Annotated in this window: 52 protein-coding genes, 1 tRNA gene and 1 riboswitch (1 of these 54 running past the window's edge); of the genes, 37 read left to right on the forward strand and 16 right to left on the reverse strand. The window is 39.2% G+C overall.

What is annotated here, in order from left to right; genetic code table 11:
• From eutB to ACE1TG_RS06785, 7 genes are all read left to right on the forward strand, one after another.
• Positions 1–1,363 (forward strand): hydroxyectoine utilization dehydratase EutB (gene eutB / locus ACE1TG_RS06755; RefSeq protein WP_375051606.1); only part of this gene is annotated, 1,363 nt, incomplete at its 5' end.
• Between the two features lie 21 nt (positions 1,364–1,384).
• Positions 1,385–2,215, forward strand: a complete 831-nt coding sequence (gene dat, locus ACE1TG_RS06760) for a D-amino-acid transaminase (protein WP_375051607.1) — start codon at positions 1,385–1,387, stop codon at positions 2,213–2,215.
• 24 nt (positions 2,216–2,239) lie between these two features.
• On the forward strand, positions 2,240–3,379 hold the full coding sequence (alr, locus tag ACE1TG_RS06765; RefSeq protein WP_375051608.1) for an alanine racemase: 1,140 nt from the start codon (positions 2,240–2,242) through the stop codon (positions 3,377–3,379).
• 33 nt (positions 3,380–3,412) lie between these two features.
• A complete protein-coding gene (locus tag ACE1TG_RS06770; protein WP_375051609.1) occupies positions 3,413–4,963 on the forward strand; it encodes a Na+/H+ antiporter NhaC family protein in 1,551 nt (516 codons plus the stop codon).
• 25 nt (positions 4,964–4,988) lie between these two features.
• Positions 4,989–6,077, forward strand: a complete 1,089-nt coding sequence (locus tag ACE1TG_RS06775; RefSeq protein WP_375051610.1) for a tartrate dehydrogenase — start codon at positions 4,989–4,991, stop codon at positions 6,075–6,077.
• 640 nt (positions 6,078–6,717) lie between these two features.
• On the forward strand, positions 6,718–8,157 hold the full coding sequence (locus tag ACE1TG_RS06780) for a sodium:solute symporter family protein (RefSeq protein ID WP_375051611.1): 1,440 nt from the start codon (positions 6,718–6,720) through the stop codon (positions 8,155–8,157).
• Positions 8,158–8,163: 6 nt separating this feature from the next.
• Positions 8,164–9,807, forward strand: a complete 1,644-nt coding sequence (locus tag ACE1TG_RS06785; protein WP_375051612.1) for an amidohydrolase — start codon at positions 8,164–8,166, stop codon at positions 9,805–9,807.
• A 112-nt stretch (positions 9,808–9,919) separates the two neighbouring features.
• On the opposite strand, the gene ACE1TG_RS06790 is transcribed toward ACE1TG_RS06785, so the two are convergent.
• The gene (locus ACE1TG_RS06790) at positions 9,920–11,011 is read right to left on the reverse strand and encodes a branched-chain amino acid aminotransferase (RefSeq protein ID WP_375051613.1); all 1,092 of its coding nucleotides are present in this window, start codon (positions 11,009–11,011) and stop codon (positions 9,920–9,922) included.
• Positions 11,012–11,150: 139 nt separating this feature from the next.
• On the reverse strand, positions 11,151–11,918 hold the full coding sequence (locus ACE1TG_RS06795) for a 2-keto-4-pentenoate hydratase (protein WP_375051614.1): 768 nt from the start codon (positions 11,916–11,918) through the stop codon (positions 11,151–11,153).
• A 199-nt stretch (positions 11,919–12,117) separates the two neighbouring features.
• Here ACE1TG_RS06795 and ACE1TG_RS06800 point away from each other — a divergent pair, with 199 nt between their 5' ends.
• Together ACE1TG_RS06800 and ACE1TG_RS06805 are read left to right on the forward strand one after the other, a co-directional pair.
• Complete coding sequence (locus ACE1TG_RS06800; protein ID WP_375051615.1) at positions 12,118–12,363, forward strand: hypothetical protein; 246 nt, start codon at positions 12,118–12,120, stop codon at positions 12,361–12,363.
• A 237-nt stretch (positions 12,364–12,600) separates the two neighbouring features.
• Positions 12,601–13,359, forward strand: a complete 759-nt coding sequence (locus tag ACE1TG_RS06805) for an alpha/beta hydrolase (protein WP_375051616.1) — start codon at positions 12,601–12,603, stop codon at positions 13,357–13,359.
• Between the two features lie 84 nt (positions 13,360–13,443).
• On the opposite strand, the gene ACE1TG_RS06810 is transcribed toward ACE1TG_RS06805, so the two are convergent.
• Positions 13,444–13,647, reverse strand: a complete 204-nt coding sequence (locus ACE1TG_RS06810) for a hypothetical protein (protein ID WP_375051617.1) — start codon at positions 13,645–13,647, stop codon at positions 13,444–13,446.
• Between the two features lie 131 nt (positions 13,648–13,778).
• Between ACE1TG_RS06810 and ACE1TG_RS06815 the strand changes: the two genes are divergently transcribed.
• From ACE1TG_RS06815 to ACE1TG_RS06825, 3 genes are all read left to right on the forward strand, one after another.
• A complete protein-coding gene (locus tag ACE1TG_RS06815) occupies positions 13,779–14,447 on the forward strand; it encodes an HAD family hydrolase (RefSeq protein ID WP_375051618.1) in 669 nt (222 codons plus the stop codon).
• Between the two features lie 98 nt (positions 14,448–14,545).
• Positions 14,546–14,593, forward strand: a riboswitch (PreQ1 riboswitch).
• 73 nt (positions 14,594–14,666) lie between these two features.
• A complete protein-coding gene (gene queF, locus ACE1TG_RS06820) occupies positions 14,667–15,164 on the forward strand; it encodes a preQ(1) synthase (protein ID WP_375051619.1) in 498 nt (165 codons plus the stop codon).
• Positions 15,165–15,223: 59 nt separating this feature from the next.
• Positions 15,224–15,838, forward strand: coding sequence for a queuosine precursor transporter (locus tag ACE1TG_RS06825; RefSeq protein WP_375051620.1), 615 nt, complete (start codon positions 15,224–15,226; stop codon positions 15,836–15,838).
• A gap of 42 nt (positions 15,839–15,880) precedes the next feature.
• Here the strand turns inward: ACE1TG_RS06825 and ACE1TG_RS06830 are convergent.
• Positions 15,881–15,970, reverse strand: a tRNA-Ser gene (locus ACE1TG_RS06830).
• A 205-nt stretch (positions 15,971–16,175) separates the two neighbouring features.
• Between ACE1TG_RS06830 and ACE1TG_RS06835 the strand changes: the two genes are divergently transcribed.
• The 14 genes from ACE1TG_RS06835 to ACE1TG_RS06900 all read left to right on the forward strand — a co-directional run bounded on the left by ACE1TG_RS06835 (position 16,176) and on the right by ACE1TG_RS06900 (position 31,951).
• Complete coding sequence (locus tag ACE1TG_RS06835; RefSeq protein ID WP_375051621.1) at positions 16,176–17,006, forward strand: aldo/keto reductase; 831 nt, start codon at positions 16,176–16,178, stop codon at positions 17,004–17,006.
• A 601-nt stretch (positions 17,007–17,607) separates the two neighbouring features.
• The gene (locus ACE1TG_RS06840) at positions 17,608–19,341 is read left to right on the forward strand and encodes a methyl-accepting chemotaxis protein (protein ID WP_375051622.1); all 1,734 of its coding nucleotides are present in this window, start codon (positions 17,608–17,610) and stop codon (positions 19,339–19,341) included.
• Between the two features lie 592 nt (positions 19,342–19,933).
• Positions 19,934–21,199 (forward strand): ABC transporter substrate-binding protein, encoded by a 1,266-nt coding sequence (locus ACE1TG_RS06845; protein ID WP_375051623.1) that lies wholly within the window; start codon positions 19,934–19,936, stop codon positions 21,197–21,199.
• Between the two features lie 48 nt (positions 21,200–21,247).
• Positions 21,248–22,123 carry a carbohydrate ABC transporter permease gene (locus tag ACE1TG_RS06850; protein ID WP_375051624.1) on the forward strand — a complete coding sequence of 292 codons (876 nt, stop codon included), beginning with the start codon at positions 21,248–21,250 and terminating at the stop codon, positions 22,121–22,123.
• A gap of 77 nt (positions 22,124–22,200) precedes the next feature.
• Complete coding sequence (locus tag ACE1TG_RS06855) at positions 22,201–22,950, forward strand: carbohydrate ABC transporter permease (RefSeq protein WP_375051846.1); 750 nt, start codon at positions 22,201–22,203, stop codon at positions 22,948–22,950.
• 281 nt (positions 22,951–23,231) lie between these two features.
• Positions 23,232–24,581, forward strand: a complete 1,350-nt coding sequence (gene sftI / locus ACE1TG_RS06860; protein ID WP_375051625.1) for a sulfoquinovose isomerase — start codon at positions 23,232–23,234, stop codon at positions 24,579–24,581.
• A gap of 17 nt (positions 24,582–24,598) precedes the next feature.
• Positions 24,599–25,747 (forward strand): diphosphate--fructose-6-phosphate 1-phosphotransferase, encoded by a 1,149-nt coding sequence (locus ACE1TG_RS06865; RefSeq protein WP_375051626.1) that lies wholly within the window; start codon positions 24,599–24,601, stop codon positions 25,745–25,747.
• Between the two features lie 4 nt (positions 25,748–25,751).
• Positions 25,752–26,486, forward strand: a complete 735-nt coding sequence (locus tag ACE1TG_RS06870) for a GntR family transcriptional regulator (protein WP_375051627.1) — start codon at positions 25,752–25,754, stop codon at positions 26,484–26,486.
• Positions 26,487–26,502: 16 nt separating this feature from the next.
• Positions 26,503–27,399, forward strand: a complete 897-nt coding sequence (locus ACE1TG_RS06875) for a class II fructose-bisphosphate aldolase (RefSeq protein ID WP_375051628.1) — start codon at positions 26,503–26,505, stop codon at positions 27,397–27,399.
• A 13-nt stretch (positions 27,400–27,412) separates the two neighbouring features.
• A complete protein-coding gene (locus ACE1TG_RS06880; RefSeq protein ID WP_375051629.1) occupies positions 27,413–28,633 on the forward strand; it encodes a Gfo/Idh/MocA family protein in 1,221 nt (406 codons plus the stop codon).
• Positions 28,634–28,667: 34 nt separating this feature from the next.
• On the forward strand, positions 28,668–29,897 hold the full coding sequence (locus tag ACE1TG_RS06885) for a threonine synthase (protein ID WP_375051847.1): 1,230 nt from the start codon (positions 28,668–28,670) through the stop codon (positions 29,895–29,897).
• Between the two features lie 354 nt (positions 29,898–30,251).
• The gene (locus ACE1TG_RS06890) at positions 30,252–30,665 is read left to right on the forward strand and encodes a hypothetical protein (RefSeq protein WP_375051630.1); all 414 of its coding nucleotides are present in this window, start codon (positions 30,252–30,254) and stop codon (positions 30,663–30,665) included.
• Positions 30,666–30,691: 26 nt separating this feature from the next.
• A complete protein-coding gene (locus ACE1TG_RS06895) occupies positions 30,692–31,132 on the forward strand; it encodes a hypothetical protein (protein ID WP_375051631.1) in 441 nt (146 codons plus the stop codon).
• A 195-nt stretch (positions 31,133–31,327) separates the two neighbouring features.
• Positions 31,328–31,951, forward strand: coding sequence for a hypothetical protein (locus ACE1TG_RS06900; protein WP_375051632.1), 624 nt, complete (start codon positions 31,328–31,330; stop codon positions 31,949–31,951).
• A gap of 180 nt (positions 31,952–32,131) precedes the next feature.
• Here the strand turns inward: ACE1TG_RS06900 and ACE1TG_RS06905 are convergent, their stop codons facing one another.
• The 7 genes from ACE1TG_RS06905 to rfbA are packed head-to-tail and all read right to left on the reverse strand — an operon-like array spanning position 32,132 to position 38,802.
• Positions 32,132–33,808, reverse strand: coding sequence for a DUF6044 family protein (locus ACE1TG_RS06905; protein ID WP_375051848.1), 1,677 nt, complete (start codon positions 33,806–33,808; stop codon positions 32,132–32,134).
• Positions 33,771–34,892 carry a dTDP-4-amino-4,6-dideoxygalactose transaminase gene (gene rffA, locus ACE1TG_RS06910; RefSeq protein WP_375051849.1) on the reverse strand — a complete coding sequence of 374 codons (1,122 nt, stop codon included), beginning with the start codon at positions 34,890–34,892 and terminating at the stop codon, positions 33,771–33,773. Before rffA ends, ACE1TG_RS06905 begins: the two co-directional genes overlap by 38 nt.
• 1 nt (position 34,893) lies before the next feature.
• Positions 34,894–35,262, reverse strand: a complete 369-nt coding sequence (locus tag ACE1TG_RS06915) for an EamA family transporter (protein WP_375051633.1) — start codon at positions 35,260–35,262, stop codon at positions 34,894–34,896.
• On the reverse strand, positions 35,262–35,936 hold the full coding sequence (locus tag ACE1TG_RS06920; protein ID WP_375051634.1) for a GNAT family N-acetyltransferase: 675 nt from the start codon (positions 35,934–35,936) through the stop codon (positions 35,262–35,264). The genes ACE1TG_RS06915 and ACE1TG_RS06920 overlap by 1 nt, the downstream gene beginning before the upstream one ends.
• 4 nt (positions 35,937–35,940) lie before the next feature.
• Positions 35,941–36,891, reverse strand: a complete 951-nt coding sequence (locus ACE1TG_RS06925) for a glycosyltransferase family 2 protein (RefSeq protein WP_375051635.1) — start codon at positions 36,889–36,891, stop codon at positions 35,941–35,943.
• On the reverse strand, positions 36,861–37,877 hold the full coding sequence (rfbB, locus tag ACE1TG_RS06930) for a dTDP-glucose 4,6-dehydratase (protein ID WP_375051636.1): 1,017 nt from the start codon (positions 37,875–37,877) through the stop codon (positions 36,861–36,863). Before rfbB ends, ACE1TG_RS06925 begins: the two co-directional genes overlap by 31 nt.
• Complete coding sequence (gene rfbA, locus ACE1TG_RS06935; RefSeq protein WP_375051637.1) at positions 37,870–38,802, reverse strand: glucose-1-phosphate thymidylyltransferase RfbA; 933 nt, start codon at positions 38,800–38,802, stop codon at positions 37,870–37,872. The genes rfbB and rfbA overlap by 8 nt, the downstream gene beginning before the upstream one ends.
• A gap of 247 nt (positions 38,803–39,049) precedes the next feature.
• Between rfbA and ACE1TG_RS06940 the strand changes: the two genes are divergently transcribed.
• The 6 genes from ACE1TG_RS06940 (at position 39,050) to ACE1TG_RS06965 (ending at position 48,072) form a co-directional block, all read left to right on the forward strand.
• On the forward strand, positions 39,050–39,898 hold the full coding sequence (locus ACE1TG_RS06940; protein ID WP_375051638.1) for a chemotaxis protein: 849 nt from the start codon (positions 39,050–39,052) through the stop codon (positions 39,896–39,898).
• A gap of 98 nt (positions 39,899–39,996) precedes the next feature.
• Positions 39,997–42,372, forward strand: coding sequence for a penicillin acylase family protein (locus ACE1TG_RS06945; RefSeq protein WP_375051639.1), 2,376 nt, complete (start codon positions 39,997–39,999; stop codon positions 42,370–42,372).
• Between the two features lie 260 nt (positions 42,373–42,632).
• Entirely contained in the window at positions 42,633–43,616 is a 984-nt protein-coding gene (locus ACE1TG_RS06950) for a Gfo/Idh/MocA family protein (protein ID WP_375051640.1), read from the forward strand.
• Between the two features lie 413 nt (positions 43,617–44,029).
• Positions 44,030–45,877 carry an asparagine synthase (glutamine-hydrolyzing) gene (gene asnB, locus ACE1TG_RS06955; RefSeq protein ID WP_375051641.1) on the forward strand — a complete coding sequence of 616 codons (1,848 nt, stop codon included), beginning with the start codon at positions 44,030–44,032 and terminating at the stop codon, positions 45,875–45,877.
• A gap of 197 nt (positions 45,878–46,074) precedes the next feature.
• Entirely contained in the window at positions 46,075–47,688 is a 1,614-nt protein-coding gene (locus ACE1TG_RS06960; RefSeq protein WP_375051642.1) for an FMN-binding glutamate synthase family protein, read from the forward strand.
• 192 nt (positions 47,689–47,880) lie between these two features.
• Positions 47,881–48,072, forward strand: coding sequence for a YwbE family protein (locus tag ACE1TG_RS06965; protein ID WP_375051643.1), 192 nt, complete (start codon positions 47,881–47,883; stop codon positions 48,070–48,072).
• A gap of 40 nt (positions 48,073–48,112) precedes the next feature.
• Here the strand turns inward: ACE1TG_RS06965 and ACE1TG_RS06970 are convergent, their stop codons facing one another.
• Positions 48,113–48,898, reverse strand: coding sequence for an HAD family hydrolase (locus tag ACE1TG_RS06970; RefSeq protein WP_375051644.1), 786 nt, complete (start codon positions 48,896–48,898; stop codon positions 48,113–48,115).
• Between the two features lie 283 nt (positions 48,899–49,181).
• Here ACE1TG_RS06970 and ACE1TG_RS06975 point away from each other — a divergent pair, with 283 nt between their 5' ends.
• The 3 genes from ACE1TG_RS06975 (at position 49,182) to ACE1TG_RS06985 (ending at position 51,581) form a co-directional block, all read left to right on the forward strand.
• Complete coding sequence (locus ACE1TG_RS06975; protein WP_375051645.1) at positions 49,182–49,382, forward strand: alpha/beta-type small acid-soluble spore protein; 201 nt, start codon at positions 49,182–49,184, stop codon at positions 49,380–49,382.
• 281 nt (positions 49,383–49,663) lie between these two features.
• On the forward strand, positions 49,664–49,789 hold the full coding sequence (locus ACE1TG_RS06980; protein WP_375051646.1) for an anti-repressor SinI family protein: 126 nt from the start codon (positions 49,664–49,666) through the stop codon (positions 49,787–49,789).
• 235 nt (positions 49,790–50,024) lie between these two features.
• Entirely contained in the window at positions 50,025–51,581 is a 1,557-nt protein-coding gene (locus tag ACE1TG_RS06985; RefSeq protein ID WP_375051648.1) for a Na+/H+ antiporter NhaC family protein, read from the forward strand.
• Positions 51,582–51,850: 269 nt separating this feature from the next.
• Here the strand turns inward: ACE1TG_RS06985 and ACE1TG_RS06990 are convergent, their stop codons facing one another.
• Positions 51,851–53,548, reverse strand: coding sequence for a M3 family oligoendopeptidase (locus tag ACE1TG_RS06990; RefSeq protein WP_375051650.1), 1,698 nt, complete (start codon positions 53,546–53,548; stop codon positions 51,851–51,853).
• A 273-nt stretch (positions 53,549–53,821) separates the two neighbouring features.
• On the opposite strand from ACE1TG_RS06990, the gene ACE1TG_RS06995 reads away from it, so the two are divergent.
• Both ACE1TG_RS06995 and ACE1TG_RS07000 read left to right on the forward strand, forming a co-directional pair.
• The gene (locus tag ACE1TG_RS06995) at positions 53,822–54,049 is read left to right on the forward strand and encodes a DUF2164 domain-containing protein (RefSeq protein ID WP_375051651.1); all 228 of its coding nucleotides are present in this window, start codon (positions 53,822–53,824) and stop codon (positions 54,047–54,049) included.
• A gap of 92 nt (positions 54,050–54,141) precedes the next feature.
• Positions 54,142–54,420, forward strand: coding sequence for a hypothetical protein (locus tag ACE1TG_RS07000; protein WP_375051652.1), 279 nt, complete (start codon positions 54,142–54,144; stop codon positions 54,418–54,420).
• Positions 54,421–54,743: 323 nt separating this feature from the next.
• Here ACE1TG_RS07000 and ACE1TG_RS07005 read toward each other — a convergent pair whose 3' ends face one another.
• The 3 genes from ACE1TG_RS07005 to ACE1TG_RS07015 form a co-directional block, all read right to left on the reverse strand.
• The gene (locus ACE1TG_RS07005) at positions 54,744–55,661 is read right to left on the reverse strand and encodes a DUF6612 family protein (RefSeq protein ID WP_375051653.1); all 918 of its coding nucleotides are present in this window, start codon (positions 55,659–55,661) and stop codon (positions 54,744–54,746) included.
• 78 nt (positions 55,662–55,739) lie between these two features.
• Positions 55,740–56,726, reverse strand: a complete 987-nt coding sequence (locus ACE1TG_RS07010; RefSeq protein ID WP_375051654.1) for a DUF6612 family protein — start codon at positions 56,724–56,726, stop codon at positions 55,740–55,742.
• 167 nt (positions 56,727–56,893) lie between these two features.
• Positions 56,894–57,671, reverse strand: partial view of a CvfB family protein gene (locus ACE1TG_RS07015; protein ID WP_375051655.1) — the 3' portion only. The gene runs 59 nt beyond the window's last position; the window shows 778 of its 837 coding nt (coding positions 60–837); its start codon lies beyond the right edge, outside the window — the gene reads right to left on this strand; it ends in the stop codon at positions 56,894–56,896.

The raw sequence follows: 57,671 nt of genomic DNA on the forward strand, positions 1-57,671 counted from the left end.
GGAGAAACTCGCTCGAAATCGGGAGAAACTCGCTCGAAATCGGGAGAAACTCGCTCGAAATCGGGAGAAACTCGCTCGAAATCGGGAGAAAGGCGCCCGAAATCGGGAGAAACTCGCTCGAAATCGGGAGAAACTCGCTCGAAATCGGGAGAAAGGCGCTCTAAATCGGGAGAAACTCGCTCGAAATCGGGAGAAACTCGCTCGAAATCGGGAGGAAGTCGCTCTAAATCGGGAGAAACTCGCTCGAAATCGGGAGAAACTCGCTCGAAATCGGGAGAAAGGCGCTCGAAATCGGGAGAAACTCGCTCGAAATCGGGAGAAACTCGCTCGAAATCGGTTAGCCATGAAGCTAAGTCTAATAAGGGGGGATAGAATGGCTGGAAAACCTGTTGTACTGCGTGATGTCTGGAGAGCGAAGAAGCGGATTTCTTCCGTTGTTAAGAAATCCCCGCTGATTTATTCCCCTGCATTATCGGATTTTGCAGGGACGTCTGTTCATTTAAAATTGGAAAACTTAAATGTAAGCGATTCATTTAAAATAAGGGGAGCAACAAATAAGATTTTGAGTCTGACGCCTGAGGAACGGGAACGTGGTGTCACAACGTTCTCGACAGGGAATTTTGGGATGAGTGTAGCGTATATTGCAAAAGAACTGGGAATTAATGCTACGATTTGTATCTCAAAACGAGTTCCAAAAGGGAAGGTCGATGCTTTGAAGCGTTCTGGAGCTGCGATAGAAATATTTGGTGAGTCACAGGATGATGCGGAAAAGCGCAGTTACCAGCTGGAACGTGAACAAGGTCTGACTGTCATTCATCCATTTGATGACCCTTATGTAATTGCTGGCCAAGGTACGATTGGCTTGGAAATACTAGAGGATTTGCCTGAGGTAGATACAGTAATTGGAGGGCTGTCTGGTGGTGGTTTGCACTCCGGATTAGGAGTAGCTTTGAAGTCCACTGATCCGGCTATTCAGGTGGTAGGGGCATCAACTGAGCGCGGTGCGACAATGTATGAGAGTATTCAAACTGGAAATCCTGTCATCGTGGAAGAACAGAACACATTAGCAGATAGTTTATTAGGTGGAATTGGTCTCAATAATCGTTATACCTTTCATATGGTTCAGCAGTATGTGGATGATATTATTTTGCTGAATGAAGATGAAATTGCTGAAGGAATGGGATTTATGCTGGATAAACACCGAATGATTATCGAAGGTGCAGCTGCTTCAGGGATTGGTGCAATTTTGAATAACAGAATAAAGCTTGGAAAATATGTTGTGGTTGTTATTAGTGGCTGCAGTGTGGATACGTCCGTAATTGTGGATATCGCAGACAAATATAAATCGACAATTTTGGAATGAAAGGTAAAGGAGGTTTTTGTGTTGAATAAAATGTTATTTAATGACCGGATTATGGATAGGGAAAATGTGGTCGATATAGAGGATCGCGGCTATCAATTCGGTGATGGAATCTATGAAGTTATCGGGGTGTATGATGGTAAACCACTGATGCTAGATGAACATTTGGAACGGCTAGAAAGAAGTGCAAAAGAAATTAAGTTGAACATGCCTGGTTCACTTGATGACTTGAAAAACAAGCTCGAGGAATTAGTATCAGCAAATAATTTGGAGGAAGGCATCATTTATATGCAAGTCTCAAGAGGGGCTGCTGCCAGATGGCATGAATTTCCAAATGCTGACACGTCAACAGTAACTGTGGCATACACCAGGGCTGAAGATCGAGCAAGTAATGTGGAAGATCAGGGTGCAACAGCTGTATTGACGGAAGACATTCGTTGGTTAAGATGTGATATTAAGACGCTTAATTTACTTCCGAATGTGATGGCCAAACAAGAGGCTGTTGAGCATGGTGCAATTGAAGCTATTCTTCATCGTGGTAAGATTGTTACAGAGGCTAGTGCTTCGAATGTGTTTATCGTAAAGGATGGAGCATTGTATACACATCCAGCTGACAACTATATATTAAACGGAATTACCAGAAGAAAAATAATTCAATTGTGTGAGGCGTTAAATATAAAAGTAAACGAACAGACGTACACAGTAGATGAATTACTGGATGCGGATGAAGTGTTTATTTCGGCTACCAAGTTGGATGTAGTGCCAATCTTGAAAGTTGATAATCACACAATAGGTATGGGTGAACCTGGGGAAATTACAAAACAAATAGTGCAGGAATTTCGTTCGCTTTACTAGAATAATTTAGGGAGGGACTGAACTGTGTCGAATTCATTAACAATGACGTCTGGAAGTCCAACGATAGCAGAAGTGAATTTGGGTGCTTTTAACGAAAATGTAAGGACCCTAAAAAAAGCAGTTGGAAACAGCTTGCTAATGGCCGTGATAAAAACAAATGGATATGGGCATGGTTCTGTCCCAATCGGACGTGAAGCTGTTAAAGCAGGGGCAGACCGGCTTGGTGTCACAACTGTTGAAGAAGGCGCATTGCTCCGGGAAAGCGGTATATCTGTACCTATTCACCTGCTAGGTTCCATCATGCCTGAACAAGCAGCGGATGCTGTGTATTACGGATTAACAGCCTCTGTTTCTTCAATGAAACTGGCGCAGGCAATTAGTGATGAGGCAACAAGGGAAAGAAAGACAATACCAGTACATTTAAAAATAGATACTGGACTTCACAGGTTTGGAATTTCCCCTGGTGAAGCTAACAATTTCTGCAAGTCGTGTTATAATCTCCCGGGATTACAGTGGGAAGGTATATACACCCATTTTTCCAGTGCTGATGAAGGGGATTGGAAAACAACTGAGCAACAGTATGATTTATTTATCGACACTGTAGCTAATTTGCGCAATCAGGGCTTTGAATTTCCAATTCGCCATGTCGGTGCTTCAACGGTTGCCATTGAGAGAAAGGATATGCATCTGGATATGGTGAGGTCCGGGATTGCTTTGTTTGGATATCCCCCTGAACTGCACCAATGTGATTTAATTTCACTAAAACCAGTCATGCAGTTAAAATCCAAAATTTTGCATGTGCGGGAGCTGCCGCCAAATACTCCGATTGGCTATGGTGGCTGCTATGTAACCACCACTGCTGAAAAGATTGCTATCGTACCTGTTGGGCATGGTGATGGCTATCAGCGAGCATTATCTAATAATGGGGTAATGCTTGTGAGGGGACAGCGAGCTGGAATTGTTGGAACGATTTCATTGGATCAAACAGTCATTGACGTCACGAATATACCGAATGCAACCGAAGAAGATGAGGTTGTAATGATGGGAACCCAGGGAGATGAGGAAATTCTGGCGCGCGAAATAGCTGGATGGATGGGTAGCATTGTCGATGAAGTGCTGGCAAGTTTAATGGAAAGAATTCGGCGAGTGTACGTTAAAGCTTAATTTTCTTCTAAAAAAATAGAAAGGGGAAACATTATGGACTTTTTATCTGTTGTCCCACCGATTGTTGCGGTGGTATTAGCAATTTTGACGAAGCGCGTGTTGTTTTCATTGTTTATCAGTATTTTGGTAGGTGGGCTAATTGCAGCGGGAGGTAATCCGTTTGGTGCAGTAGGGGAAACCTTTACATGGATGAAGGATGTTATGATTGACCCCTGGAACGCACGATTTCTCGTAATGACGGCGTTGCTTGGGACAGGCGCTGCCTTTATGTTTAAAACAGGCGGATCTGATGGTCTAATACGTCTGTTAGAAAAGAAACTAACTACTAAAAAAAGAGTACAATTTTTACCTTACATTCTAGGAATGCTCATCTTTTTTAACGATTACGTGAACTCTGTAATTGTTGGGAATGCTTCAAAAGATATTACCGCTAAACACAAGGTATCAAGAGAAAAGTTATCCTACATACTAGATTCGACAGCTGCACCGATAGCGACTATAGGACCTGTTTCTGACTGGATTGGCTTTCAGGTATCCTTAATTGCCGCAGCCTTTGCAAGCCTTAGTATTGTAGGTGCAGAACCTTACTTCGCATTTTTACAATCAATTCCGTGGAACTTTTATGCAATACTCTGTCTGTTAGCCGTTCCGATGATTATTGCCGGTAAGGATTTTGGTCCAATGGCAAAAGCGGAACATCGCGCACAGACAACTGGAAAATTAATACCAGATGGATCAACACCTTTATCATCTGTTGATCAGGATTTAGGTGAACCACATAAGAAAGAAGGCAGTGTCTGGAATTTCATACTTCCTCTTGTAACACTCATTTCAGTAAGTATTTGGGGATTATGGTACTCAGGTGGTGGAGCTACAGGGATATCGATTATGGATGCTCTAGCTGCTACTGATGTTTCCGTTGCCTTAACATGGGGCGCATTTGCCATGACGACGGTCGGTATAATTTTAGCTCTTATTCAAGGAATGGGTCTGAAAAAGTGTGAGGAAACATTGCTTGGCGGTATTCGAACAATGCTTCCTGCACTTGTCATTATTATTTTGGCCTGGTCTATTGGAACGGTTACGTCAGTCCTTGGCACAGCGGAATTCGTCGTTAGTGCAACAGAAGGGTGGATGACAGCAGCCCTAGTGCCATTTCTTGTATTTGCAATCGGTATGTTTATCTCATTTGCAACCGGTACATCATGGGGCACAATGTCAATACTGACGCCAATCGCAATTCCAATGGCGTATACCTTTGGTGGCATGGATTTAGTTCATATTGTAATTGGAGCAGTTTTTGCCGGAGCAATTTTTGGTGATCACGTTTCACCTATTTCTGATACAACTGTTATGGCATCAATTTTTGCAGAATCTGATCACATCGCCCATGTGAACACGCAGATTCCATATGCTATGGTACCAGCGGGAATTGCGGGTGTACTATATTTATCGTATACCTTGATTGGGAGCAGTATTGTGCTTTTAATTGTGGGTATCATTGCTCAATTCTTCCTGCTTCGCTATTTGGGTAATCGGAATGAGAAGAAATTTATTGAAGAGGAGAAGAGAATTGGAGCGTAATATTTTTTAAAAGAAAGGGGCAGCTATGAAAAATTTTAATATTGCACTAATCCCAGGCGATGGTATTGGACCGGAAGTTGTGGCAGAGGGTGTAAAAGTTCTAAAAGCAATTGAAGAGATGGATACCACCCTTTCTTTTTCCTTCACCGAGTTTCCGTGGGGCTGTGAACACTATCTGGAAAACGGAAAGATGATGGATGACGATGGCATTGATAAACTAAAATATTTTGATGCAATCTATTTAGGTGCAGTTGGGTACCCTGGCGTACCTGATCATATTTCATTATGGGATCTTCTTTTACGTATCCGAAAAGAATTTGATCAGTATGTTAATTTGCGTCCAGTCACACTCTTGAATCAGTCGCTGACACCGTTAAAAACAAAAACGGAAGCGGATATTGATTTTCTTGTTATCCGCGAAAATAGTGAGGGTGAGTATGCTGGTGCAGGGGACTGGCTGTTCAAAGGACAACCTGAAGAGGTAGTATTGCAAACGGGTGTATTTTCCCGTAAAGGTACAGAAAGAATCATCCGATATGCGTATGAGGAAGCCCGCACTTCAAACAAAACACTAACAAGCATAAGTAAAGGAAACGCACTTAATTATTCGATGGTATTCTGGGATGAAGTATTTGAAGAAGTAGGAAAAGAATATCCAGATGTAAAGACATATTCTTATCTTGTTGATGCTGCAAGCCTGTATTTAGTTTCAGACCCTGAACGATTTGAGGTTGTTGTAACATCCAATCTCTTTGGTGATATCATAACAGATCTTGGTGCTGGAATAACGGGAGGACTTGGTCTTGCAACAGGTGCTAATATTAATCCTGAAAAGGAATATCCTTCTATGTTCGAGCCTGTACATGGTTCTGCTCCAGATATAGCTGGAGAAGGAATAGCTAACCCGATTGCAGCTATTTGGTCTGTTAGTCAGATGTTGGATTTTTTTGGAGAAGAACGGTGGGGTAAAGCTGTACTGGCTACAATACAGGATATGGTTAAGGAAACAGAGATGCTGACTCCGGATCTAGGTGGAAGTGCTTCTACAGGAGAAGTAGGCGATTTATTCATTAAAAAATTGAAATTAACTGCTGACACTATTAAAGTTAAATGATTTTAAAAGGTTTGCTAGTTTCCTATTTTACTGGCGGATTCAGTTTTGAGAGAGAAGAATACAAATAACATTGGAAATCACATAATAGTTAATATACATCCCCCCTATTGTTAAAGAGCCTATTTTTTAACGGAATGAGGATCCGGTTGACTTATTCGGCGGATCCTCATTCCGTTATTTCCTTAAAAACCCTCGTTTTAAGCATGGGTTCGGATCCTCATTCCGCTATTTGTAATTTTTACCCCAAATTCGGCTGATTTTTAGCTATTAGCGGAACGAGGATTCATCAGACCCTTGTGAGAGCACCTTTTTTGCAATTTAGCGGAATGAGGATTCACTTCGATTGGTTGGCCGGTCGAGTGGCAATACTTCATCCCCCTTATTGTATAGTCCTGCCAATTTAAGTACATACCATTTTCTTTTTTTTTTTGTCTCAACAACAAAAAATAGAAAGGGCTAAAGATAACCAAAATATTTCGACAAAATTCAACACTTATTACGGTATTTCGACACACAGAATAAATATCTTTAACATTCCATAAAATAATAGCAAATGCTTGGACACCCTTTGCAATCTGCTATTATACATCGTTTTATTACTAATATATAATAATTATTAGTACAAATATGGAGGTTAAACATGAGTTGGTATTTATTTTACTTTATTATTTATTTTGGATTTTTATTTGGAATGGGTTTTTGGTACTTTTTCCGTGTCAAAGGCTCGGATGATTACTTAATAGCGGGCTGGAATATGGGCTTTTGGTCAATTGTAGGAACAATTATTAGTACGTTTTGTGGTGCAGCGGTGTTTATTGGCTGGGTAGGAATGGGTTTCACAGTTGGTATGTCAGGCTTTTTTAAATTTGCTTTGCCAGCATACATATTTACACTACTATTAATTGTATTTTTTGCCAAGCCGCTACGTCGCCAGCGATTATATACATTAGCTGATTTATTTAGTGAACGATTTGGCAGTAAGACTGGGATCTTCCCATCGATATTATCTGCATTTATTTATTCGGTACCGACATTAGCACTGCAAATAGTTGGGATGTCAACGGTCTTTACGTTGGCATTTGATATGTCATTTAATGCAGGCGTTATTGTGTCATTTGCATTAATTTTAGGATTTACTATTTTGGGTGGTTTACCTGCAACGATAATTACTGATGCAATTCAGTCTGTTATTTTAGTGGTTGGTATTATCATGTTGTTTATTGCAAGTGTCATGTATGGTGGAGGTTTGAAAGAGATTCTTGCCTCAACTCCTGCAGATTATTTAACACCATTTGGAAAAGAAGGGGTTACAGCTGTATTAATTTATGCACTATCAGTAGGTCCATTTTATTTAATTTGGCAATCTACTTGGCAGCGAATTTTCGCTTCGAAATCTGAAGAGATAGCGCGCAAGGCTGGGATAACAGCTGTAATTATAGGTGCATTGATTTCTATTTTGCCATACGGAATTGGAGTTATTGCCCGAGGATTTGTACCTTCAGATATTAATCCTGATTTGATCTTCTCCTATGTAACGGTTGAATTGCTGCCGCCAGCTCTTGGTGGAATTATCCTAGTTGGTCTGCTTTCAGCTTTAATGACAGGAGCAGATTCATTCATTCTTCAGGGGAGCTCGAATTTGACAAAGGATTTATATGCTCGATTGATTAAACCAGATGCGGATGAACGTCAGATGATGCGGGTATCACGCTGGAGTGTAGTAATTATTGCAGTGTTGGGCTTAATCGTTGCATATAACATTACTGATATTATTACGATTTATCAGTGGGCACTGCGACTGTCTGCGGTAACACTTGTTTTTCCATTTCTGGCAGTTATGTTCTGGAAACGTGTAACAGCTATGGGTGGTTTATCATCCATGATTTTTTCAGCAACAATCACAATTCTTTGGCCATTTTTAGATATGCCGATAGATGTAACGATAGTAGGATTTGCTGTTTCTTTACTAACATTAATAGTTGTTAGTCTTCTAACACAGCATTCAAAAAGAGAAAAAGTTCATGCTGTTTATTTTGAGGATTTTATACAATCAGACGAAGATGTTCACGAAAGGAGCTAAACTTAATTGATTTACGATAAAATCATATTCAATGGAAATATTCTTACATTAGAAGATAGTCGAGCAGCTAATGCGGTAGGAGTCTCCAATGGAAAAATCGCAAAAGTATGGTTTGGTAACCTGGAAACTGAAACAAAAGCGAATCAGTGGATTGATTTAGACGGGCGTACACTTATTCCAGGTTTCATCGATACCCATAACCACTTATTTATGTATTCACAGCAAAAGCAACAATTGAATTGCTCGACTCCTCCAAATAAATCAGTGAATGATATTTTGACTCTTGTCAAAACCGAGATTAAGGGGACACAGGAAGGGAAATGGATTGTAGGGGCTGGGTATGATAACACAAAACTTGCAGAGAATCGTCATATAACCCGTAAAGACTTAGATAAAGTTGCTCCAGATCATCCTGTATTTATTCGCCATATTTCCGGACATCTCGCTGTAGTAAATTCAAAGGCATTTGAGTACTGTGACGTATCAGAAAGTATTGACAATCCATCCGGAGGACACTTCGGACGTGATGCGGATGGTAAACTTGATGGCGTAATCTATGAGTTGCCGGCGTTGGAACGTGTCATGCAAAGGATGCCTAAGCCGACAACAGAAGAATTAATCAATCGGCTGGAAGCAGCAGCACATGATTACTTGAAGGTAGGCATAACTACTAGTACGGATGCAGCTGTAGGTCTTGATTTAGGGTATGAAGAATACAAGGCACATATGGAAGCCGTGCGTACTATGAAAAATCCATTGTATATGCGCTATATGATCATGCATCACTTATTTGATGATGGTGAGTTTTCGGGGCTGGACGCAGAGGAAATGGCACAGCGAATTGAAAACGATACGAATGGTCGTGGAAAATTGGACAGTGTAAAGCTCTTTCAGGATGGATCGATTCAGGGACGAACGGCTGCTTTGCGTGATGGCTATTATGGAGACGAATATTTTAATGGTGAGCTTATATATTCTCAAGAGACGTTAAATAAATTATACCAGCGATTCCACAATGAAGGATTTCGGATTACAACACATGGGAATGGAGACCTGGCGATCGCTTCAATAATTGAAGGATATTCGAAAGCATTGGACCAGCGACCTAAAGAAAATCACCTTCATCGAATTGAGCATTTACAAACCGCAAGAGAACAGGATTTACAAAGAATGGCTAAGTATGATATTGCGACATCTGTTTTCATTAATCATGTCTATTATTGGGGTGATGATCACCGCGATATTTTTCTTGGACCAGATCGGGGAGCAAAAATAGATCCACTTGCAAGTGTTTCCGATCACGGAATACTATACACACTGCATTCTGATTGTCCGATTACACCCATTTCTCCGCTATTTTCTATATGGGCTGCTGCAAATCGTCTAACACGGGATGGCTATGTGCTTGGTGAGGATGAAAGGATATCCGTAATGGAAGGCTTGAAGTCCATGACCATTTACGGTGCGAAACTCAATGGTACAGAAGATGTTAATGGTTCTATAAAAGAAGGTAAGCGTGCTGATTTTGCAATATTGGATAAAAACCTACTTGAAATAGATCCGGTGGAAATTAAGGATGTTGTTATTGAGTCAACAATGATTGACGGAGAAGTAGTATTTCAACTTGAGCAGGAAAATAAGTTATATTAAAAAAGCACCCCCTAGTTAATAAAGCTAGGGGGTTACATTTTTCAGCAGTTAAGAAAGCATAAATGCGTTTTTACTGCATAAATGTAACTAATGCTTTCGCCAAGCTTTCTAATTAGTTAACTTTACTTACTGCTTTCACTTTCTCAATCCAGCCAAATGGGTCTTCTTGTTTTCCATATTGAATACCTGTTAGTGTGTCATAAAGTTTTTTGGAAACAGAGCCTGTTTCCGCGTTATTAATTACAATATGATCGCCATTCCATGTTAACTGGCCAATTGGTGATATAACTGCAGCTGTACCAGCTCCGAATGCTTCCTCCAGTGATCCATTCGCATGCGCCTCATATAATTCCTGCATGGAAATTTTTCGTTCAACAACGGGAATATCCCAGTGTTTTAATAATTCGATCACAGAGTCCCTCGTTACACCTTTTAAAATACTTCCATTTAATGCTGGGGTCACGATTTCTCCATTTATTTTAAAGAACACGTTCATACTGCCGACTTCTTCAATATACTCTCTCTCAACTCCATCAAGCCATAATACCTGTGCATATCCACTGTTTGCAACTAGTTCCTGTGCTTTTAAACTGGCTGCATAGTTTCCGCCAGTTTTTGCCTCACCGGTTCCACCTGCTACTGTGCGTACATATTTGTTCTCAACAGCAATTTTGACAGGATTAATTCCCTCTTTATAATAAGCACCAACCGGTGATAGGATAACAATAAATTTATAATGTCGAGATGGTGCAACACCAAGGTATGCCTCGGTGGAAATAATAAATGGGCGAATATAAAGAGATGTTCCATCTGATTTTGGAATCCAATCCTTTTCAATACCGACTAGCTGTCTAATTGCTTGTAGCGCAAATTCCTCGTCAATCCGCGGGATACAAAGCCGGTCGTTCGATCGGTTTATCCGCTCAAGGTTTTTTTTAGGTCGGAACAGTTGAGCTTCTCCTTCAGGATTAAGGTATGCTTTCAACCCTTCAAAAACGGATTGACCGTAATGGAATACCATTGCAGAGGGGTCAATCGAAAGTGGTTGATACGGTATAATACGTGCATCATGCCACCCCAAAGAATCTGAATAATCCATGATAAACATATGGTCGGTGAAGATTCTTCCAAATTCCAATTCATCCGACTTAGGCTTTACTTTTCCTGTTGAACAATAATTAACTTTAATTGAGTGATTATCCATGTCGCCAGCCCCCTATGGTGTAAAAATTTGATATCAATGTTACGGCATATTTTATGTTAATGCAATACTAAATTGTGATAATTATTAAACTTTTTAGTTAAATGCCTGTTGCTCCCACTTGTACAGCAATTTTTACATTTTATAATACGTCAAGACTAACGGAACCAACTCTATCAAAGGAAACTTGATATTTTCCTTTTTCAAGAGGTTTAGGCAGAATGAATGTGCCAGAAGAGATGATCATTCCTTTTTGAATTGTTCTTCCGCTTTTAGCCAGTTCCTTTATAAGCCATTGAATGGCATGAACAGGATTACCAAGCACTTCAGTCGACGGGCCTTGCGCAATAATTTCGCCATTTAATGTAAGATCTGCATTTATACTTGCTAATTGATCAAAAGATATTCCCTCGACTTGTTCTCCAACAATTACTTTGCCAGCAACTGCACTATCTGCTATAACTTGACCTAAACTAAGTTTTGGAAACCAATCAGTGAAACGTGAATCGGGAATCTCCAGTCCTGGTGCAATGCTCGTTTTTTGTAAAATAGACTGCACGTCATCTGCTGCAGATAGGTCTTCATGTGCAATAAACATTAGCTCAATTTCGATCAGAGGGGAGAGCATTTTATTCAATTTAATTGCACCGTCAGAAAGATTTGATTGTGTTAGTGCACCATACAGAGGTGTTGTGGAATTGAATAATTGCTGTGTTTCCTCACTCGTTAAGCTTATTTTATAGCCTATCAGGTTATCGTTGCTGGTAACTGACTTCTGCTCAGTAAGCTGATGCTGGACACGGTATGCATCTTCTTTACGAATAGTTTTTGGGATCTCTTCATTGGAAATTGCTTGTCCAAGACTGTATGCACGATATAACGAATTTACGAGATTGGTAGTCATGGTCATTGCGTATGGCCCCTTTTTGATATAGTTGATAAATATATTAACAGAAAATTATCTATTGTGTAATGCATTTCAACATGTTATGTGTATATTTTCCAATTCTTAGTGAATGTTACTTAAAAGAGAACTTACAAAGAAAGTAGTGATGTTATTGCGAAGATATACTATTATGACTGGATTGGTTTTTCTGATTCTTGCGCCCATGAAAATAGTAAACGCGGAGGACTTAGAAGTTGAACAACAGCACAATTGGGAAGAATTAAGCACTAACCATGAAGTTATACAAACAGAAACGCACAATTATTATTACTGGAAAAATTTTATCAGGCAAACAGGAACTTGTGAGATTTCACTTAAATTAAAAACAGTTGTGTATTACTGTGACCTGCATAATCATACAAAGACAAATTCAATTTTAGAGGAAAGACTACACAGTGAAAGGCATTAGTACTTACAGTGTGGCTGGCAACCACTTCTTATTACTACTATCGATTCCAAGCGATGAAAAGTGTCATTAACTAAAGATAATATTTTTTATACTAATGCCACTTTTATCCTTAGAGAATCGAATATTGTAGTAGAGAAGATTGTTTTATCCTATAATGTGATTAATCCCAGTTGACTGAAGGAATATTAGAAGTATTCATCGAATAAGTACAGTAATAGTGTGAAACGGAGGGGTAATATGGGGGAATCAATTGAACTTATGGAAAATGCCGAGGAATTTTATTTTCCGGGAAGCAAAACAGGGGTGCTAGTTATCCACGGCTTTACTGGCACAACACAGAGTATGCGGTTCTTGGGTGAAAAATTAGCAGGTGAAGGCTTTACTGTTTATGGACCAAGTCTTAAAGGGCATGGAACTGATCCAGAAGATATGGAAACTACTGCCTACCGCGATTGGATTCGATCAGTAGGAGATGCGTTAGAAATATTAAATAAGACATGTGATGAAATTTTCGTAACAGGGTTATCCATGGGGGGAACATTAACGCTTTATGTGGCAGAAAATTCTTCCTCAATCAAAGGAATTATGCCCATTAACGCTGCAGTGCATATGCCTGATCTAATTAAAACTTATGATTCACTTCGGGATACAAAGACACGATTTGTTGATGGTATAGGCTCGGATATAAAACAGAAAGGCGTGGAAGAACTCGCATATCCTAAAACACCGGTAAAGTCAATGAAGGAATTAATCGCACTGTCGATGATTGTCAGAGGGAATCTATCAAAGATAGAAACACCAGCAATGATATTTTCGTCAACGGTTGATCATGTGGTTCCACCAGAAAACTCACAGGAAATATACGATTCAATCTCATCAAATTATCGTGAACTGGTAAAACTTGAGAATAGTTATCATGTTGCAACACTGGATAACGATAAAGAATTAATTGTTGAAAAGTGTGTGGAATTTATAAAGGGAATCACTAAAAACTAGAATCAGTTAAAAAACATGGCTTACCCTTCAAGTTTAGTGGTGACTGCCTTAACGTTAAATAAGGAATTGCTCCTTGGCAATTCCTTAATCTCTGTTTTGCATTTCTTCATATGCCTTTAAATAATTTTGGTATACCTCAACATCAGTACCGTCTTTTTCCTCACCAAATATCCGCTCCAGCGTTATTTTGCTTGACTCTTCAAGTGAGCAATTTCTGGTGTTCATAATTAATTTCATATATGACTTGAAATAAGCTTTGCTTAGCTTTCCTCCATGTTTAATGCGCATATAACAACACTCCTGACTTTTATCTTAATTGGAATGGACTTTGATAGCAACTTTGGATAGCTGCCGCTTTTTTTGAAAATATTTACATTCTTCCATTGCTTGGATACAATTGAACCAGAGGTGATATAGTAATGGCGGTTGTAACAGTAGATTTCGATGGCACTCTATTTCAAGGGAATTCATTTAAAGTTATGTTTCAGGCGGCGCAAAAGGATTTTAATCTGAAACAGTGGGCAGTCGTTGGTACTGGGGTTATCAAAGCGGCTGTTAATGGGATTTTTAAAGGAAAGCAGGAATTTCGGATCAGTTTTTTTAAAGCTTTTGCCAAGTCCTTTAAAGGAAAATCTGAAACAGAAATGGATGAATTTTTCCGCAAGCTGGTGGACATCGGCAGGGAAGATATTCATCATGGGCTCGTTCAAAAAATTCACGAACACCAGGAGCAGGGTGATGAAATAATTGTCTTATCTGGTGCACTCCATCCCTTTTTAACGGCGTTTACAAGGGAAGTGAACCTGCACGTACATATCATCAGTACGGAATTACAGTATGATAAAAGTGGTATTTGCACTGGTGAGATTGGGACTGTGATTAATGGAGATGAAAAAGTAAATAAGGTACAGAACTGGATTAATGATGAAAGTAATCTAGCTGGAACAGTGGAAGTATGGGCATATGCGGATAGTTTGAGCGATTATCCATTATTTCAATTTGCTAACCATCCAATTGTTGTAAATCCGGATGATGCAATGAAAAAGCTAGCCGAAAAGCATAATTGGCCGATATTTAAGTCTGCTTAAACTGTTCAAGTCAGGTTGGAATGACTTATTGACATCAGCTTATTCCAACTATATAATTAGTCGAGTGAAATGGATATAATTCAGATCCGTTTAAAATGACGGGAGAGGTTCTTAGCTTTTAACCCTCTATAAAAAACTAAGGACAGATGATGCGATTATGATGCCATGTGCCCTAGAGGCCATGGCTTTTTTACTTAAATTAAGTGAGGAGGTTATCAAATGGCTGGTAGACGTGATGAGGAATTAACAGATATATCTCTTTTAGGGAGCCAAGGAACAACTTACAACTTTGAGTATTCACCAGAAGTGTTAGAGGCATTTGATAATAAACATCCCTACAGAGATTATTTCGTGAAATTTAATTGTCCTGAGTTTACGACACTGTGTCCAAAAACAGGACAGCCGGACTTTGGGACAGTGTATATTAGTTATGTACCTGACGAAAAGATGGTGGAGAGTAAGTCACTGAAGCTTTATTTATTCAGTTTCAGAAATCATGGCGATTTTCATGAGGACAGTATGAATATTATAATGAACGATCTCATCGAACTAATGGATCCTCGCTATATTGAAGTGTGGGGGAAATTCACGCCACGTGGAGGTATTTCCATTGATCCGTATTGCAATTATGGAAAGCCCGGTACCAAGTTTGAACAGGTGGCTGATCATCGCTTGATGAACCATGATATGTATCCAGAAAAGATAGATAATCGCTAGTAACGTTTAAGTTTTGAGGGTTAGCTTAGTTCTTTTTCCAAGATAGGAAGAGGATTATTATGTTTGTTTATTTAAATGCTTTATTTGTAGGACTTTTATTAGTAGCTAATATTTTAGGAGTCAAATTGTTCAGCATTGGGGAATTTGTATTACCTGCTGCGGTTATTGTGTACGTGGTAACTTACTTGATAACTGACGTAATCGGTGAGGTTTATGGAAAAGATGCGGCCAGAAAAACAGTTCAAGCAGGGTTTGCAACGCAAGTAATTGCATTAATTTTTATATATATCGCAATCCAATTACCTGCTGCGCCAGTTTTTGGTTCTCAAGCTGAATTCGAGCTGATTTTGGGAGGAAGCTTCCGGGTAATTTTGGCAAGCTTAATTTCATATATTGCCAGCCAAAACCTGGATGTATCAATTTTTCATCGGTTAAAAGCAAAGCATGGCGAGAATAAATTATGGTTGCGTAATAATGTATCTACCATGACAAGTCAATTAATCGATACAAGCCTATTTATTACTATAGCGTTTTGGGGGAATGTGCCGACTAAGGTATTATTAGGTATGATTCTGACCCAATATGTATTTAAATTGTGTGTGGCATTGATTGACACGCCTATCGCATATTTGTTGGTGAGATTAGGTAGAAGATATGAGGGCAAAGTTGTATAGATAAGAAAAACGTCATTCCGAGTGGGATGACGTTTTTTTAAAAGGAGAAAGTGGGATTCGAACCCACGCGACGGTTACCCGCCCTAATGCATTTCGAGTGCATCCCCTTCAGCCAGACTTGGGTATTTCTCCATATAATGTGCAGTGCTTACAAATTGTCTGAGGGCGACTGTGCAAAGCCAGCAGATTAATTCCAATGAAATAATACTCCATTTTTTCGTTTTCTTCAAGTATGCAATTCATCCAAAATTTTACTGATACATAGTACGCAGAATTTGAGTTTTAGCTTTAAAGTAAGCTAGAATTTAAGTATAGACTTTATATGGAGGTAATCGTAATGATAAATAGTCTTCAGGATACAGTAACATTAAATAACGGTGTCAAGATGCCCGGATTTGGCCTGGGGGTTTATAAAGTTGACGATGGAGAGGTGGCAACTACAGCGGTGAAGGCGGCTCTTACCCATGGCTACAGAAGTATAGATACCGCATCTTTCTATGATAATGAAACAGGAGTAGGAGAAGGAATTAGGCAATCTGGAATACCGAGAGAGGAAATATTTGTTACGTCAAAAGTATGGAATGATGAGCAAGGTTATGAAAATACAATGAAAGCTTTTGAATCAAGTCTTGAAAAACTTGGATTGGATTATCTTGACCTTTACTTAATTCATTGGCCTGTAAGTGGAAAGTTTAAAGACACCTGGAGAGCAATGGAAAAATTGTATGCAGACGGAAAGGTCAGGGCAATTGGTGTGAGTAATTTCCATGTACAGCACTTAGAAAGTCTTTTGGCTGATTGTGATGTTAGACCAGCAATAAATCAGGTGGAACATCATCCTCATCTTACTCAGCCTGAGCTAAAATCCTTTTGTGAAGATAAAAGCATCCAACTAGAAGCTTGGTCTCCGCTAAAAAGAGGCGGTCTCTTAGATGAACCGACTATAGTAAAGATTGCCGATAAATATAATAAATCTGCAGCACAAGTAATTTTACGGTGGGATATACAAACGAATGTTATTACGATTCCTAAGTCGGTAAAAGAACACCGGATTATTGAGAATGCGAATATATTTGATTTTGCGTTGACTAAAGAAGAAGTTGAACAGATCAGCGGTTTAAATATTAATGATCGCAGTGGTGGGAATCCTGACAACATGGATAATTAAATAGTTCATATAAAAGTCCTATAATTGACGTATGAAGGCTATTCTGTAATTTTAAGAATAGCTTTTTTTACTTCAACACTCCCCTAAAACTCCTTATGGATTTAGGTGGACAAATCAGTCGAAAAATTTATGTTGTGTGTGTGCCTTGTTCGACAGAGGAGGTGACTCGTGCGACAGGGAGGTTAACTCGCGCGACAGAGCAATCACCCGCAACAGACTCACCAACCACTCCCAGATCAGACTCCTTTTTGGTCGAAAACTGAATCATGGCGTGTGAAGACTGAATAGGGCTCTACTAAGACTGAATCCGCAACTACCAAGACTGAATAAACACTTTTATTATCCCATACAAACTGAATAAATCACGCGAAGACTGAATCACACACCAGCACACCGTCAAAAGATCCTATAAAAATGATACATCGAATTTCTTCGTTGGCTTGTTTTTCCGCTGCTCGAAACTACGCTGCCTAGAACTTCTCGGTCCTTCCTTTTAAAATTAAAAAATTTAACAATAAGCCATGTTTCCTAAACAAAATGGTACTTTATGCCGATATTAGTAGAACAGATATATATAGAAGAGATAGAGGGGAAGTCGGGAATGTTTAAAGACAAATTTAAATTCAACTTCAAAAAGTTCAACTTTAAGAATGTATCGATTGGTAAGAAGTATGGTCTTATTTTAATTTTAATTTTTACTTTATTTGGAGCTTCAACTGGGGTAGCAGCAATACTAATTTCAAATATTGGGAATAATGTGGATGCATTGGAACGTAGAGGTGACAGGTCCATCAATCTTACTGAAATGGGTTCACTGACAAGATCAAAAGGTATTCGTATTGTCGAATATCTTGATAGTCAGGATCAGGAAATTGTTGATGAATATACTGCTCGAAGTGAACGCTTTGATTCTTTGGAAGCTCAATTGAGTGACAAAATGGATACGAAAGAACAGCAAGAATTATTTGATGAAATCGTTGAGAATGACCGATTAATAAATAAATTGTTTGAACAACGAATTGTTGATGCAATTGAAAATGGTGATGAACGAACTGCGGATCATTATGTAACGCAGGCGAACAAACTTAGAGCTAAAACAGTTGATTTATTAGAAAGCTTGCGAACGATTGTTAATGAAGAACGTGAAGCAGCAATAACACAGACAAAGGAAAGTCAGAATTTAACACTTATTATCCAGGTAGCATCAGTAGTTGCAGCGATCTTGATTGGCGGAATACTTGCTTACATAGTTAGTCGTAAAGTTTCCCAAAACCTAAATAGAGTAGTTGAGGTAAGTAATAAAATTGCCGATGGAGACCTGTCAGTTCAAACAATTGATTACAGTGGAAAAGATGAAATAGGCAAACTAGCTGGAGCGGTGAACACCATGAGTGCAAACCTGCGAAATGTAATTCAGCAGGTGGCAAATGTCTCGGAAACGGTAAACAGCCAAAGTGAGGAACTTACCCAGTCGGCCAATGAGGTAAAGTCAGGATCTGAACAAATTGCTACAACGATGCAGGAGTTATCCTCTGGTTCAGAAACACAGGCTAACAGTGCAAGTGAACTATCCACGGTCATGGGGACATTTTCTACCAAGGTGATGGAAGCTAATGACAATGGGGAGCTTATTCAGCGAGCATCAGGCGATGTGCTTGGTATGACTGATAAAGGTAGTAAGCTGATGGAATCATCTACAGAACAAATGATCAGAATTGACCAAATTGTTAAAGATGCTGTTGAAAAAGTCGAAGGTTTGGATTCCAAATCCAAGGAAATATCTAAATTGGTTTCGGTAATTAAAGATATTGCCGAACAGACAAACCTTCTTGCGTTGAATGCAGCAATTGAAGCTGCCCGGGCTGGTGAACATGGAAAAGGTTTTGCTGTAGTAGCTGATGAGGTACGCAAGCTTGCCGAACAGGTTTCCGTATCAGTTAAGGATATTACAGAGATTGTGGCGAGTATCCAAAATGAATCAACTACAGTATCCGAATCATTACAAGGCGGATATCGTGAGGTTGAACAAGGTACTGGCCAAATCAAAACAACAAGTGAGACATTTAATGGAATAAACATAGCCGTTAAAGAAATGGTAGAAAACATTAACACGGTATCAGAAAATTTATCCGAAATCTCAGCAGGGAGCCAGGAAATGAATGGGTCTATTGAGGAAATTGCATCCATTTCTGAAGAATCTGCTGCTGGCGTTGAACAAACTTCTGCATCGGCGCAGCAAACAAGCAGTTCAATGGAGGAAGTGGCAGCTAGCTCAGAGGACCTTGCGAAGCTAGCAGAAAAATTAAATGGTTTAGTAAGGCAATTTAAACTATAAGGATTGATTAAAAAAGGATCGTTCGCTATTTTTGCGGACGATCCTTTTACTATTTTAGCTGTTTTGTGCTATGGATTTATCCCCAAGTTGCATGATTGTCATATCATCCATAGGCGGGTTATGAATTCCTGCTCTTACGTCACGATAATGGAGCTGTATTGATTTGATAAATAAATCTATTGCCGAAGTAATCCTCGTTGTAATGAAAGTGATGTGTCTATCGTCTTTTAATATTGATTCAATTAAACAATTATTCAGTTACAGGTGTGAGATTACTTATAAAACATAGATTGGGTTCAAAACGATTGGATACTACTTGGCAAATTAAAACCGATTTAGTATTGGCAGATATACTGATCTCCCCTGAGCTGCAACAGTAGTATTAATTCTAGAACTGCTTGACAAGTTTTTTATTCAGGCAGTTCTATTTAATTGAAATGAGGAATAGATTTTTTAATAATAAGATATATTTTCAGATTTATTGAAAGCGCTTTTATAGACTGGCGTTTTAATTGAAGACATGTATCTTGGTTCAAAAGGTACCTACCTTTAGGAATTCATTATTACAAATATAAGAGGAGGTTATTAGTTCATGAAAAAGTGGCTAGCCGGTTTTATGTTTTTAGGGATGCTATTTACAGCAGCTTGTGCAGATAGCACAAGTCAGGATGAGCAGGATAGTGATGATTCGTCATCGGCGTCTGAAGCAACTGAGCTTAGTTTTATTCATTGGAGGGGTGAAGATAAGGAGGTATTTGAAGATATAATTGCACAGTTTGAAGAAGAAAACCCAAACATCGATATTAAGATGAATATTTATCCGTCCGAACAGTATCAGTCAAATGCACAGCAATTGCTTCGTGATGGATCTACCGGTGATGTATTCACATCGTTCCCGGGGTCACAATTTGAGGCAATGAAGGGAGCGGGCTTGTTTACCGATTTAACGAATGAAGACTTTGTGGGTAACTTTTCGGAAGGACCTATTAGCGTTGGTCAGGCTGAAGGAAAACAACTGGCCATCCCATATCAGCTTGTATTTAATATGCCTGTTTATAACAAGGGTATGTTTGAGGAATTAGGACTTGATGTTCCAAAAAGCTGGTCACAGTACCAGGAAATGGTGGATACATTGATCGAAAATGACATCGTTCCTATTGCATTTCCAGGTGCTGATATTGGACCGAATCAAACGATGAATAGCATGATGATGAACAATGCGAAAGATGAAGAAGTGTTTCAGAAACTTGAAAGTGGTGAAGAATCATTGAAAAATGATTGGTGGACAAACACGTTAGAAGACTTTCAATATTTCAATGAAAATGGCTACTTCCAAGAAAACGCTTTAGGGACAAATCAGGACTCTGCCATGCAAATGGTTGCAAATGAAGAAGCAGCAATGCTGGCTACCGGCTCCTATCATATGGCTGCGTTAAAGGAGTTGAATCCGGATCTTAAATTGGGACTTTTACCGCCAATTACGGTACCGGAAAATGAAGTGGAGTACGAAGGTATCCATACGGCTACTTTTATGCTCGCAATTAACAAAAATTCAAAAAAGAAAGAAGAAGCGAAGCAGTTTATCAACTTTCTAAGCCAACCTGAAATTGCTTCTCAGTATGCTAATGGAACGGGACAGCACTTAACTGTAAAAGATGTGGAATATGAATCAGAAGAACTTCAGAATACGGCGCATTGGATCACTGATAAAAAGACACGTTTCCAGCCAAGGTATTTAATCACAGAGGCTGCTGTGGAGGATGCTGTACTTGGCTCAATTGAAAATGTTATAGGTGGTGCCTCGCCGGAAGATGCTGCTGCAGAAGCACAGCAGATTGTTGAGGAAAATATCGAGTAAATGACATGTAAGGCTCGCTTATAAGTAATTTTGAGAAGGATTGATTTCATGAAAATTTCGAAGGCGATTTATCTGTTTTTTATTCCAGGTTTGATACTGTATTCGATATTCTTTTTGTTTCCGACAGTTAGCGCATTATATTATTCGTTTACTGATTGGGATGGAATAAGTGCTGATTTTAATTTTGTCGGATTTGCGAATTATGAACGAGCGGTTACAGGCGATAGTATCTTTATGAAGTCTGTGGGCAATAACTTGGAGTTTATGATTTTCGTCGCCATTTTTCAAACCTTGGTAGCTTTGATATTTGCTATTATTCTGGTTAAAAATACGAAAGTGAATTACTACTTGCGAGCCTTGTTTTTCTTCCCAACTATTTTATCATCTGTTTCGGTAGCTTTTATATGGGCGTTTGTTTATGACCCGAATTTGGGGATTTTAAATCAATTATTGAATCTTTTAGGGCTTGGATTTTTGACACAAAATTGGCTTGGTAACGGTGATATTGCGATTTATTCGTTGGCTTTTACACAAGTTTGGTTCCATGCAGGACAGATGCTAATCATTTTTGTAGCTGGACTCCATGCCATTCCAAATGATTTATATGAGGCGGCCAAAATGGAAGGAGCTTCCAAATGGCAGCTATTCCGAAAAATCACGTGGCCATTGCTGGCACCGTCAGCGACAATTGTAATCGCCTATACAACAATACAGTCGTTTCAGGCTTTTGATTTAATCTTCGCTTTGACTGGTGGAGGGCCAAATTATTCGACAGAAATTATATCGACTTACATTTATACTGTTGCTTTCAGAAATTATGATTTTGGATATGCGTCGTCTATTTCGGTCATCTTTATGTGTATTATTGCGTTGATTACGTATATTCAGTTTAAGGTGCTGCGATCCAACCGGGTATCTTACTAGGGAAAGGGGCAATGCGCTTGTTTATCAAAAAGTCTGCGGTACTTGTATATGCCGTTTTGATACTTGTACCGCTTTTAATGGTCGTTTTGACATCGATGAAAACATTGGAGCAGACGTTTGATAATCCGTTGGGAATACCGGTAGATGGTCTCATCATCGATAACTTTATCAACATCTTTCAGGAACAGACGATGGCAGGCTATTTTGTGAATAGTTCGGTCGTGACCCTTTCCTCGGTATCGCTAACCTTGTTTTTCGCTGCCATGATAGCTTTTGGCATAACACGGCTGAATAACTGGAAGGGGAATGTACTTTTCGCATTGTTTACTGTCGGCATGATGGTTCCACCCCAGGTGAATATGGTTCCATTATATTCACTTGTTTTAGATTTAGGATTAACAAACAGTTTGTTAGGGCTGATATTAGTTAATATAGCTTCCACATTACCTGTTGGTGTTTTTATTCTGACTGGTTTTATGAAGACATTGCCAAAAGAACTATTTGAAGCGTCTACGATTGATGGTGCCGGCAACTGGCGGATTTTTTCAAAAGTCGTTATTCCATTATCATTGCCTTCACTTTCAGCCACTTCCATCTTTTTGTTTGTGATGCACTGGAATGATTTGCTGTTTCCATTACTGTTTATTACAGATAATGCATATAAAACACTGCCGCTTGCACTACTGGACTTTCAAGGGCAGTATTCCACGAATTACCCAATGTTGTTTACAGGAGTACTGATTGCATCCATTCCAATGGTCATCATGTATATCTTTTTACAACGTTATTTTGTTGCAGGCATGACATCTGGTGCGGTCAAGGGCTAATTTTTTAGGCTATTTCTAAAAGACTTGTTGTTTTTGAAGAAATGTTTAAGCATATATAATTCAAAATCGTATACACGAAGACTCCTGGGGAGCTAAGGCATCGGTAAGGCCTCGTAGTGAGGTAGCAATGTGCAATATCATAGCACCAACTTGTTACACGGTGAGCAAGAGAAGGACTCTATAGTCGCTTCCCGAAAATTAAAGTGTATACGGCTGCGGATACAGACAGTAACAAAAGATAGGAAAAGAATCATTTTTTATCACGAAATACTAGGGAGGAAGTGATTGCAATAGGAAAAATATTATACCTGCCAATTGGAAGAAAAACGTTTGATATGGAAACCGGCGAGAAGGAGCGGCAAAAAAGTTCAGCCCTTTTGCATGACTTGACCGATGAGCTGATTGAACCGGAAAGAATCATTACAGCTCCCAGTGCATTGCAAAAATTTCTTCTGGATATAAACACTGATGAGGTTGCAGTTACAATTTATCAAAGCGTCACATTTGCTGATGGTCAATTTATCAGGTTGTTGTTGGAACATGTCTCTGCGCCTGTAATTGTATGGTCCATACGAGAACCCAGTGTTGGTGAGCGGTTACGGCTTAATTCACTGACAGGTGGAAATAGCACATGTCATGTCTTGAAAAGTAATCATCATCCTTATACATTTGTGTTTGGTAATTCGGAGGAAGCACAGGTTCAACGGAACATAAAACAACAACTTAACATACGTAAGTTGATTGACCGGATCAAGAATTTTAACATTGGTGTTCTGGGTGATCACCAGCCAGGGTTTTATTTTTCAGGAACAGACGAGAAACAACTAAAAGATCAATTTGGAATCGATGTGATTCGGATGGATTTACAGGAAGCGTTCGATAAAAGTAAACAGATGCCTGAGGAAAAGTGGGAAAAAGAGATTAGCCGTGCTAAGGAGCAAGTTATTGGTTTGAACGCAACTGATGAAACAGTTAAACGATTTGCAAAGTTCTCAGCTTTTGTACGGGAAGAAATACATCGACGTAATATTTCTGCACTTTCCATCCGCTGCTGGCCGGAATTTTTTAATGAACTTGGAGCTGCTGCATGTTCGACTTTATCCCAATTTACTGAGGATGGGGTTGTTTCCTCTTGTGAGTCGGATATTCATGGAGCCCTCACCATGTTTATTTTGCAAGAACTGTCAGGGGGAGAAGCTCCATACCTAGGTGATATGGTGCATATAAATGAAGCTAGTAATTCCGTTGTATTATGGCACTGTGGGGCAGGAGCTTACTCATTGGCGCATCCTGAGAAGGGTGCTCAGCCTGGGGTGCATCCAAATCGCGGGCTTGGATTTACGATGGAATTCGGACTTAAGCCAGGAATAGTTACTATCTTCCGTGTCGGTTATACCACTGAAGGATACAGGCTGCTTGTTATGAGGGGGAACGCACTTGATACCCCACAACGTTTTAATGGAACATCGGTCGAGGTTGAACTGGAAACGAATGTGATGGAGACACTTTACGGTCTAATGGAAGAAGGGTTCGAACCTCATTACGGATTGGTTTATGCAGATGTTGTTAGTGATTTAATGGAATTAGGTAAACAGCTGCAATTACCAGTATCTGTATACACGGTGGATTGAAGGGAGCTAACGAATCAATGAAACATATTGCCATAGGGCAAGCTGGAGGACCGACAGCAGTTATTAACGCCACGTTAGCAGCTTTTGTCCGTGCGTTATATAAGGATCACTCCCTTACATTCATTAGGAACGGTTTTGAAGGGTTAGCAAAAGAAAAGTTTCTGCAAGCTAATGACAACGTGATTGACAATATATTGGCACATGAAAAAGTGCCTGGTGCATTACTGGGTGCCGGCCGTTATACATTAAGTGAGGAACAAATAAGCCAATCTGTCCAGGTACTCCGAGATTGCCAAATTGAGACGCTTGTCTTCATTGGTGGAAACGGAACCATGGAGGCAATGGACAAAATTAAAGATGAAGCTATTCGTCAGCATTATCAGTTGCAACTATTAGGTCTTCCCAAAACTGTGGATAATGACTTGGCAGGAACCGATCATTCTCCGGGTTTTGGGAGTGCTGCCAGATATGTGGCACAAGTGACAAGGGATATGGGACGTGATCTCATGGCTATGAATAATTTTGAACAAGTACGGATTATTGAAACAATGGGCAGGAACGCCGGCTGGTTGGCGAGAGCTTCTGGTTTTCTCAAGGAATATGAACAAGATGGCCCCCATTATATAGCATTGCCTGAAAAGCCGTTAAGACCTGAGATTTTATTTCATCATATTGAAAAGGCAACTCGGGATTATGGTGTTGCGCTGGTTGTTGTAAGCGAAGGGGTATGCTGGGATAAAGGAATCCAGATAGAGAGAGAGCGTGTAAATGGTTATTCCGTTTTGGGAGGGATTTCGAAGGAGATTGAAAATAAGGTTAATGAACACATGAATATCATGGTGCGTGCTGAATTGTTAGGAATGAATCAAAGAAGCTGCTCGGCTTCCGTTTCATCAACTGATTATACCGAAGCCATTCAAGTCGGCAGTGTGGGAGCTCGCTGGCTTAGAGAAGGAGCGACAGATGTGATGGTATCCCTCCAGCGTTCCGAAAATACTGCTTATGAATTAGTGTTTACACCAGTTTCCCTAAAAACGATTGTTCAAAGCGGGGAAAGAAAACTTCCAGCAAAATTTTTGAAAGACCAGGAAGCGTATAATGAATGGCTGAGCCCGCTGATTGGTTACGATTTATCCTCTTATCCGCCGCCATTGCAAAGGAGATAAGTTAATGCCTGCACATAAGTTAGATCATAACGCTAATAAGGCTTTATACCTTCAAATAAAGGATGTATTAGTTAAACGCATTCAGGATGGTGTGTGGGGAGCACAATCACTGATCCCAACCGAACGGGAATTAATGAAAGAATTTGATGTAAGCCGAACGACTATCAGGCAAGCGATTTCTGTTCTTGTACAAATCGGATTACTGGAAAAAACACAAGGCAGAGGTACGTTAGTTAAACCTCAGAAATTAGTAGGGAGTTTAGGTCGCCTTAAAGGATTTGCTGAAGAGGTAGTTGAAAAAGGTCATATTCCTCAATCAAAACTGTTACGAACGGAATTTAGTGATTTGCTATTTACCGAAAAATCAATGTTAAATGTTAAGGAAGATGAATCTATTCTATTAATAGAAAGAATTCGCTTTGCTGATGATATGCCAATTGCTTTTGAGCGAACGTGCTGGCCGTATAATATTGGAAGTATTTTAATGCAATATGACCTGAATGCAGCAAGGTATTATGAAATTTTAGAGAACCACAACATTTATCTTCATAAGGCAAGTGAGAAAATTTATGCGATTAATGCAACGCAGGACGAGGCAGATTTACTGGGGATTAGGCCTGGTGAGGCGATGCTTGAGATGAATCGTTTAAGTTTTGGTATGAACAACCACCCAATTGAATATACGAAAACAAAATATCGCAGTGATCAGTATCATTATGATATTGAGTTAAAAAGATAAAGGAGGTAAGCTCAAAATGCCTTTTCTGAATGGCAAGTTATTATTAGATCATGCATATAGAAATGGTTATGGAATAGGTGCTTTTAGTGCACACAATGCCGAAACTGTTCAAGCTATCATTGAAGCGGCAGAAGAGGAACAGTCACCTGTTATGATTCAAGTAGGACAGAAAGTTATTCAAACCTTAGGGATGGAACCAATGAAATTGCTTATAGATTGTTATGGGAAGAATTCAACCGTTCCAATCACTGTTCATCTTGACCATAGCAGGGATTTTAAACAAACAATGAAAGCAATCCAACTAGGGTTTCAATCAGTTATGTTTGACGGCTCATCCTTATCATTTGATGAAAATACAGTGTTAACTAAAAAAGTTGTGACTATAGCCAGGGCGCTTAACATTGGCTCAGAAGGTGAAATTGGAAAAATTGGAGGAACAGAAGATAATATAACTGTTCACGAAAAAGACGCACTAATTACTACAACAAAAGAAGCTGTTTCATTTGTACAAGAAACGGATGTGGATTATTTAGCAGTATCTATTGGCACTGCTCATGGTCTTTACAAGGCAGAACCAAAAATACGTTTTGAAAGATTACAAGAAATAACAGAAGCTGTACGACGGCCAATTGTTTTGCATGGTGGTTCTGGTGTACCTGATGTGCAAGTAGAAAAGGCTATTTCATTAGGTGTTGCTAAAATTAACGTGGATACCGAATTGAGGCAGTCTTTCACTTACGGTATTCAAAAAGTGTTCGAGGAGAACCAGCAGGAATTTGTACTTGCTAATTCACTTGGGAGAGGTAAAACCTATATGAAAGAAAAAGTAAAAGAAAAAATAGATCTATTTGGTAGCCAGAATAAGGCTGCGGATGTCCTTCAAAATTATTCGACTCCGGCGTGTCAACTATAGGGAGGTGTATCAAGTGGTAAGTGAAATAAATAATAATAATTTTTATACTGGTTTTTTTAAGTCAGACCATTTAACAGAGAAAGATAAGTATTTATTCTCAAAAACTCCCCCTAAGTATAAATTTAATGTAATTGGTGCGGGTATAATTGGCCAGGAGCACATAAAGGTTACAATGTTGGAGGGACGGGCAAAAATCAATGGTATCTTTGATCTTAATGAAAACAGTATAGAGAATACCTGTCATTTTTTTCGGCAGGAGTATCCGAGTAATGAATTGAAAGTTTATGATACGTTAGAAAGTGCTTGTCAGGATTCGGAAGTTGACGGGCTAATTATTTGCACCCCTAATTATACACATGTTGACATTGTTAAAGAGGCAGTTAAGTCAGGAAAACATATTTTATTAGAAAAACCGATGGCAACAACATTAAAGGACACCTGGGAGATAAAAGAGATAGCACAAAACTACAATTCTATTTTTCAAATTGGTCTTCAATACAGACATAAACCTATTTATACGGAAGCCATTCACGAAATGCTGGAAAGAAAATCAGCAGGAAATATCAAAAATATAAGTATTGTAGAGCATCGTGTGCCATTTTTGGATAAAGTTAATCAGTGGAATAAATTTTCGGAATACTCTGGGGGAACTCTGGTTGAAAAATGCTGTCACTACTTTGATCTATTAAACTTATTTGCACAATCGAGGCCGGAAAAAGTTTACGCTACAGGCGGCATGGATGTCAATTTTACGGATTTTTCTTATAAAGGTACCAAGTCGAATATTATAGACAATGCCATGGTTACGGTAAATTACGAGAATGGCATCAAAGCCCAATTTCAGCTTTGTATGTTTGTACCTATGTTTTATGAAGAAATAACAATATGCGGTGACAGAGGCAGACTGAAAGCCTACGAAAAAGAGGATTTTTTGCCTATAAACGGTGACAGAACGTATCTGGAAGTATTAAGCGGAGAAAACGGAACAGCAAAAACAGCAGTCCCCTGCTACCCAACAGTCATTCAGGGAAGTGGTCATAGTGGCGCCACATATTATGAGCACAAGTACTTTATTGATAACATAGAGGGGAATTATAAAGCAACAGCCACAGTGGAAGAGGGTTTTTGGTCCATTGTTGTCGGGGAGGCTGCTGAACGTTCCATAAAAAACGGTGAGGTAATCAATGTAAGTGATATGTTGGAACAAGATATTTATTCGAAACTATTGGAATGATATATAACCATGTATTTAGATAGGAGGGCATATGTTGAAATACAGTTATATTTCACATCTTTATTGTCCAAAATGTGGAAATACATTTGGGACCATCGAGCAGCATCAAGTATGCACTTGTGGTTCACCTTTATTAGTAAAGTATGACTTGGAAGAAGTTAAGAAGAATGTAGTACCCGGTGAATGGGGTACAAGGGAACTTACATTATGGCGGTATCACGAATTACTCCCGGTTGAGGAAGAACTTAATGTCGTTTCACTAGGAGAAGGTATGACTCCGTTACTCCCGTTGCGGAAACTTGGAAATGATATGTCCATTGGTAATCTTTACATGAAGGATGAGGCACTGATCCCGACAGGTACGTTTAAGGCAAGAGGTGCAGCTGTTGGGGTATCGAAGGCAAAAGAAATCGGCGTTAAGGAACTAGTAATGCCGACAAATGGAAACGCTGGTGCAGCATGGGGGTTATATGCTGCCAGGGCTGGTATAATAGCTACCATTGTGATGCCGACAGATGCTCCCAAAATCGCCCGAAATGAAGTCGCTCTATCAGGAGCCAATCTTTATTTAGTGAATGGACTCATTAGTGATGCTGGAAAAATAGTAGAAAAAGCGGTCAAGGACTATAACCTTTATGATGCCTCTACATTGAAAGAGCCCTATCGGATTGAAGGAAAGAAAACAATGGGGCTGGAAATCACTGAACAGCTTAATTGGAAAATGCCTGATGTGATTTTATATCCAACAGGTGGCGGTGTAGGTCTGATTGGAATTTATAAAGCTCTAAACGAATTAAAGGAATTAGGCTGGATCAAAGGAAAGCTTCCCCGGTTAGTAGCTGTTCAATCAACGGGGTGTGCGCCTATTGTCGATGCATGGAAAGAAGGAAAACACGAATCTGTGTTTTGGAAGAATTCCGAAACCGTTGCATTCGGTATCAATGTCCCGAAAGCATTAGGAGATTTTCTAGTGTTAGATGCTATTTATAATACCGATGGCTGCGCGGTTGCTATCGATGACGGATCGATGCTCAAGGAACAGGAGAAAGTGGCTAACATGGAAGGAAGTTTTGTTTGTCCAGAAGGTGCTGCTACATTTGCAGCGATTCGCAGGTTAAGAGAAAGTGGGTGGATTGGACAGGATGAAACTGTAGTTGCTCTGAATACAGGAGCTGGTATTAAGTATCCCGGTAATGTTGAGATAATTCAAAGGATGCTGGGGAAGGAGGATTCGATTAATAAGTTGGAGCGTGTCTATAAATGAGATTGAAGCTGCTAATTTAAAAGACTAGTGGCTTTTTTATGGTTTTACAAAATCTTTTTGTGAAACGTATTTATCAAGTGATTATACCTGGAAATTTTACAAGGGTATTCACCAAGATAGTAGACAAATATTTTTATTATTGAGTGAACTTCATAATTACCAGTCCTTGTGGGTTAAGGGATTTAAAACATTTAAAGGAAGAACCTCACTGGAGAATGAGTATATTACTCGTGCTGAAGAGGGTGTTGATGGTTAACCTGTCACATAGATTTAGATTGGCTATGCTATATTCTATAATATTTGTCCTATCTTCGAATAAAATGGTATTAACGGCATTCCAAAAGGAAGAATCTAATGGACAATTTAGGGGTGAACCTGCCAATTTCATCAAAAGTACTTTTACGCATTTTTGAAAAAAGACTGGCCCGGCAAAATTCTGTACAGGACTTCTCGATATCCATGCAAACTGATTTAATAAGATTCAGCGGTGTTGCAAAAAAACTGTTCTTTAACATGTACTTTGAAATAGATTTAAGACCAATACATGCGGACAAGCGAGTGCTGTATTTGCATATTGATAGGATAACACCGTTAAATTTAGGATGGCTGAAAAGTAAGATTTTCAACAGACCACCTTTTTTAAAATATAAAAAAGATATAATAATGATTGATTTAAATTGTATTAACAGAATCAGAGACATACCGGTTGGTAATGTAAAGGAGTTCAAGGTTAACGAGAATAAGTTATGGGTTAAATTAGGATTGTAACTGCCCAGTCAGTTAGGAGGGATACGATGAGGATAGTACTGCTGTTAGTGGTTACCCTTGGTATTGGTTTTACCATATATTTACTCATTGATAAATCTCCTGAAGATTATGCTGTTGAGGCAGTTGACATGTTTTATGCATATGAACAGGATGGGGCCTTTTCAGACTCCTGGGCGATGTTCCATCCTTTAATGAAAGAGAAGTTTGATAAAGGACACTATCTGCAGGACCGTGCGCATGTGTTTATGAATCACTTTGGTGTTACTACGTTTACTTACACCTTGGATGAGGCAGTGGAAATGAAGAACTGGAAAATTGAAAAAGGAGCGGAACCAATTGATCTAGTTTATAAGGTGACAGTCACACAAGAGTATAAAGGTAAATATGGGCTGTTTCGTATTGTACAGGATGTTTATGCAACGATGGTTGAAGAGGAGTGGAAAGTACTCTGGGACTATAATAAGTAAACCTGTATTCTTTTATTACTATATACTATAATATAAATAAAAAATTAGAATTTAGCATGTGGGAGTAGAAAGATATTTAAATTATTGCTAGGTAAAAATTCGTTTTTTAACGCATGGTGAATAAGCTAAAAGGAATTTAATGTTTTTGCTCTTCTAATCCAATTAAGGTACTTTATCATTAAGGAGGTTTTGGAGATGGATGAGATTATAAAAAAGTTAGAGAATATGGACAAGTTATTGAACAGAATAAATGATCGCCAGCAAAGTATGGAGGTTAATCTGAAGCAAGCAGATGATCGGCAGCAAAGTATGGAAGCCAATCTGAAGCAAGCAGATGATCGGCAACAAAGTATGGAAGCCAATCTGAAACAGGTAGATGATCGCCAGCAGAGTATGGAAGCTAATCTGAAGCAGGTAGATGATCGGCAACAAAGTATGGAAACCAATCTGAAGCAGGTAGATGATCGCCAGCAGAGTATGGAAGCCAATCTGAAGCAGGTAGATGACCGCCAGCAGAGTATGGAAATCAATCTGAAGCAGGTAGATGATCGTCAGCAGAGTATGGAAACCAATCTGAAGCAAATTGATGACCGTCAGCAGAATATGGAAATCAACATGAACAATCGCTTTCAGGTAATCGATGGTAAAATTGACCGGATTGAGGCAGCGGTAACTAAATTAGAAGAAAGTGAACCCCAGAATATTCGAGTGCTACTTAAACAAATAGATGGCAAAATAGATAAACGGGATTCTGATATACAAGTACTAAATAAGCGGGTTTTTAGAACAGAATCCGAAATTGAACAGCTGAAACAGTAGTTTCTTGCCCAAGTGAAAGATTTATGCAAAGTCGAGCGACGAAGCCCAAAAGTCAAGCGACAAAGCCCCAAAGTCGAGCGACAAAGCCCCAAAGTCGAGCGACGACGCCTCAAAGTCGAGCGACAAAGCCCCAAAGTCGAGCGACAACATCCCAAAGTCGAGCGACGAAACCCCCTAAAGTCAAGCGACAACCTTATATAAATATATCTTCCACGGGGATTTGGCGTTTTCAAAACTTCGCTCAAATTTAAGCCCATTCTCTTCGTTATTCAAAATAGGTAGTGCAGACAATACATAGTCACCGCCTAAATTAGACAGCGCTTCACTATTTATATTGAGATTTTCTAATTCTTCGTCACTATTTTTGGTAAACATATAATGCTTGCCAAGCTCACTGACATACATATAGAGTCTGCCGCCCCATGTATCGAAATAATTTTCGAGAGTAGCATTCTTTTCAAGTTCGGGTGCAATGATTTTCCGGAATTTATGCTTATATTTTAATGGAAAACTGTTGTTATACGTATCGAGCGTATAGAATCCATTGTATTGAGCTATTGTTGGATGCATTGCAATACTGACAACCCGGTATTCGGATTGATCTTTCCCAATATATTTTTTAATGGAATCAAATAAATTCTCTGAGTAAAATTCTGCAAATGTTGGAGTGCCAATCCTACTGTATTTATTCTCTTCATTTAAATTAAACACCAAAACACATTGGGTAATAATTAGCGCAACTACTAACATTTTTCCAAAACGTAAATGCTTCCATAAAACCCACAATGCCAGGGCGAAGCAGATATACCAGACCACTGGGTCGAGAAAATGTATACGGCTGAAGTTAAACGTGTTCAGAATCATAATTTGATCCTTTAATACACGCCATCCTTCCCAATACCAAAATGCATACCAGAGTGAAATCAAGGCGTTGAATATAAATAAGCCAAGTAATAATTTCGGTCTCAGATTACGATATGCTGCAACAAGGATTGCAACACCAATAACTGGGATGATGATTTTAGTGTGGACTGCCATGTCGTGCGTATGCCCGTTAATGAAGTTATGTAAAAATAACTCCAATGTTTCGGCTAAATCATTATGCCCCAGGTCATTTTCCGTACGATGGGATGTGAATCCTTTATTAAAAAACATAGAATAAATTAATAAATAATTTTTTGCCAAATAAAGAACGGTCATAGACGTTATGGCAATAAAAAACGCCCAATTGGACTTTTTTAATCGTATCCAATCAATTAACCAAAATACGCCCATCAGACCTAAGAAAAATATAAATGTAAGAATAAAATTTGAGAAAAACGGCAGTAAAATTAATACTAGCCAATTATATTTCTTGGTTTTCTTTCCATGTTCACGGATGTTTAAAAATACATGCAAAGCGAGTGGCAGACCTGCAATTGATAAGAGACCGGACGGCCAAAAAGGCAACAGTGCAAAACCTAACGCTGCACCAACTGAAATAAATGGTGTTCCGATACGATTCCGAAGTAACATATACATACCAATAAAGGCAACGAGCCGCATAATTGTTTGCCCAATTGTGTAAGCTGTCATCGGTTCGAAAAGTACATAAAACCATACCATTGCATCAAATGGTGTGGCAAGCGTACTTCGTGGCAGTCCATTAATTACATTTGGCAGTGTAGCGGGTGAAAATAGCTGCCCACTCTCAACGAGCAATTTATACCAGACAATGTTGGAATCCAAATTGTCATGCACGCGGATGTGTGTATCTTCGCCAAGAATATAATATGGCAAAAGATAGGCGACGATCACCAGACATGCGAACGTTATTAATTTAGGTGTTGAAAAAAGCTTGTATATGGGTGACCACATCATCGACGGCCTCTTTTCCTATTCCAAAGTATAATGGCAAGCGAACAATTTTTTCACTTTCGGTTGTCGTAAACTGGTCCTCACCAATAAACTTTCCAAATTTCATTCCTGCATGCGATGAATGTAATGGCACGTAATGTGTTACGGCCATTATGTCATGTTTCTTAAGGTATTCAATCAGCTCCTGTTGCTGATTGGTTTTTATATAAAACATATGGGCATTGTGGTGGCAATCCGATGGAACGTGTGGCACTTCAACTTCAGGTAAATCAAGTAATCCATAATAATATTGATTCCATGCACGTAATCGGCTCTTATTAATCAAGTCAGCATGCTGTAATTGAACAGATAGATATGCTGCATTTAGGTCGCTTAATAAATAGGATGAACCAACATCGCGCCATGTATATTTATCTACCATTCCTTTAAAAAATTGCTCCCGGTTTGTTCCCTTTTCCTGTAAAATTTCTGCTCGTTCAACGGCTTCAGGACGATTTACGATCAAGGCACCGCCTTCACCACAAGTAAAGTTTTTTGTTTCATGAAAGCTTATCGCGCCAAAGTGTCCAATGGTACCAAGGGGTCTTCCTTTGTACGAACTGAACAATGCCTGGGCTGCGTCTTCTATAACCCATAGCCCATAACGATTTGCAATGTCCATTATCGCATCCATATCACAGGAAATACCGGCATAGTGCACAATAACAATTGCTTTTGTCTTGTCGGTTATTGCCGCTTCGATTTCACTTGGCGATATATTCATCGTATTAGGTTCGATGTCAACAAAACGAATCGCAGTTCCTCTGAGTGCAAATGCATTAGCCGTCGAAACAAAAGTGTACGATGGCATGATGACCTCATCTTCTTCCCCAACTTCTGTTAACAATGTGGTCATTTCTAGGGCTGCTGTACATGATGGCGTTAGGATTACTTTCTCACATTGTAATCGAGCTTCAAGCCAGTCGGTGCATTTTTTTCCAAACGGACCATTGCCGGATAGCTTTGTATGTTCAATTGCTTCCTGCACTGCTGTTGCTTCTTCTCCTATTACACATGGCTTATTAAATGGAATCAAAACGATCACCTCACAATGATTGACTTGTAACGATAATGCCTGCAACTATCAGGCTTAACCCGATTACTTTTTGTACCGTAACGGGATCGCCGAAAATAACTACGGAAAGCAGAAATACCAGGACAAATGACAAACTCATAAAAGGATAGGCATAGCTGATATTAAACTTTGTCATTGCTGCCATCCAAAAAAGAGATGCGACAAATGCTGATAGAAATCCTGATAGAATCCATGGATTAAGTAATAATTGCAGGAGAAAATAGATTTTATCTGTTAATGCTTCTGGGAGTTGGCCAGCTTTATCAATTTTCCATTTTAAAACAATTTGGCCATAAACGGTGAAAAATATTGTGCCAAATATATAAAGGTATCCCATCATTACACACCTGGGCCGGTTACTTTGTGGTAGACATCAACAGTATTCATGAGCCTGAAGCCAAGGGAATAAAACAGATTTAATGAAGCTACATTAGCAGCAGAGATAGATGTCCGTAACTCGTTGTACCCGTGCTTAAATTGCTCTGCACAGCCTTGGCTCGTAAATGCTTTTGCCAGACCTCTGCTTCGGTATTCCTCTTTAATTCCAAGCAGAAGAACTTTGTCACTATCGTAAGCAAAAAACCCAGCTGTATCATCTTCATACATGAGGGCGAAAATCTGATCCTTCTCCTGAAGATCATTCACCCAATTCATGTAGCGAGTGTCAGCCATCGAATTAGGAATATTAAAATCACGATGAAACCGACCATGCTTGAACGACTCTTCTGCTATTTGATTAATCTCTGATGGTTCATAATCCTTTGAAATTGATGTAGCATCATTATCGAAAAGATGTAAGTTTTCTTTTTTACATACGGGCTCGATTAATGTGTCCATATAATAAAAACCATATTTTAGAAGGAGCTCTGGACTTTCCAAGGGGCCAATCTTAAGCGTGTAGTGTCCATCATACTTATCTGTTTCCTGAAGTGCTTCTTCAAATGTTCCAGTTACTTCAAATGTGTCCATATTAAAATTTCTCTTGTCCCAAGGGGTTTCCCGTAGATGTTTCATATTATCAGCTCCGTTCGTCGTTTTCATCTGTCGTCTCACGAATTAAATAAAGCGGTCGTGCCTTTGTTTCATTAAATACCTTGCCTAAATAAAGCCCGAGAACGCCAAAGTTGAAGAAAATTAATCCACCAATAAAGTAAATGGAGACCATGACACTGGTCCAGCCTTGAACTGGTTCTGCTAAAAAGAAGTATCTTGCAAATAGATACATTCCGTAAAGAAATGAGCCCAACGAAATTAAGAAGCCGAATTGAATTGATAAACGAAGCGGCTTATTTGATTGGGATATAATGGCATCTGTTGCCAGAGTAACGAGTTTTTTAATGTTATAGGATGTTTTTCCTGCCTTCCTTGAGTTGTGCTCGACTTGTACGGTACTTGCTTTATACCCCATCCATTGAATGAAAAGCGGGAAGAAGCGGTTTTGTTCGCGCATTTGCTTAAATCCATCTACCACGTTTTTGGAACTGATACTAAAGTTGGCAGCGGTATGGTCTGATGTCCCGCCGGTAAAATAGTCATAGACTTTGTAAAAAAGCTGTGATGATTTTCGCTTAAACCAATTGTCCTGGCGCTGTATACGATTCCCAAACACGACTTCATATCCTTCGTGAGTTTTATCGTACAATGTTTGGATTTCTTCTGGACGATCCTGTAAGTCACAATCCATCACCACAACCCAGTCGCCAACGGTGTAGTCAAGACCGGCTGTAATTGCATGGTGCTGCCCGAAATTTCTGGCAAGGTCAATTCCTCTTATGCGACTGTCGGTTGTGCTTAGTTGTTTAATAGTGTTCCAGGCATTATCAGGACTGGCATCGTTTACTAGAATAATTTCGAAGTGGGCTGGGATTTTTTCGATGGTGGTTTTAATACGGTCATAAAGTTGGTGTAAGCAAGGTTCGCACCCATAAACAGGAACGACTACAGAGATTGTTGGGTGATTTGTTCCCATTGCCCTACATACCATTCAACCGTATTTTTTAATCCCGTATCTAAATCCACAGTAGGAACCCAGCCCAGGTTTTTCCTTAGTTTTGTATCGTCAACTGCATATCGTCTGTCGTGTCCCGGACGATCTTGAGTGAATGCAATCAACTCTTTACAGCTGTGATTTTGAGGATATAGGTAGTCCAGAATATCACATATTTTCATCGCCAGCTCAATATTGGTAACTTCATTCCCACCACCAATGTTGTAGGTTTCTGCTGGACTTGCTTGATGAAAAATAAGGTCTAATGCCTGGCAATGATCCTGAACATGAAGCCAGTCTCGTACGTTTTTTCCATCACCATAGACAGGGATGAGCTCCTTTTTCAGGGACTTTGAAATAATTGTTGGAATCAGTTTTTCCTCGTGTTGCATTGGTCCGTAATTGTTGGAACTGCTTGATATAACTATATTCATCCCATAGGTATTACCGAAGCTCTTCACAATCATATTAGCACTTGCTTTGGATGCACTGTAAGGGTTACGGGGATCATAGGGTGTCTCCTCATTAAATTTCCCATCCGTACCAAGTGACCCATATACTTCATCGGTTGAAATATGATGAAAGCGTCTTGTTGCAAGCTCGCCTTTCATTTCCCACGATTCGCGAGCAGCCTGGAGCAACGTGGTTGTTCCGAGAACATTTGATTCAATGAATGATGTGGCGTTTTCAATTGACCGATCAACGTGTGATTCTGCTGCGAAGTGGATAACGCCAGAAATATCGTAAATTGAAAATATACTTTTCATTAGAGATTCATCAGCAATATCTCCTTGAATGAAATGGTAATTTTTAAAATTCTCCACATCACGAAGATTGGCTCTTGAACCTGCATAGGTTAATTTATCAACGTTTATTAGTTGGTAATCGGGATATTTATTCAGTAAATAATGAATGAAATTTGAGCCAATAAAACCATTTCCGCCTGTTATGAGTAGTGTTTTATTCATTTTCTACCAGTCCTAACATTGGATTGCGATCAATAGATTCCCAGTATTGTTCTGTGTGTTTACGGTCAGCAATTTCGAGCAGGTATTTTCCATAATCGGTCTTTTCCATTGCCTTACCCTTTTCCTGAAGTGCTTTTTGGCTTATATAGCCCATGTAATAAGCGATTTCTTCTAGACATGCAATTTTAAATCCTTGACGCTGCTGCGTAATTTTAACAAATTCAGATGCATCGAAAAGCGATTCATGTGTTCCAGCATCCATCCAAGCAAACCCTCTGCCCAGTAATTGCACGTCAAGCTGACTGCCTTTTAGGTATTCTTTATTTAAGTCGGTAATTTCCAGTTCGCCTCGCGCTGAGTAAGGCAATTGTTTAGCAATCTGGACAGCGCGGTAGTCGTAAATATATAGCCCGGTTACGGCAAAATCTGATTTTGGCTGTTCCGGTTTTTCCTCAAGGGAGATTACTTTCTGATTATGATCAAATTCTGCTACCCCGAATCTACCGGCATCTTTTACACGATATCCGAATATCGTCGCGGTCCGATGATTTTCAAGTGCTTTCCTAAACAGTGTCGTAAAACCTTGGCCGTAAAAGATATTATCACCTAGAATAAGTGTCACATCATCCTTTCCGATGAAATCCTCAGCTAGAATAAATGCCTCCGGAATCCCATTCGGATCTGACTGTTCGATGTAGTTAAGGTTGATGCCAAGTGACGAGCCGTCGCCCAATAGGTCTTGAAAGCGAGGTTTATCTTCAGGCGTGCTAATAATCATAATATCGGTAATTCCACCCAGCATTAAGACTGATAATGGATAGTAAATCATAGGCTTATCATAGACAGCCAGTAAATGTTTGCTAATACTGTCAGTACTCGGAGAAAGTCTCGAACCGCTGCCTCCAGCAAGAATAATACCCTTCATCGAAATCACTCCTTTTTTTGGTGCCTGTCACTTCCCGATTTTTGTCGGTTTATGTTAAAAATATTTCGCTTACAAAAAAGAATCTGTTAAAAGGCATATAACCTTTTTAAAGGGGTAATAATCTTACAATTTCGTTGCATTTCTATTACGAGTAAGAGATTGTTTTTCCAGGGAAGATGGGATATATTGTTTGTAATTAAAGTCTGTCGTGTTTAGTAGATTACTAGGTAATTATAGGAGGGGACGTATGACCCAAAAAATTGCTGTACTAATTTTGCATGGGGCGGGAACACCGGATAAACAGTTTGCAGAAAAAATAATTGAACGTATTTCGAGCAGATTTGAGAAAAGATTGGGGATAGGGAGTACAGAGTTGGAGTTTGAGCCTGTATTCTGGTCTGCTATTTTTGCAGGTGAGCAAGAGGAACTTTGGAATAAGCTGCAACATAATCAGGACTTGGATTATAATCGGATGCGCCGTTTTGTAATTGATTTTTTATCCGATGCTGTTGCTTACCAGCCTACGAATTCGGGTGGACAAAACTATGATAAGGTTCATACACTGGTTGCTAAGGCAATTCGAAAATTAAAAGAACGGGCTGGAAAAAATGCACCACTTTGTGTCATCAGCCATAGTCTTGGGACCGTCGTTGCTAGTAATTATTTTTACGATTTACAGTACAGGCATGAAAATATTGGGATTCAAACAAAGCGTTGTACCAACCAGACACCGATTGAACAATGTGAGACGTTAACTCTTTTTTATACGATGGGAAGTCCAATGGCATTGTGGTCGATGCGATATATTGATTTTGGTTCGCCGATTGCTGTTCCATCAGCTGGATTGGAGAGACTCTACCCAGGATTAAAAGGAGAATGGCTCAATTTTTATGATAAAGATGATGTTCTGGCATATCCGCTTAAGGGACTGAACGGTGAATATGATTTGGCAGTGACGAAGGATGTTAATGTGAATGCTGGAGGTTGGCTGACAAGCTGGAACCCGCTCTCGCATACAAAATATGATACGGATTCGGAAGTTGTTCGGGCTATTACTGATGGGCTGATCAATACTTGGGAGGTTGTAAATGATTAGAGGTCTTCCGTCGTTTTATATTTAGTTTATTTGCAGGACTTTTGTCGTTATGTATCGAATAAAATATAGTAATAGTTAAGATCAAGGGGGCTATATTATTGCAAACACAGGAAGTTATTCTGGAGCCACAAGAGAAAAAGAGAAATAAGAAAAAAATACTACTTATCAGTCTCGGAGTATTGCTGGCAATAGGGATTGGTTTATTCATTTTTGTAAACGGATGCATCAATAAGTCACTAGCACAGACTGAAGGGACAATACAGTTACCATCATTGGAAAATGAGGTGACAGTGGTAACAGATGGGGATGGTGTGCCGCATATTAAGGCTGAAAATAATCATGATCTATACATGGCCCAAGGATACATACAGGCCCAAAGCAGAATGTTCCAGATGGAAATGTCGCGGAGGCAGGCATCTGGGACGTTAAGTGCAGTTGTTGGTGAAGCGGCAATTGATCATGATAAATACTTTCGTTCGCTTGGATTAAGGCGCGCGGCCAAGGAATCGTATGATATCTATTCGGATGAAAGCAAGCAAGTATTACAATGGTTTGCCGATGGTGTAAACGCATATATTAAACAGGCAAAAGAAGAAAATAGTCTGCCAGTCGAGTTTACACTTATGGGGTCTGAACCAGCTGAATGGACACCGATTGATTCGTTGACAATTGGTAAATATATGGCATTTGACCTTGGTGGACATTGGGAGCGCCAAGCCTTTAATTATTTTGCGCTAAACAACTTTGCTGAAGAAAAGGCATATGAATTATTTCCAACTTACCCAGAAAACAAGCCGACAATCATAGGTGAGGATGAAGTTGATGTAGCAGCAAGTTTTGAAAATGCTGTTATTCCCCATGCTTTTAATGGAAGCAATAACTGGGTTGTAAGTGGTGAAAAGTCAAAGTCAGGGCAGCCGCTATTAGCCAATGATCCGCACTTAGGCCTTGCAACGCCATCGATTTGGTATCAGATGCAATTGGAGTCACCTGATGTGAGTGTGAGCGGCGTTATTTTCGCCGGTGTTCCTGGGATTATATTAGGTCATAATGAGGAGATTGCCTGGGGCGTTACAAATACTGGCCCAGATGTCCAGCAGCTTTATCTGGAAAAAAGAAATCCTGATAACCCAAATGAATTTTTATATGAGGATAATTGGGAAAAAGCTGAAGTAATTAATGAACCAATCAAAGTAAAAGATGGCAAAACGATTGATTACGAGGTTGTCGAGACACGTCATGGGCCGATTATTTCTGATTTTGCCAATAAGAAAATGAAGGATACAGTTATGTCATTAAGGTGGACGGCTTTGGAAGCGACAACGGAGCTCGAAGCTATTCTGGAAATAAACCGAGCATCTAATTGGTCCGAATTTGAGAATGGGCTGGAAAAATTCCTGTCTCCAGCACAAAACTTTGTGTTTGCATCAAAGGATGGGACGATTGCTTATAAGGCAAATGGGAACATTCCTATTTATGAAAATGGAGAGGATGCACAGTTACCGCTGGAAGGATGGAAAAAAGAGAACAACTGGAAAGGATATATTCCATTTGATGAGTTACCGACTGTAGTAAATCCTGATAAGGGATTCATTGCAACTGCAAACAATAAGATAATCGGTGAAGAATATCCTTATCATATCAGTAATGTCTGGGCACAGCCGTATCGGTATGAACGAATTGCTGAGGTACTTGCAGCGGGTGATAATTTAACGGCTAAAGATATGCAAGCGTTGCAGATGGACCAAATGAATTTACAGGCACGGGAGTTCGTGCCAATGTTTGCAAAAACGTTAGCTAGTGTGGAATTAACGGATGACGCTCAAAGGGCATTGGAATTGCTTTTGGAATGGGATTACAAGGATCATGTTGATGCAGCCCAGCCACTAATATTTCACCAATGGCTTGATGAAATTGAAACTATTTTATATGATGGTGAAATTCCTGAAGATGTCATGGATTTATTCGGCAGTCGTGGGCAAACAACTGATGAACTTCTCCGTAAAGGGAATGATTCAGTATGGATAGAGGATAATGGCGGTATTAAGAAAGTGCTGAGCGCGTCACTCGAAAATACAATGGATAAATTGTCAGAAGAACATGGAGACGAACCAGCAGACTGGCGATGGGGTGACTACCATAAGGTTCAGTTTTATCATCCATTGTCAGATGTAAGTCCGGTGCTGGAATTCTTTTTCAATAACGAGGATCCAATTTCTGTTGGGGGTAGCAGTGTTACTCCAATGGCTGCGAGTTATGATGCCGAAACCGGTATTGTTGACCATGGTGCATCATGGCGGTTTGTGATTGACACAAATGATATGGAAACAGGGTATCATATCGTAGGTCCCGGGCAGGCTGGGCACTTTAAAAGTGACTGGTATCATAACCAAATGAATGACTGGGTCGGTGGCGGATATCATGTGACTAAGATGAATGCAGAAAAAGGAATGGAATTAACGTTAACGCCGTAAAATATGTAAAGCAAATTCGGGTGAAGTCTCTAAATATGAAGTTTGGAGGACAGCAGTTACTTTTTTGGCAAGAATACCTTGTATGGATCCAAGGATATTGCTGAAAAGACACTGCTTTGCAGAAATAGCGTCTCCATTTACGGAACATTTAATGTAGGTTGTTGCATTTGTGAAAAGTCCAATTAAGGGAAGAACAAATTTGTAATGCGGATCCTCGTTCCGTTATATGGGGAGGAATCCGTGCAAAAGGGGATGAGTTGATGAAATTTGGTACAATTGGTACAGGGTGGATTACGGATGCATTTATAGATGCGGCTAAAAGTTCTGAAAATTTTATGCATACTGCCGTTTATTCCAGGACTACTGATAAGGCGAATAAGTTTGCTGACAAACATAGTGTTAGAAACGTGTTTACAGACATTGAACAAATGGCAAAAAGCAGTGAGATTGATTGTGTTTATATAGCATCTCCAAATTCGATGCATGCAGAACATGCTATTACATTTTTAAAGCAAAAAAAACATGTTATTTGTGAGAAGCCGATTTTTTCGAATGTGAAAGAGTGGGAAGAAGCACATCAAGTTGCTGAAGAAAATGGCGTGTATTTATTCGAGGCAATGCGCAATATTCATTCACCGAACTTTACGAGTTTGAAGGATAATCTTGGTAAAATCGGAAATGTTCGCAGTATGTCGCTGCATCTTATTCAGTATTCCTCACGTTATGATAAGTATTTACAAGGGGAAAATCCAAATATCTTTTCAGCGGAATTTTCAGGTGGGGCTATTGTTGATTTGGGTGTCTATCCACTATCTGTGGCTGTAGCACTGTTTGGGCAGCCTGAAGATGTTTCGTACTTTCCAGTTAAATTAAAAAGTGGTGTTGACGGTAATGGTACATTAGTTTTAACTTATCCTGATTTCACTTGTACGATCTTATGTTCAAAGATATCCAATTCCTATAATGCTTGTGAGATTCAGGGTGAGCAGGGGACACTAATATTTGACGATGCAGGGGAGATAAATAATCCAAGGCTTTTTAAAACACCTTCAAAAGAACAAGTAACCCTGGAAACTGTAAATAAGGACAACAATATGGTCTTCGAGATTGATCAATTTAATAGAATTATAGAAACTGGCGATGACCACAAGTATCAGGAACTGAAAAATATTAGTTATAACGTACTTTCCATTACAGAGGAAGCCCGCAGACAAACCGGGATAGTGTTTGCTTCTGAAAAATAAATGCGGGACCGCGACAAAAGTGATTTATCAAAGTAAAATCCGAACTATGATTCAAAAATCTAGAAATAGAATTTGAATTAGTTCGGATTTATTTTGTTCGCAGATAAGAAATGTAATGAGAAGTAATGTAGAAAAATACCTAACAGAATTTGCGCTTTCAAAACCTTGGTGAAGACACATTTCACACTATTTGAACAGAGTTCGCGTCCTCATAACCCTTGATGATTAAGCCTATGGCTAGTAAGACTGCGAAAGTGCTAGCTTGAGCATATGTTTATTGGTACCGGAGTGGTGCAAAAGACAATTTTTACTACCACTAACGTCTGTCATATACTCAAAAGTTGTACTTGGAATACTTGTTATTACTCCTGCATATACTATTCTGTTGATATTCTGTGAGAGGATGAAGTGAATTGTGCGGGATTACCGGATTAGTGAATTGGAATAATAGCGCCTGGAATGAGCGGCCTGCATTGACTAAGATGACAGAAACATTGTCATTGCGTGGCCCGGACGATACACAGGTATGGGTGGATAAGCATGTGGCGTTTGGTCATAAAAGGCTTTCTGTTATTGACATTGCAGGTGGTAAACAGCCAATGCATAAGAAGAAGGATGGATCAAATTACACACTTGTATATAATGGCGAATTATATAATACGGAAGATTTACGAAAAGAATTACGAAACAGAGGCCATGATTTCAGTACAACATCAGATACAGAAGTACTTCTTACGGCTTATATTGAATGGAAAGAAAATTGCGTTGATTTTCTTAATGGAATTTATGCTTTTGGGGTGTGGGATGAGGAGAAGGCACAACTGTTCATGTCACGAGACAGACTTGGGGTTAAACCGTTATTTTTCCATGAAAATTCAGGCCACTTTCTTTTTGGATCTGAGTTAAAGGCTATTTTGGCGCATCCAGATATGAAAGCGGAAGTCGGTCGTGATGGACTTGCTGAGGTGTTTGGTTTAGGTCCATCAAGAACACCAGGGCATGGAATATTTAAAGGAATCGATGAACTACGTGCGGGACATTCATTAGTTTATTCGAATGGCGGCCTAAAGGTTTGGCGGTACTGGAATGTTGAGAGCAAAGCCCATCATGATTCAATAGAAGAAACTGCTGAAACAGTACGTGAATTATTCGTTGATGCTGTTCAGCGTCAGTTGGTTTCTGATGTACCAGTTTCAACATTCTTATCAGGTGGCTTGGATTCAAGTGCAATTACTGCTATTGCATCTGACTATTTTAAAGAAAATGGCAGAGGGAAGCTTTCTACTTTCTCAGTAGACTATGAAGGTAATGATCAATACTTTGAGACTAGCAAATTTCAGCCTTCCAGTGATCGGCCATGGATTGAAAAGATGGTTAATCACTTTTCAACAAATCATCATGATGAGGTGATGACAGGTAATGAACTGGCAGGTTTGCTGAAGGAATCGGTTGATTTACGTGACCAACCGGGTATGGCTGATATTGATTCATCACTGTTATGGTTCAGCAGGCGAATAAAGCAGCATACAACGGTGAGCTTATCCGGCGAATGTGCAGACGAAATATTTGGAGGTTATCCTTGGTTTCATGAACCAACTGCTCCAGCAGACGATAGTTTTCCATGGATGAAATCGCTGGGTTCCAGAATAGATTTGCTTCATCCAGAGTGGCAAACAAAATTAAATCTTAAAGACTATGTATTTAATCGTTATAGAGAGACAATTGATGAAACGCCAATACTTGAAGGGGAAGACGCGGAGGACACACGGCGCAGGGAGCTATTCTACTTAAATATGCACTGGTTTATGGCACAATTACTGGATCGGAAGGACCGGATGAGTATGGGAGCTAGTCTCGAAGTAAGGGTGCCTTTTGCCGATCATAAATTAGTAGAATATGTATGGAACATCCCCTGGGAAATGAAGAATTTACATGGCAGGGAGAAAGGTATTTTACGAAAGGCGATGGAAGGTATACTGCCTAATGATATTTTGTATCGAAAGAAGAGTCCCTATCCAAAGACTTTTCAGCCTGAATACACCAGGCAAGTAATTAACTGGATGAATGAGATTTTAGCCGATTCTGATTCGCCGCTATTTGAATTTATCGATCGAAAAAAAGTAGTAGCTATTGTCCAGAGTGAAGGGAAAGAGTTCAAAGATCCGTGGTACGGCCAATTAATGAAAGGTCCACAGCTGATTGCACATTTATGTCAGATTAATTATTGGCTGAGTAAATATAATATATCAGTTCGTGATTAATCACTGGAACTATAAAGTAACTTGCCAAGTCAATTCGGCTTTTGGCAAGTTTTTTAGCGGTTGAGAAATACAGAAACGAATTTACTGAACAAGTTCAGTTAACGTTTTCGAAGTTTTTCAATTTTTAATTTGGATAATTTTTGTCACTACTATACATCCTAACTTTATAATCACTTAATTAAAGGTGGAATTGCAGGATGAATATAGCTAATGTGATGACAATTATTGGATTTGTGGTTGTCTTTCTTATTTTAATTTTAGTAGTAGTGACAGGTATTTATTTATACAACGTTGATCAGAAGCAAAAGCAGCACCCGGTTCTCCGTAATTATCCATTATTAGGGAGGGCTCGCTATTTCTTTGAGAGTATAGGACCTGAATTACGGCAGTATTTTTTTAATAATGATAATGAAGGAAAACCCTTCTCGCGTAATGATTTTCAGCATATTGTAAGGAAAGCAAAGTATAAACGTGATGTTTTTGGCTTTGGGTCACAGCGTGATTTTGAAGCAGAAGGGTATTATATACGGAATTCGATGTTTCCAAAGCTCACTAAGGAATTAAAAATGGATCGAAAAACAAAAGCAATAACAAATCGTTATTTACTGATCAGAGAACCCATGTTTGCACAAAGAGTGGAAAAATTAGAGGAACATGAATCTTCCGTGTACCTTCTTGATGAAAAAGATACAATTGTTATAGGTGATCAATGCAAGTATCCATTTAAGTTAAGAGGGCAAATTGGTATGTCAGCAATGAGCTATGGTTCCTTAGGGGACAGAGCGATAACTGCACTTTCTGAAGGTCTGGGTATGGCAAAAGGCACCTGGATGAATACCGGGGAAGGGGGACTTTCCGATTACCATTTAAAAGGTGGTGTTGATCTTATTATGCAGATTGGCCCCGGAATGTTTGGCGTAAGAGATCGTGAAGGTAATTTCAACTGGGATGAGTTACTTGAGAAAAGCAAGATTCCGGAATTAAAGGCTTTTGAAGTAAAGCTGGCACAAGGTGCTAAGACACGTGGCGGACATGTTGACGCTGAAAAAGTAAATGAAGAAATCGCCAGAATCCGTATGGTTGAGCCATTCAAGTCAATTGACAGTCCGAATCGCTTTTCGGAATTCAGTGATATGCCTTCACTATTTGATTTCATAGAACGGATCAGAGAACATACAGGGGTCCCTGTTGGAATGAAGGTTGTTATTGGAAGTCAGATTGAAGCGAACGAACTAGCGAAACAAATTAGAGATACAGGAAAGGGACCTGATTTTATAACGGTAGATGGTGGTGAGGGCGGAACTGGTGCATCTTATCAAGAGCTAACAGATAGTGTGGGTTTACCAATAAGGTCTGCATTGCCCCTTGTTGATAATGCGTTGAAGAAATATGGCGTTCGTAATACTGTAAAAATAATTGCTGCGGGAAAATTAATCTCACCGGACAGAGTTGCAATGGCGCTTGCGATGGGGGCGGATCTTGTCAATATTGCACGCGGCTTTATGATAACGGTTGGTTGTATACAAACGCTTCAGTGTGCATCGAATATGTGCCCGGTTGGGGTGGCTACGACAGACCCTGATATGCAAAAGGCTCTAGTAATTAATGAAAAAAAACACCGTACGGCAAACTACGTAATTACGATGAGAAAGGGTTTGTTCCGGGTTGCTGCTGCATCTGGGCTGGATTCACCAGTTCATTTCAAGCGGGAACATGTTGTTTATAAAGATGAAAAAGGTAAAACTTGGTCAATGGATGATATTTATCAAACTATGATTGAAGAGGGTGGAGAAGGTTCTGCGAATGCCTAATGTCAGACTCGTTTGTAATTCGTTCTGGAAGTCAAGGTCATAAACGATATAGAGAATCAGGAAATGGTTCTGAGGATGCTGTGAAAAAGTAGGGTGGAAAGCAAGGAATCCCTATAAAGATCAGAGTATATATTTTTGAATGATTTTGATAAACTGTTCTAGGAGGGAGTTTAATAGGAAAGGACTAACTATATGACGATTGATGGCAGACATCGTAAGAATATCTATCCAGGATTAGCGGTAGAGGTTATTTTAAAAAAAGACCAGCGGAGTGGTGTGCGTACAGCTGGTGTTGTAAAGGATCTTTTGACCAATTCAAGTTATCATCCACACGGAATTAAAGTACGGCTGGAGGATGGACAGGTTGGTCGTGTTTGTTCATAAAAAATGGCAGGATGGGCTTAAGCCTAATCCTGCCATTTCATTAAATACCTAAACCTAATGTCTTTAGTCCATTAACTATTCCCTCATCTGAGACTGCAGTTGTTTTATTTTTGGCAAATTGGAAAAGTTCTTCAGGTGCATTTCCCATTGCAAAGCCTTCCCCGACTGCTTGCAGCATTTCTTTATCATTCATACCATCGCCAAAGGCTATTGCTTGTTCACGTGGAATATTCAATAGATCAAGCACTTTATCAACCGCAATACCTTTGTTAACGTTTTTCCGAATAATATCATAGCAATGTTCGACACCAGGTACATGAACTGGAGATAAATGAATATTAGCTCCCAATTCATATAGTGCAGGTTGGGACGGGGACAAGTTCATTAGCGTTGCACCTAATATTTGATCTTTATTATCCCCGTTGTAAAGCTCACTTTTTTTCATCTGAAATGTTTCGATAAAATGGGTGACAAGTGGTCTAGTCAGTGATGTATAATAACTTGTATCCCTTGTGTATAGCACCAGTTCATGGTCATTTTTTGCAGCAATGTCCAAAAATTGTTCGACAGTATTCTTATCCATCGGCTCATTTACAACCGTCTTATTATGATGAACTGCAAATGCACCGTTGTATCCGATGTAAGAATGAATATCCAGTTCTTCTGCTAGTTTATCTATCTCATGTAGAGGACGACCTGTTGCAAGGAATACCTCAACACCTTGTTCTTTCACTTTTGCTATTGCATTTCTTGTGGCATCAGTGTACGAATGATCTGGCTTTAAAATAGTACCATCAATATCGAGAAATAATATTTTGTATGTCATGTAAATCTCCTTATAAGTTTTTGGCATAAAAGCTTAGCCAAGTTTTCTAATATATATCGCATTTTAGCATAGGCTGTCATTAATTTGTGTAAAAATGTTTAACTTTTTTCCAGTAAGGTTAGATGCACAATAAGAAGAATTAGCAGAAAAAATTCAAGGGAGTCCATGAAGTGGCGCTTCCTTTATTTATGCAATTTTTAACATGGGTAAAATTTAGTAGGTTATCAAAAAATAACGCTGAACAGGTTTCGACTGTTCAAAATCCCACGAGGAGTGATCAGTTATGGCAGGTAACAATAATCGTAATGATTTGTTAGTGCCGGGCGCGGATAATGCAATGAATCGCATGAAAGAGGAAATTGCAAGTGAGTTTGGTGTTCAGCCAGGAGCGGACACAACTGCACGCGAAAACGGATCAGTGGGCGGCGAGATGGTTAAACGAATGATCAAAATCGCCGAGTCAAGCATGTCTGACAAAAAATAAGTAGCTTTTTTAATCAGTCATGCGAAGGCCACCCTAGCTGAAAAAAGCTGGGGTGGCTTTTTTTTCGTCAAGAAAGTATAAATTCTTTCTTACTGCTATGTTTTATAAGAAAGATGTTGAGGTGGATGAAGCAAAAGTCTCACTTGTATACTTAGGTATACTTTCACATTTTGATTATTTTTTGTATTGTTGTTGTAGATACTTTTTGAAGTGGGCATGGGGATTTATAATAAGAGAAACTTTTTGGATTTACATAAACATGATTATATGGGGGAAACGAAATGAATGATCAGTTTATGATTGCGCTTGACGAAGAATGGGTTGCATTAGTGCAGGAGGCAAAGGCAGCGGGTTTAAGCATTGAAGAGATTAGAGACTTTATTCAGGATGGACATGAAGACAGCTAATTTTTTTAACTTTATCGTTCTGTTTAAAGAACGAAATACTTAGCTAAAGGTATAATAAAAGCGAACCTATAGTGGGTTCGCTTTTATTATTTTGAAGGTGTTAATGTTATAAAAATCTGAATTTTTTAAGACTAATTTGCAGGACTTTTTTAGTAGGATAAAGAAATATTATTGTATAAGCATTAATATGTTTTAATAGGTAGTACTTTATACAAATCTGAAAGGAGATGAGAACATGGAGTTTGGAATACTTTCACTATTGCCCCCGGTTATTGCAATTGTGCTGGCATTGATTACACGAAATGTAATACCTGCCTTATTTGCTGGAGTCTGGCTTGGTGCAACGATGATGCATGACTGGAATCCATTAATGGGATTGTATGCAAGTTTTGGCGATTTTATCATTCCTAATGTAGGAAGCGAGTGGAGTGCAACTGTTTTAATTTATTGTGGACTGTTTGGAGTATTAATCGCATTTTTACAGAAAACTGGAGGTGCTCACGCTATTGCGCATTCCATTTCTAAAAAGGTGAAGACGCCAAGGGGCGCACAGAGTTCTACGTTCCTATTTGGTATCATTATTTTCTTTGAGGATTATTTTAATGCCCTTACAGTTGGAAGTGTTATGCGATCGGTTACGGATAAAATGCGTGTCTCAAGAGAAAAACTTGCCTATATAGTTGATTCTACTTCTGCACCAATGTGTCTGTTAGCTCCTGTATCAACTTGGGTTGTTTTTGTTATGGGGCTTATCGGTGCGCAGTTTGTAGAGCTCGGTATGACAGGTTCAGAGTATATGACATATATTTTCACGATACCGTTCAACTTCTACTCCATATTAGCGCTTGCCCTTGTGGCAATCATTGTCTTCATGAAATGGGATTATGGTCCAATGGCAAAAGCTGAATACCGTGCACGTACAACTGGCGAAGTGATCCGTAAGGGCGCTGAACCACCATCAGAGGATAAAATGGCTGATGACGTAAAATTGGTTGAAGGTCATACACCAAAGAAGCGAAACATGATTGTTCCAATTGTAGTACTTATTGGATTAATCCCACCACTATTCTTGTGGACAGGTGGATTTCCAGAAAAAGATTTTGTTGCGGCAGTAGGGGAAGCTGACGGTGGAAAATCAATATTGATTGCAGCTTTTTCTGCAGGAATTGTAGCACTTATTATGGGCATGCAGCAAAAACTTTTTTCTTTTAAAGAAGCTATGTCTATATATGTAAGTGGCTTTAGAAGTATGATGCTTGTATATATTATACTGACGTTGGCATGGTCAATTGGAAGTGTAACTTCTGAACTGGGAACAGCAGCATATATTGTTGACTTTGCGGAACAAACAGCATCGCCTGCGATAATTCCAGTATTATTGTTCGTTATTGGTTCAATTGTTGCTTTCACAACTGGTACTTCGTATGGAACATTTGCCATCATGGTTCCAATCGCAATGCCGATTGCTGATTCGATGGATCTATCCATGTACTTGGCAATTGCAGCAGTTCTTAGTGGAGGTATATTTGGTGATCATTGTTCACCAATTTCCGATACAACTATCCTGTCTTCAGCAGGATCTGCCAGTGACCATATTGATCACGTAAATACTCAAATTCCTTATGCGATAACAGCAGGGATTTCTGGTATAGTCTCATTCTTGGTTGCTGGAGTATCAGGGTCTGCAGTACTCTCTATTATTGTAGGGGTTATCACGCTAATTATACTGGCCTTTATTTTAAACAGGGTGTGGGGGCAGAAAATACCGAATGACTCGAGCTTAGCAGCTTAATAATGAAGGTTCTTTATGTAGGTAAATACAACATTGACATTCACCACAAAAGATTGGTGAATACCAGGTTCTCTAAGGCAGATAAGAAAGTATAAATACTTTCTTACTGCATAAGTGCAACTAAGGCAATTCGCCTAAAGGCTTGGCGAATGCCAAGTTTTCTAAAAAATGGTCAAAAAGAAAGTAAAAAGAGTAACTGCCTATTTTGACAGTTACTCTTTTTTCGCTAAGAAACATTCTACAGTACTTGTTAACGATTCTGCTCTTAATTACAGTGATTTATCATCTACTGAATCCAGCCAATTTTCAATTGAGTCAACAATCGATTCAACGGCTCCTTCTTCAAATGGTGAGCGGAGGTTAGCAGCTTCGACAAGACCAAGGAATGATTTTGTGCCACCTAGTTTACATAAGTTTAGATAGTCGCTCCAGGCATTATCGCTTTCATCAAGTGATCGTTTCCAGAATTGGAACGCGCACATCTGAGCTAACGTGTAGTCGATATAATAAAATGGAACTTCATAAATATGACCTTGACGCTGCCAGAAACTCCCTGCTTCCAAATAAGCATTGCCATCATAGTCGCGGTGGGGCAGGTAAATTTTTTCAAGTTTTCTCCACGCTTGCTTACGATCATCCGGTGTCCAATCTGGGTTCTCATAAACTAGGTGCTGAAATTCATCAACTGCAACACCATATGGGAGGAATTGCAATCCTTCTGATAAGTGAGCATACTTATATTTTTCCGTATCTTCTTTAAAAAACAACTCCATCCATGGCCATGTGAAGAATTCCATACTCATAGAATGAATTTCAGCTGACTCATATGTTGGCATTAAATACTCCGGTATGCCGATGTTACGGCTGGAATAGAACTGAAATGCATGTCCTGCCTCATGCGTCAGAACGTCGACATCACCTGACGTACCGTTGAAGTTTGCGAAAATGAATGGTGATTGATAGTCTTCGATGAAAGTACAGTATCCACCCGCCTCTTTTCCTTTTTTTGCCTCAAGGTCCATAAGGTTTCGGTCAAGCATGTACTGAAAAAATTCCTTTGTTTCCGGAGACAGTTCTTCGTACATCTTTTTGCCATTTTCAATAATCCATTCTGGTGTCCCTTTAGGTGTTGCATTTCCTGTTTGGAATCTGAAGTTTTCATCATAAAATTTGAGTGAATTGAGACCAATTCTCTCTGCTTGTTTTTCATAAAGTTTAGTAGCTAGCGGTACGATTGATTCACGGACTTGTTTGCGAAAAACATCAACCATATCAGCATCGTAATCAATACGCAGCATTCTTATATATCCAAGCTCGACGAAATTTTTGTAACCTAATGTTGTTGCGATTTCATGCCGTGTTTTAACAAGCTGGTCGTATATGTCATCAATTTCCTTCGCATGCCCGGCAAAGAATCCTGCACTTGCTTCAACAGCTTCTTTTCGAATGGATCGGTCCTTACTTTCGGTGAATGGTGAAAGCTGTGCCAATGTGTATGTATCTCCCTGAAACTCTACTTCGGCCGAAGCGACCAGTTTTGAGTATTGAGATGATAACCTATTTTCTTTCTGAAGCAGTTTAATAACCTCTGGTGAAAAAGACTTAATCTGGTAGTCAGCAATTTGAAATAACTGCTTGCCCCATTGCTTCTCCAATTCAACACGAAAAGATGAATTCACTAGTTCTTTGTAAAATTCCGTGTCCAGCTCTTGCATTTCCGGTTCAATTTCGTCGAAAAAATCTCGTTCTTTTTGATAGTACTCATCATTTGTATCAATCGATGCACGAATATAAACTAGATTGGAAAGTGTAGACATTCGGTTTCGGAATTCGTTTATTTTCGTGATAGCTTTATTTTGCTGATCAATTGATTCTGCATTTTTGAATTTTTCTATTAGTGCTTTGAACGTCTTCTTTTCCTGCTGTATGTCAGGCCGTTCATATGTATAATTTTCAAAAGACTGCATGGTATTCCTCCTTATTTATACTTACCGTATTCGACATTTTTCGGCGAATTCCTTTTTTGGCAGTTAAGAAATTGGCATCCTTTCTTATTATATCAAGAACAATGACATTTCTCTTTAACGGCTTGTACTTTAAAACTAAAAGAGTTTCCAGGAAAGCAAAGTACGCTTTCAATATACACGCTGAAAAGGAACGTCAAGTTTTCTAGAAGAATGTAAAGGTTATCTGTGAATATGTGATATACTAACTTTTAAAATGATTCGGAGGTTTTTTATATGAAGTCAAAATTCGAACTGACAAAAGTGAAGAAAGCAGGAATGGTGGAGTCAATTAAAAGATACTTTTCAGAGGAGCGGGATGAGGAAATTGGAGACCTTGCTGCAATGTTAATCCTGGAATTTATTATCGAGGAAATTGCTCCGGTATTTTATAATCAGGGTGTTGAAGACAGTCATGCATATGTAGGTGAAAAACTGGATGATCTTTTCGGGATTATGAAATGAATCTAATTCTGAAAAATATGATAACTTAATTGACTTTATGAAAGTTCCTAGATAGACTGATTTATGATAGCAGAATAAGATGAGGTGATATTATGTTTGTTACCACTGTGGTTATTGCACTTGTACTAGTAGTTGTATTGATGATCCTAAACATTATCCTGAGTAAGGTATCATCCCAAGACAGATATATCATTTATATGCCAGGGGTTGTATTGTTCGCAACAGGGTTACTCCTATTTGCTGTGGCTATTATGGCTGGAAAAATTGAAATTACCGGGTTAGGTCTTGGCGGATGGGGGATAGCATGCTTGTTCGCATCAGCAATTCAATTTACTGTTACATCAATCGTTGATACAAACACGCATTCTTGAATATAGCATCAAAGTTAAAGTGGGAGGCTGGGACGTAACTAAAGCTTCCTATTTTAAAGATGAATAGTAACAGGATAGGATGTTGAGAACGTTATTTGAATGGCTTGATCTAATACGTAGTTGATATAAACTGCGAATTAATTTTTTTAAAGTTTAAGTGCTATTATACCGCTCCGGAAATACACTTCGCGCACCTAGGGCGGTTTACATCTAATAAGCAACAAAAATAAATCCGAACTAAGGTTCCAATTCTATTACAAGAATTTTGAACATTAGTTCGGATTTCGCTTTGACTAAAACACTTTTGTACCAGCTTCTATTATTTATTGGCTAAGAGATACAGCGGAATCGACAATCTCTTTTGGAACCGTAATATTATCATGCTTGTTAAATTCACTTATAGTGTAGTCGGCTTTATGATACGTTTCAACTTCTCCTATTTCTCCTGAGGTTGTTGATTCGTATTCAAATGTGTAGCCCACCATATAAAGTGATTTTTTATCGACTGTTATTTCATAAGTTCCATTGACATTCATATTATCATAGTGTTCCTTCAAAATTCCTTCCTGTGCTGCAATCCCAGCCCCTAATACAGCTGATTTATACTCTTCATTTGTACCTGTAAATGCTAGAACAAATTGATCACCGTTGTCTTTTACCTCAAATGCACCACTATTGTCGACGTACTCATTTAACTGACCTGCTTGCAATGTCGTAAAGAGCTTTCCATAGTCTGAATTGGCCGCCATCTTCATCCATTGATCTTGACCTGGTGAATTTATATACATACCGTCTTTGACTTTGTAAAGCTCAACAACCCCACCGGATCCCGCATTACTTGTTGTCGAAGTCTTCATATGCATGTTGGACTGATCCGTTAAACTTAGTTTCACAGTCATTTCAGTTGTTGCCTTTTCGTTTTGTCCGTTAATCGTACTGTCATCGGTATATTTGCCTTCTATCAGATAACTGGATACCCCTTTCATTGCTTCTGCTGACTTTAGCAAAATTTGTTTAGCATCAGCCCCAATAATATTACCATCCTCGCTAGATTTCTCAGTTTCTTCAGGTTTTTCATCTTCTTTTGTGCTCGCAGCACTTGTGTCTGACGATTCTTCATTTGTTTGTTCTTCTTCAGCGACAACATCTTCTTCCGTTTTATCTTGATTGGCATTATCACTGCCACATGCTACGAGAGTCATTACACAAATTAGAAATAGTAAAGCTATTATTTTCCTCATAGGCCACCTCTTTTAGGGTTATTATCTAACATTAGCACACGAAACAAGCAGTTGTAATGTATCCTCAAGTATATAGATTTACTCTACAGGTTCAGCAGCTTCTCGAACTTCTTGTGGTACAATAAGCTCAACGTAAGCGTTAAAGTTACTATAGGAAAACTCGCTTTTTTCATAGATATGCCCTTTACCTGCTGCCCCAGAGGTGGTTGCTTCATATTTGAGCAAGTAGCTTGTTAGATAAAATGTTTGCTTATCAATGGTCAATTCGTAGGTTCCAGTAACTTTCATGTTATGATAGAAATCTCTGAAAAAATCATTCAAGACTTTTTGACCGGCGCCAAAAACGATTTCTTTAAATTCCTCATCAGTTCCAGAATAGCTGAGGATGTAATGATCTTCCTCTTCAATTACCTGGTAAAGGGAACCGTAGTCAATATAAAAGCTTAACTGTTCATTAAGTATGGTATTGTATAGATTATTAACAGCATATTCTGGCTCCATTGACAGCCATTTATCATTCTCTTTCAGGTAATACATTTCTTTATTTAGGTACATTTCCATATTACTGTCCGGTTCATCGTTTGCTTCAATTTTTACGGTTTGGTGGAGCGTGTTATGCCCACCAATGATCATATCTGCATCAACATGGATCCTTTCAATGCGTTCGACATCATTGATAATTGCGTCTGACACAGTGGTGCCACCCATATATAAACTTTCAACATTCTTCATTGCTTCACTGGATTTACGGAGAATTGCTGCAGCATCTGTAAGTTTAGCTGTTGTATCATCACTTTGATTCGTTTCTTCCATGTTTGTATCATCGGTATTTGATTGCTCGTTTGATTGATTGCTATCATCTTCATTTTGCTGTTTCGCTTTTTTGTCAGTTTCAACAACATCATCCGGCTGTTCTGCTTTAGCTTCGTTATCTTCCTCTGATGTTGCATCTGTCTCTTCTACTGTATTTTTGTTGGTGTTATTCATCGCTGGTTCGTCTTCACTGCATGCAGTCATTAATAATAGGGCGATCCCAATTAAAATAAAGCCTATTAACTTTTTCATGTGTGCACCTCGTTTAGTGTTGGTGCTCAAACTTTACCACACTAAAAGAAGTGCTGTAATGTATCCTTAAGTATAAAAAAACAGCCATGATTAGGCTGTTTAGTTAATCGCAAATTTCACTTGGTACATACCGACATAAACTGGAAAGTGACAAACGCCACTCGAATCTACTTCAGATATGTTTTTCCGTCGCGTTGTTCGATTTTTCGTTCCTTCATGAGTTTTCCGAGGGCACGTTTGAAAGCAGCTTTGCTGATATTAAACGTTCCTTGAATATCTTCTGGATCACTTTTATCGCTGAAAGGGATGACGCCATCATTTTGTTCCAGGTGCATTAAAATGTTATCGGCATCTTCACCCATGCTGTGCTGCTTAAGTGGTCTGAGCGAAACGTTTAGTGTTCCATCTTCTTTTACCTCGATCACCCGTCCTTCGACCCATTCGCCAAGTCTGGGTTCTTTTTTTCGTTCTGTATGATGAATAAATCCACGGTAACCATCTTCAGATATAATTGCGGATCCTTCCTTACTTGTTCGATAGACGCGTCCGCTGATTGCCTGATTTAACAAGTCTTCTGGGGCTATGTCCCACTGTCTTTCAACGATACCTTCAGATGCTGGAATTGCCAGCAAACGTCCTTTTTGGTCTTTTCCTAACGTTACGTATAGCATATCACCTATTATTGGCCAAACGCTCTCGAACAGTGGAAGATCATCGATGGAAACAAGCATTTCTTTTGCTATACCAATGTTTACAAACACGCCAAGACCTGGCATCACTTCTACAACTTCAGCCCAATCGTACTCATCCATTTGAACTGAGGGGAGTTTGGTTGTCGCGATGACCTGTCCTTTCTTATCGGTATAGGGAAAAACTTCAATTTCCTGTTCTGGCTCAAGTTCAGTATCCAACTCATTCTTATGCAATAATACGTCGTCCTCTAGT

The sequence above is a fragment of the Virgibacillus sp. JSM 102003 genome (genome assembly GCF_041949995.1).
Taxonomy (GTDB): Bacteria; Bacillota; Bacilli; order Bacillales; family Amphibacillaceae; genus Lentibacillus.

Excerpts from the sequence above, each read along its gene's own strand:
- ACE1TG_RS06770 (WP_375051609.1), top strand. The coding sequence starts at position 3,413 with ATGGACTTTTTATCTGTTGTCCCACCGATTGTTGCGGTGGTATTAGCA.
- ACE1TG_RS06775 (WP_375051610.1), top strand. The coding sequence starts at position 4,989 with ATGAAAAATTTTAATATTGCACTAATCCCAGGCGATGGTATTGGACCG.
- ACE1TG_RS06780 (WP_375051611.1), top strand. The coding sequence starts at position 6,718 with ATGAGTTGGTATTTATTTTACTTTATTATTTATTTTGGATTTTTATTT.
- ACE1TG_RS06790 (WP_375051613.1), bottom strand. The coding sequence starts at position 11,011 with ATGGATAATCACTCAATTAAAGTTAATTATTGTTCAACAGGAAAAGTA.
- ACE1TG_RS06795 (WP_375051614.1), bottom strand. The coding sequence starts at position 11,918 with ATGACCATGACTACCAATCTCGTAAATTCGTTATATCGTGCATACAGT.
- ACE1TG_RS06800 (WP_375051615.1), top strand. The coding sequence starts at position 12,118 with ATGAAAATAGTAAACGCGGAGGACTTAGAAGTTGAACAACAGCACAAT.
- ACE1TG_RS06805 (WP_375051616.1), top strand. The coding sequence starts at position 12,601 with ATGGGGGAATCAATTGAACTTATGGAAAATGCCGAGGAATTTTATTTT.
- ACE1TG_RS06810 (WP_375051617.1), bottom strand. The coding sequence starts at position 13,647 with ATGCGCATTAAACATGGAGGAAAGCTAAGCAAAGCTTATTTCAAGTCA.
- ACE1TG_RS06815 (WP_375051618.1), top strand. The coding sequence starts at position 13,779 with ATGGCGGTTGTAACAGTAGATTTCGATGGCACTCTATTTCAAGGGAAT.
- queF (WP_375051619.1), top strand. The coding sequence starts at position 14,667 with ATGGCTGGTAGACGTGATGAGGAATTAACAGATATATCTCTTTTAGGG.
- ACE1TG_RS06825 (WP_375051620.1), top strand. The coding sequence starts at position 15,224 with ATGTTTGTTTATTTAAATGCTTTATTTGTAGGACTTTTATTAGTAGCT.
- ACE1TG_RS06835 (WP_375051621.1), top strand. The coding sequence starts at position 16,176 with ATGATAAATAGTCTTCAGGATACAGTAACATTAAATAACGGTGTCAAG.
- ACE1TG_RS06840 (WP_375051622.1), top strand. The coding sequence starts at position 17,608 with ATGTTTAAAGACAAATTTAAATTCAACTTCAAAAAGTTCAACTTTAAG.
- ACE1TG_RS06845 (WP_375051623.1), top strand. The coding sequence starts at position 19,934 with ATGAAAAAGTGGCTAGCCGGTTTTATGTTTTTAGGGATGCTATTTACA.
- ACE1TG_RS06850 (WP_375051624.1), top strand. The coding sequence starts at position 21,248 with ATGAAAATTTCGAAGGCGATTTATCTGTTTTTTATTCCAGGTTTGATA.
- ACE1TG_RS06855 (WP_375051846.1), top strand. The coding sequence starts at position 22,201 with ATGGTCGTTTTGACATCGATGAAAACATTGGAGCAGACGTTTGATAAT.
- ACE1TG_RS06865 (WP_375051626.1), top strand. The coding sequence starts at position 24,599 with ATGAAACATATTGCCATAGGGCAAGCTGGAGGACCGACAGCAGTTATT.
- ACE1TG_RS06870 (WP_375051627.1), top strand. The coding sequence starts at position 25,752 with ATGCCTGCACATAAGTTAGATCATAACGCTAATAAGGCTTTATACCTT.
- ACE1TG_RS06875 (WP_375051628.1), top strand. The coding sequence starts at position 26,503 with ATGCCTTTTCTGAATGGCAAGTTATTATTAGATCATGCATATAGAAAT.
- ACE1TG_RS06890 (WP_375051630.1), top strand. The coding sequence starts at position 30,252 with ATGGACAATTTAGGGGTGAACCTGCCAATTTCATCAAAAGTACTTTTA.
- ACE1TG_RS06895 (WP_375051631.1), top strand. The coding sequence starts at position 30,692 with ATGAGGATAGTACTGCTGTTAGTGGTTACCCTTGGTATTGGTTTTACC.
- ACE1TG_RS06900 (WP_375051632.1), top strand. The coding sequence starts at position 31,328 with ATGGATGAGATTATAAAAAAGTTAGAGAATATGGACAAGTTATTGAAC.
- ACE1TG_RS06905 (WP_375051848.1), bottom strand. The coding sequence starts at position 33,808 with ATGTGGTCACCCATATACAAGCTTTTTTCAACACCTAAATTAATAACG.
- ACE1TG_RS06915 (WP_375051633.1), bottom strand. The coding sequence starts at position 35,262 with ATGATGGGATACCTTTATATATTTGGCACAATATTTTTCACCGTTTAT.
- ACE1TG_RS06920 (WP_375051634.1), bottom strand. The coding sequence starts at position 35,936 with ATGAAACATCTACGGGAAACCCCTTGGGACAAGAGAAATTTTAATATG.
- ACE1TG_RS06925 (WP_375051635.1), bottom strand. The coding sequence starts at position 36,891 with ATGGGAACAAATCACCCAACAATCTCTGTAGTCGTTCCTGTTTATGGG.
- rfbB (WP_375051636.1), bottom strand. The coding sequence starts at position 37,877 with ATGAATAAAACACTACTCATAACAGGCGGAAATGGTTTTATTGGCTCA.
- rfbA (WP_375051637.1), bottom strand. The coding sequence starts at position 38,802 with ATGAAGGGTATTATTCTTGCTGGAGGCAGCGGTTCGAGACTTTCTCCG.
- ACE1TG_RS06940 (WP_375051638.1), top strand. The coding sequence starts at position 39,050 with ATGACCCAAAAAATTGCTGTACTAATTTTGCATGGGGCGGGAACACCG.
- ACE1TG_RS06950 (WP_375051640.1), top strand. The coding sequence starts at position 42,633 with ATGAAATTTGGTACAATTGGTACAGGGTGGATTACGGATGCATTTATA.
- ACE1TG_RS06960 (WP_375051642.1), top strand. The coding sequence starts at position 46,075 with ATGAATATAGCTAATGTGATGACAATTATTGGATTTGTGGTTGTCTTT.
- ACE1TG_RS06965 (WP_375051643.1), top strand. The coding sequence starts at position 47,881 with ATGACGATTGATGGCAGACATCGTAAGAATATCTATCCAGGATTAGCG.
- ACE1TG_RS06970 (WP_375051644.1), bottom strand. The coding sequence starts at position 48,898 with ATGACATACAAAATATTATTTCTCGATATTGATGGTACTATTTTAAAG.
- ACE1TG_RS06975 (WP_375051645.1), top strand. The coding sequence starts at position 49,182 with ATGGCAGGTAACAATAATCGTAATGATTTGTTAGTGCCGGGCGCGGAT.
- ACE1TG_RS06980 (WP_375051646.1), top strand. The coding sequence starts at position 49,664 with ATGAATGATCAGTTTATGATTGCGCTTGACGAAGAATGGGTTGCATTA.
- ACE1TG_RS06985 (WP_375051648.1), top strand. The coding sequence starts at position 50,025 with ATGGAGTTTGGAATACTTTCACTATTGCCCCCGGTTATTGCAATTGTG.
- ACE1TG_RS06990 (WP_375051650.1), bottom strand. The coding sequence starts at position 53,548 with ATGCAGTCTTTTGAAAATTATACATATGAACGGCCTGACATACAGCAG.
- ACE1TG_RS06995 (WP_375051651.1), top strand. The coding sequence starts at position 53,822 with ATGAAGTCAAAATTCGAACTGACAAAAGTGAAGAAAGCAGGAATGGTG.
- ACE1TG_RS07000 (WP_375051652.1), top strand. The coding sequence starts at position 54,142 with ATGTTTGTTACCACTGTGGTTATTGCACTTGTACTAGTAGTTGTATTG.
- ACE1TG_RS07005 (WP_375051653.1), bottom strand. The coding sequence starts at position 55,661 with ATGAGGAAAATAATAGCTTTACTATTTCTAATTTGTGTAATGACTCTC.
- ACE1TG_RS07010 (WP_375051654.1), bottom strand. The coding sequence starts at position 56,726 with ATGAAAAAGTTAATAGGCTTTATTTTAATTGGGATCGCCCTATTATTA.